Source organism: Dactylosporangium salmoneum (genome assembly GCF_039532525.1).
In the GTDB taxonomy this organism is placed as follows: Bacteria; Actinomycetota; Actinomycetes; order Mycobacteriales; family Micromonosporaceae; genus Dactylosporangium; species Dactylosporangium salmoneum.
This window is the reverse complement of sequence record NZ_BAAARV010000049.1, coordinates 11915-66295: the sequence shown is the minus strand read 5'-3', so window position 1 is coordinate 66295 and position 54381 is coordinate 11915. Positions and strand designations below refer to the sequence as shown.

The 54381-nt window shown below is 74.1% G+C and carries 49 protein-coding genes; 18 read left to right on the top strand and 31 right to left on the bottom strand.

Going from position 1 to position 54381, the window contains the following annotated elements; translation table 11 throughout:
- The 11 genes from ABD352_RS28260 to ABD352_RS28210 all read right to left on the bottom strand — a co-directional run.
- Nucleotides 1-935: serine/threonine-protein kinase (locus ABD352_RS28260; protein WP_344615538.1), on the bottom strand; the 935-nt coding region annotated here is incomplete at its 3' end.
- A 77-nt stretch (nucleotides 936-1012) separates the two neighbouring features.
- Nucleotides 1013-1774 (bottom strand): polyphosphate--glucose phosphotransferase, encoded by a 762-nt coding sequence (gene ppgK, locus ABD352_RS28255; protein ID WP_344615537.1) that lies wholly within the window; start codon nucleotides 1772-1774, stop codon nucleotides 1013-1015.
- A 90-nt stretch (nucleotides 1775-1864) separates the two neighbouring features.
- The gene (locus ABD352_RS28250) at nucleotides 1865-2125 is read right to left on the bottom strand and encodes a Prokaryotic metallothionein (RefSeq protein WP_344615536.1); all 261 of its coding nucleotides are present in this window, start codon (nucleotides 2123-2125) and stop codon (nucleotides 1865-1867) included.
- Between the two features lie 168 nt (nucleotides 2126-2293).
- Nucleotides 2294-3856: a SpoIIE family protein phosphatase gene (locus tag ABD352_RS28245; RefSeq protein ID WP_344615535.1), complete on the bottom strand. Its 1563-nt coding sequence runs from the start codon at nucleotides 3854-3856 to the stop codon at nucleotides 2294-2296.
- Nucleotides 3853-5577, bottom strand: coding sequence for an ATP-binding response regulator (locus tag ABD352_RS28240; RefSeq protein WP_344615534.1), 1725 nt, complete (start codon nucleotides 5575-5577; stop codon nucleotides 3853-3855). The genes ABD352_RS28245 and ABD352_RS28240 overlap by 4 nt, the downstream gene beginning before the upstream one ends.
- Entirely contained in the window at nucleotides 5574-6611 is a 1038-nt protein-coding gene (locus ABD352_RS28235; RefSeq protein WP_344615533.1) for an ATP-binding protein, read from the bottom strand. Before ABD352_RS28235 ends, ABD352_RS28240 begins: the two co-directional genes overlap by 4 nt.
- Nucleotides 6599-7018, bottom strand: coding sequence for an ATP-binding protein (locus ABD352_RS28230; protein WP_344615532.1), 420 nt, complete (start codon nucleotides 7016-7018; stop codon nucleotides 6599-6601). The genes ABD352_RS28235 and ABD352_RS28230 overlap by 13 nt, the downstream gene beginning before the upstream one ends.
- On the bottom strand, nucleotides 7011-7412 hold the full coding sequence (locus ABD352_RS28225) for an STAS domain-containing protein (protein ID WP_344615531.1): 402 nt from the start codon (nucleotides 7410-7412) through the stop codon (nucleotides 7011-7013). Before ABD352_RS28225 ends, ABD352_RS28230 begins: the two co-directional genes overlap by 8 nt.
- Nucleotides 7412-8263 (bottom strand): STAS domain-containing protein, encoded by an 852-nt coding sequence (locus tag ABD352_RS28220; RefSeq protein ID WP_344615530.1) that lies wholly within the window; start codon nucleotides 8261-8263, stop codon nucleotides 7412-7414. The genes ABD352_RS28225 and ABD352_RS28220 overlap by 1 nt, the downstream gene beginning before the upstream one ends.
- Nucleotides 8264-8570: 307 nt before the next feature.
- Nucleotides 8571-8717, bottom strand: coding sequence for a nickel-binding protein (locus ABD352_RS28215; protein ID WP_344615529.1), 147 nt, complete (start codon nucleotides 8715-8717; stop codon nucleotides 8571-8573).
- A gap of 251 nt (nucleotides 8718-8968) precedes the next feature.
- Nucleotides 8969-9214 (bottom strand): hypothetical protein, encoded by a 246-nt coding sequence (locus ABD352_RS28210; RefSeq protein WP_344615528.1) that lies wholly within the window; start codon nucleotides 9212-9214, stop codon nucleotides 8969-8971.
- 35 nt (nucleotides 9215-9249) lie between these two features.
- Between ABD352_RS28210 and ABD352_RS28205 the strand changes: the two genes are divergently transcribed.
- The 3 genes from ABD352_RS28205 to nth all read left to right on the top strand — a co-directional run bounded on the left by ABD352_RS28205 (nucleotide 9250) and on the right by nth (nucleotide 12005).
- Nucleotides 9250-10038, top strand: a complete 789-nt coding sequence (locus tag ABD352_RS28205; protein WP_344615527.1) for an SAM-dependent methyltransferase — start codon at nucleotides 9250-9252, stop codon at nucleotides 10036-10038.
- A gap of 70 nt (nucleotides 10039-10108) precedes the next feature.
- A complete protein-coding gene (locus ABD352_RS28200) occupies nucleotides 10109-11098 on the top strand; it encodes a malate dehydrogenase (protein ID WP_344615526.1) in 990 nt (329 codons plus the stop codon).
- 208 nt (nucleotides 11099-11306) lie between these two features.
- Nucleotides 11307-12005, top strand: coding sequence for an endonuclease III (gene nth / locus ABD352_RS28195; RefSeq protein ID WP_344615525.1), 699 nt, complete (start codon nucleotides 11307-11309; stop codon nucleotides 12003-12005).
- Between the two features lie 13 nt (nucleotides 12006-12018).
- Here nth and ABD352_RS28190 read toward each other — a convergent pair whose 3' ends face one another.
- The 3 genes from ABD352_RS28190 to ABD352_RS28180 form a co-directional block, all read right to left on the bottom strand.
- Complete coding sequence (locus tag ABD352_RS28190) at nucleotides 12019-13095, bottom strand: DNA glycosylase AlkZ-like family protein (RefSeq protein WP_344615524.1); 1077 nt, start codon at nucleotides 13093-13095, stop codon at nucleotides 12019-12021.
- A gap of 142 nt (nucleotides 13096-13237) precedes the next feature.
- On the bottom strand, nucleotides 13238-15616 hold the full coding sequence (gene lon, locus ABD352_RS28185) for an endopeptidase La (RefSeq protein WP_344615523.1): 2379 nt from the start codon (nucleotides 15614-15616) through the stop codon (nucleotides 13238-13240).
- A gap of 101 nt (nucleotides 15617-15717) precedes the next feature.
- Nucleotides 15718-16902: an FAD-dependent monooxygenase gene (locus ABD352_RS28180; protein ID WP_344615522.1), complete on the bottom strand. Its 1185-nt coding sequence runs from the start codon at nucleotides 16900-16902 to the stop codon at nucleotides 15718-15720.
- A 77-nt stretch (nucleotides 16903-16979) separates the two neighbouring features.
- Here ABD352_RS28180 and ABD352_RS28175 point away from each other — a divergent pair, with 77 nt between their 5' ends.
- From ABD352_RS28175 to ABD352_RS28165, 3 genes are all read left to right on the top strand, one after another.
- Complete coding sequence (locus ABD352_RS28175; RefSeq protein ID WP_344615521.1) at nucleotides 16980-17552, top strand: TetR/AcrR family transcriptional regulator; 573 nt, start codon at nucleotides 16980-16982, stop codon at nucleotides 17550-17552.
- Between the two features lie 212 nt (nucleotides 17553-17764).
- Nucleotides 17765-18895, top strand: coding sequence for a CynX/NimT family MFS transporter (locus tag ABD352_RS28170; protein WP_344615520.1), 1131 nt, complete (start codon nucleotides 17765-17767; stop codon nucleotides 18893-18895).
- 106 nt (nucleotides 18896-19001) lie between these two features.
- Nucleotides 19002-19703 carry a hypothetical protein gene (locus ABD352_RS28165; protein ID WP_344615519.1) on the top strand — a complete coding sequence of 234 codons (702 nt, stop codon included), beginning with the start codon at nucleotides 19002-19004 and terminating at the stop codon, nucleotides 19701-19703.
- A 217-nt stretch (nucleotides 19704-19920) separates the two neighbouring features.
- Here the strand turns inward: ABD352_RS28165 and ABD352_RS28160 are convergent, their stop codons facing one another.
- Both ABD352_RS28160 and ABD352_RS28155 read right to left on the bottom strand, forming a co-directional pair.
- Nucleotides 19921-20676, bottom strand: coding sequence for a PP2C family protein-serine/threonine phosphatase (locus ABD352_RS28160; protein WP_344615518.1), 756 nt, complete (start codon nucleotides 20674-20676; stop codon nucleotides 19921-19923).
- 98 nt (nucleotides 20677-20774) lie between these two features.
- Nucleotides 20775-21074: a hypothetical protein gene (locus ABD352_RS28155; protein WP_344615517.1), complete on the bottom strand. Its 300-nt coding sequence runs from the start codon at nucleotides 21072-21074 to the stop codon at nucleotides 20775-20777.
- A 115-nt stretch (nucleotides 21075-21189) separates the two neighbouring features.
- Between ABD352_RS28155 and ABD352_RS28150 the strand changes: the two genes are divergently transcribed.
- The 7 genes from ABD352_RS28150 to ABD352_RS28120 all read left to right on the top strand — a co-directional run bounded on the left by ABD352_RS28150 (nucleotide 21190) and on the right by ABD352_RS28120 (nucleotide 32290).
- Entirely contained in the window at nucleotides 21190-23445 is a 2256-nt protein-coding gene (locus tag ABD352_RS28150) for an ATP-binding protein (RefSeq protein WP_344615516.1), read from the top strand.
- 1014 nt (nucleotides 23446-24459) lie between these two features.
- On the top strand, nucleotides 24460-24714 hold the full coding sequence (locus tag ABD352_RS28145) for a hypothetical protein (protein WP_344615515.1): 255 nt from the start codon (nucleotides 24460-24462) through the stop codon (nucleotides 24712-24714).
- A 563-nt stretch (nucleotides 24715-25277) separates the two neighbouring features.
- Nucleotides 25278-25661, top strand: a complete 384-nt coding sequence (locus ABD352_RS28140) for a hypothetical protein (protein WP_344615514.1) — start codon at nucleotides 25278-25280, stop codon at nucleotides 25659-25661.
- Nucleotides 25662-25860: 199 nt separating this feature from the next.
- Complete coding sequence (locus ABD352_RS28135) at nucleotides 25861-26316, top strand: CAP domain-containing protein (RefSeq protein WP_344615513.1); 456 nt, start codon at nucleotides 25861-25863, stop codon at nucleotides 26314-26316.
- Nucleotides 26317-26823: 507 nt separating this feature from the next.
- A complete protein-coding gene (locus ABD352_RS28130; RefSeq protein ID WP_344615512.1) occupies nucleotides 26824-28122 on the top strand; it encodes a glutamate-cysteine ligase family protein in 1299 nt (432 codons plus the stop codon).
- A gap of 29 nt (nucleotides 28123-28151) precedes the next feature.
- Complete coding sequence (locus tag ABD352_RS28125) at nucleotides 28152-29090, top strand: ribose-phosphate diphosphokinase (protein ID WP_344615511.1); 939 nt, start codon at nucleotides 28152-28154, stop codon at nucleotides 29088-29090.
- Nucleotides 29090-32290 carry an ATP-binding protein gene (locus ABD352_RS28120; RefSeq protein WP_344615510.1) on the top strand — a complete coding sequence of 1067 codons (3201 nt, stop codon included), beginning with the start codon at nucleotides 29090-29092 and terminating at the stop codon, nucleotides 32288-32290. Before ABD352_RS28125 ends, ABD352_RS28120 begins: the two co-directional genes overlap by 1 nt.
- A 6-nt stretch (nucleotides 32291-32296) precedes the next feature.
- Here the strand turns inward: ABD352_RS28120 and ABD352_RS28115 are convergent, their stop codons facing one another.
- Nucleotides 32297-32944: a hemerythrin domain-containing protein gene (locus ABD352_RS28115; RefSeq protein WP_344615509.1), complete on the bottom strand. Its 648-nt coding sequence runs from the start codon at nucleotides 32942-32944 to the stop codon at nucleotides 32297-32299.
- Between the two features lie 70 nt (nucleotides 32945-33014).
- Here ABD352_RS28115 and ABD352_RS28110 point away from each other — a divergent pair, with 70 nt between their 5' ends.
- On the top strand, nucleotides 33015-34196 hold the full coding sequence (locus ABD352_RS28110; RefSeq protein WP_344615508.1) for a cytochrome P450 family protein: 1182 nt from the start codon (nucleotides 33015-33017) through the stop codon (nucleotides 34194-34196).
- On the opposite strand, the gene ABD352_RS28105 is transcribed toward ABD352_RS28110, so the two are convergent.
- Nucleotides 34179-35039, bottom strand: a complete 861-nt coding sequence (locus ABD352_RS28105; RefSeq protein ID WP_344615507.1) for a helix-turn-helix transcriptional regulator — start codon at nucleotides 35037-35039, stop codon at nucleotides 34179-34181. The genes ABD352_RS28110 and ABD352_RS28105 overlap by 18 nt on opposite strands.
- Before the next feature lie 170 nt (nucleotides 35040-35209).
- Here ABD352_RS28105 and ABD352_RS28100 point away from each other — a divergent pair, with 170 nt between their 5' ends.
- Together ABD352_RS28100 and ABD352_RS28095 are read left to right on the top strand one after the other, a co-directional pair.
- Nucleotides 35210-35989, top strand: coding sequence for a hypothetical protein (locus ABD352_RS28100; protein WP_344615506.1), 780 nt, complete (start codon nucleotides 35210-35212; stop codon nucleotides 35987-35989).
- Between the two features lie 116 nt (nucleotides 35990-36105).
- A complete protein-coding gene (locus ABD352_RS28095) occupies nucleotides 36106-37095 on the top strand; it encodes an aldo/keto reductase (RefSeq protein ID WP_344615505.1) in 990 nt (329 codons plus the stop codon).
- 161 nt (nucleotides 37096-37256) lie between these two features.
- Here ABD352_RS28095 and ABD352_RS28090 read toward each other — a convergent pair whose 3' ends face one another.
- The 4 genes from ABD352_RS28090 to ABD352_RS28075 form a co-directional block, all read right to left on the bottom strand.
- Nucleotides 37257-37853 (bottom strand): hypothetical protein, encoded by a 597-nt coding sequence (locus tag ABD352_RS28090; protein ID WP_344615504.1) that lies wholly within the window; start codon nucleotides 37851-37853, stop codon nucleotides 37257-37259.
- Nucleotides 37854-37919: 66 nt separating this feature from the next.
- Nucleotides 37920-38276: a tetratricopeptide repeat protein gene (locus tag ABD352_RS28085; RefSeq protein ID WP_344615503.1), complete on the bottom strand. Its 357-nt coding sequence runs from the start codon at nucleotides 38274-38276 to the stop codon at nucleotides 37920-37922.
- 35 nt (nucleotides 38277-38311) lie between these two features.
- Nucleotides 38312-39142: an alpha/beta hydrolase gene (locus tag ABD352_RS28080; RefSeq protein WP_344615502.1), complete on the bottom strand. Its 831-nt coding sequence runs from the start codon at nucleotides 39140-39142 to the stop codon at nucleotides 38312-38314.
- 64 nt (nucleotides 39143-39206) lie between these two features.
- Nucleotides 39207-39593: a VOC family protein gene (locus ABD352_RS28075; RefSeq protein ID WP_344615501.1), complete on the bottom strand. Its 387-nt coding sequence runs from the start codon at nucleotides 39591-39593 to the stop codon at nucleotides 39207-39209.
- 50 nt (nucleotides 39594-39643) lie between these two features.
- Here ABD352_RS28075 and ABD352_RS28070 point away from each other — a divergent pair, with 50 nt between their 5' ends.
- Nucleotides 39644-42004: a hypothetical protein gene (locus ABD352_RS28070; protein WP_344615500.1), complete on the top strand. Its 2361-nt coding sequence runs from the start codon at nucleotides 39644-39646 to the stop codon at nucleotides 42002-42004.
- On the opposite strand, the gene araA is transcribed toward ABD352_RS28070, so the two are convergent.
- The 7 genes from araA to ABD352_RS28035 all read right to left on the bottom strand — a co-directional run bounded on the left by araA (nucleotide 42001) and on the right by ABD352_RS28035 (nucleotide 50336).
- Nucleotides 42001-43482, bottom strand: a complete 1482-nt coding sequence (araA, locus tag ABD352_RS28065) for an L-arabinose isomerase (RefSeq protein WP_344615499.1) — start codon at nucleotides 43480-43482, stop codon at nucleotides 42001-42003. The genes ABD352_RS28070 and araA overlap by 4 nt on opposite strands.
- Nucleotides 43479-44141, bottom strand: a complete 663-nt coding sequence (locus tag ABD352_RS28060) for an L-ribulose-5-phosphate 4-epimerase (RefSeq protein ID WP_344615498.1) — start codon at nucleotides 44139-44141, stop codon at nucleotides 43479-43481. The genes araA and ABD352_RS28060 overlap by 4 nt, the downstream gene beginning before the upstream one ends.
- Entirely contained in the window at nucleotides 44138-45736 is a 1599-nt protein-coding gene (locus ABD352_RS28055) for a ribulokinase (protein ID WP_344615497.1), read from the bottom strand. Before ABD352_RS28055 ends, ABD352_RS28060 begins: the two co-directional genes overlap by 4 nt.
- On the bottom strand, nucleotides 45733-46704 hold the full coding sequence (gene yjfF / locus ABD352_RS28050; RefSeq protein ID WP_344615496.1) for a galactofuranose ABC transporter, permease protein YjfF: 972 nt from the start codon (nucleotides 46702-46704) through the stop codon (nucleotides 45733-45735). The genes ABD352_RS28055 and yjfF overlap by 4 nt, the downstream gene beginning before the upstream one ends.
- 73 nt (nucleotides 46705-46777) lie before the next feature.
- A complete protein-coding gene (locus ABD352_RS28045; protein ID WP_344615495.1) occupies nucleotides 46778-47812 on the bottom strand; it encodes an ABC transporter permease in 1035 nt (344 codons plus the stop codon).
- The gene (locus ABD352_RS28040; RefSeq protein ID WP_344615494.1) at nucleotides 47809-49311 is read right to left on the bottom strand and encodes a sugar ABC transporter ATP-binding protein; all 1503 of its coding nucleotides are present in this window, start codon (nucleotides 49309-49311) and stop codon (nucleotides 47809-47811) included. Before ABD352_RS28040 ends, ABD352_RS28045 begins: the two co-directional genes overlap by 4 nt.
- A gap of 26 nt (nucleotides 49312-49337) precedes the next feature.
- Complete coding sequence (locus tag ABD352_RS28035; protein ID WP_344615493.1) at nucleotides 49338-50336, bottom strand: ABC transporter substrate-binding protein; 999 nt, start codon at nucleotides 50334-50336, stop codon at nucleotides 49338-49340.
- A gap of 196 nt (nucleotides 50337-50532) precedes the next feature.
- Here ABD352_RS28035 and ABD352_RS28030 point away from each other — a divergent pair, with 196 nt between their 5' ends.
- Nucleotides 50533-51627 (top strand): LacI family DNA-binding transcriptional regulator, encoded by a 1095-nt coding sequence (locus tag ABD352_RS28030; RefSeq protein ID WP_344615492.1) that lies wholly within the window; start codon nucleotides 50533-50535, stop codon nucleotides 51625-51627.
- 280 nt (nucleotides 51628-51907) lie between these two features.
- Here the strand turns inward: ABD352_RS28030 and ABD352_RS28025 are convergent, their stop codons facing one another.
- Nucleotides 51908-54082 (bottom strand): glycoside hydrolase family 31 protein, encoded by a 2175-nt coding sequence (locus ABD352_RS28025; RefSeq protein ID WP_344615491.1) that lies wholly within the window; start codon nucleotides 54080-54082, stop codon nucleotides 51908-51910.
- Nucleotides 54079-54381: hypothetical protein (locus ABD352_RS28020; protein ID WP_425553665.1), on the bottom strand; the 303-nt coding region annotated here is incomplete at its 5' end. The genes ABD352_RS28025 and ABD352_RS28020, both read right to left, overlap by 4 nt.

Here is a 54381-nt window from a genome sequence, read left to right as displayed (position 1 = left end):
GGCGCGGGCGGCGACTGCGGGCGCACCGCCGCCGCCCCCGGGGCGAACGCCGTCCGGTCGCGACGGCCCGGCCGGGGCTGCGCGGGGGCGGAGCCGCGGACCGTGGCGGCCACCTGGGCGGCCGCCGGGTCGTCCTGGCCGACCAGGGCGAGCAGCACCTGCTGGGCGGTGGGCCGCTGGTCGGGGTCGGCGCGCAGGGCCCGGCGCACCACGTCGGCGAGGGCCGTGTCGAGGCCGGTCAGGTCGGGCTCGACCGTGTCGCCCGGGTTGAATGCGGCCTCGGGCAGCGGCATGCGGCCCGTCCCGGCCCAGGCGACGAGCAGGCCCCAGGCGTACACGTCGCTGGCCTGGCTGGGCGGCCAGCCGCGGACCTGCTCCGGCGCCAGCCAGCCCGGGGTGCCGAAGTTGGGCCCGGCGCCGCCGTGGTGGCCGCCGGACTGCCCGAGCAGCCGGGCCACGCCGAAGTCGATGACCTTCGGCCCGAACGGCGAGAGCAGCACGTTGCGCGGGCTGAGGTCGGCGTGGACCAGGCCGACGGCGTGGATGGCGGTCAGCGCGGCGGCCACCCCGACCGCGACCGCCTCCACGTGCCCCGCGAGGGGCCCGTTGGCGGTGGCGTAGTCGTGCAGGGAGGGACCGGCGACGTACTCGGTGACCAGGTGCGGGACCGGGCCGTCGAGGGCGACGTCGAGCACTCTGGCGGTGCAGAACCCGGCGACCCGGGACGCGGCGGCCGCCTCGGCGGCGAAGCGGTGCCGGAACATCGGGTCGCCGTGCAGCGCCGGGTTGATGACCTTCAGGGCCACGCGCCGGCCGTCGGGGGCCTCGGCGAGGTACACCGTGCCCATCCCGCCGACGCCCAGCAGGCCGCGCAGCCGGTACGACCCGACCGAGGCCGGATCGCCGGCGCGCAACGGCGCGGGTGGGTCCCCCATGGAAGCCATGGTGCCTCACCCGCGCACATCGGATGAAATCACCACCGCACCGGCGGCGGGTGTTACCGATTCGTTGCTCAGGCGGCGCCGGCGCGCCGGGCCGCGAGCAGGGCGGCGCCGACGATGCCGGCGTTGTTCTGCAGCGCCGCCGGCACCACCTTCGTCGGCACGTCGACCATGTGCAGGAACTTCTCCGCCTTCCGGCTGACCCCGCCGCCGATGATGATCAGGTCGGGCCACAGCAGGGCGTGCAGGTGGCGCAGGTACGTCTGCACCCGCTCGGCCCACTGCGGCCACCCGAGGTCCTCGCTCTCCCGGATGCGGTCGGAGGCGTAGTCCTCCGCGTCGCCGCCGTGCAGGTGCAGCCCGCTCATCTGCAGGTGCCCGAACTCGGTGTTGGGCACCAGGCGCCCGTCGACGAACAGGGCGCTGCCGATGCCGGTGCCGAACGTGACCATGACGACCAGCCCGCCGACGCCTTTGCCCGCGCCGTACTCCAGCTCCGCCACCCCGGCCGCGTCGGCGTCGTTGAGCACGGTCACGGGCCGGCCGAGAGCCTCGGTGAACAGCTGCTCGGCCGGCGCGTCGACCCAGGACTTGTCCACGTTGGCGGCCGTCTTCGTCACGCCGTGCTGCACCACCGCCGGGAACGTGATGCCGACGCTGGCGGCCGGGTCGAACGAACCGGCGACCGCCTTGACGGTGGCGACCACGCTGGTCACGTCGGCCGGCTGCGGCGTCTCGATGCGGACACGGTCGGCCGCGAACACACCGGTGGCCAGGTCGACCGGCGCCCCTTTGATGCCAGATCCACCGATGTCGATTCCCAGGACGACCACAGCTGCTCCTTCACCGTCGGGGCTCCGCGTTGTACCGTGCGGCTAACCCAATCATGGCGGGACGCGGCAATGATCACCGGGGGAACCGCGTCACCCCGGGTAGGCGCCCACCGTGTCGCGGATCTCGAAGCCCGCGGCCGAATCGGCGGTACGGGCGCAGTGCGCGCAGCAGTAGAACCGGCCCGACACCTCCGAGCCATGCCCGACGATGCGGGTGCCGCAGTGCTCACACACCGGCGCCAGCTTCTGGATGGCGCACTCGAACGAGTCGAACGTGTGCGTCCCCCCGCCGACCGTGCGCACCTCGAAAGCCATGTAGTAGTCGTTGCCGCAGGTCTCGCAGACCGCCATTGTCAATCCCCCGTGGCTCGCTGTTGCCGTTACGCTCTTCGGATCGCGCGCTGCAGACTCCACTGCGCTCTTCGGATCGCGCGCTGCAGACTCCACTGCGCTCTTCGGATCGCGCGCTGCAGACTCCGCTCGAAGCGTGACCCGGGCCCGGCACGAGCCGCAACAGGATCAGGCGGAATTCCCCCGGCGGATCACCAGCAGGGCGACGTCGTCGTCGGTGTCCTCACCCAGCCCCGCCAGCAGCGCGTCGCAGAACTCGTCGAGGGTGTCCTGGGACAGGTTGTCCAGCAACGCCTCGCCGAGCCGCTCCATGCCCTCGTTGAACGTGAACCCGCGCCGCTCGATGAGCCCGTCGGTGACCAGCACCAGCAGCTCCCCCGGGGCCAGCGTGAACACCGTCTCCCCGTGGTGCGGGGTCGGCACCCCCAGCAGCGCCACCCGGCTCTCCACCGCCGTGATCCGGCCCCCGGCCACCCGCAGCGGCGGCGGGTGCCCGGCGTTGGTCATCCGCACCTCGCCGGAGGCCAGCTCGATGCGCAGCAGGCACATCGTGGCGATCTCCTCCGGCAGGAACCGCAGCATCATCCGGTTGAGCCGCTCCATCGTCGGCCCCGGCGCGTGGTCCTCGGCCAGGTACGCCCGCAGCGCGTGGCGGACCTCGGCCATGATCGTCGCGGCCCGCAGCGAGTGCCCGGCCACGTCGCCGATCGCCGCCACCACGTGCCCGTCGACCGCCACCACCTCGTAGAAGTCCCCGCCGACGGACGCGTGGTCGCTGGCCGGGCGGTAGCGCACCGCGATCTCGTAGCCCGGCACCGGCGGCAGCGACGCCGGCAGCATGCTGCGCTGCAGCGTCAGGGCCGTACGCCGCTCCTCGTCGTAGCTGCGCAGCGCCTCCACCGCCAGGGCCATCGCCTGACCGAGCTGGCGCAGCACGTCGGCGTCGTCGTCGCTGAAGCCGGCCGCCGGCACCGCGATGTGCAGCGGCTCCCGGCCCTCCTTGGCCCGGGCCACCACCCGCCACACCGGCGCCCCCCACCATGTCCCGCCGTCGTCGCCGAACAGCTCCGTGCCGGGCTGCCCGTCCAGCGGGTCGAAGTCGAACTGCACCCGGTGCGCGGGGCGCAGCCGCGGCACCGCCCCCGGCGCGTCGACCTGCACCGCCACCGCGCCGGTCTCCGGGGAGGCGGCGGCGACCGCCACCGGCCCTTCGAAGACCCGGGCGGCGCCGGCCGCGCCGAGGCGCAGCAGCTCCGGCAGGCTGGTCGCCGCGTTGATCGCGGCGGTGGTCTCCACCAGGCGGGTCAGCCGCCCGGCGAGGCGCTCGGCGCGCTGGCGGGCGCGGGAGTACCGCAGCAGGGCGCCCACCGTGGCGAGGAGCTCGTCAGGGTCGATCGGCTCGGCGAGGTACGCGTCGGCGCCCCGGGTCAGCCCCTGGGTGCGGTCCACCGCGTGCACCGCGGTCGCCGAGATGTGGATGACCGGCACCGCGGCCGTGCGCGGGTCGTCCTTGATCCGCTCCGCCACCTCGAAGCCGTCGATGTCGGGCAGCCGCACGTCGAGCACGACCAGCTCGGTCGGGATGGCACCGTCGTGCAGCAGGGCCAGGGCGTCCGCGCCGGTCGCCGCCTCCGTGACCCGGTGGCCCTCCCGGCGCAGCCAGCTCGTGATGACGTAACGCTTGGACGGGCTGTCGTCCACCACCAGGATGTCGGCGGCAGCGGTGCTCACGCCGTCAGCCCGGCCACAAGGTCGATGACGGTCTGGCGGCTCAGGTGCTCCTTCGCCAGCACGGCCCTGGCCCGGCCGAGCAGCCGCGGGTCGAACTCCGAGGTGTCGGCCGCCGTCACCACGAACACCGCCACGCCGGCCAGCGCCTCGTCGTCCAGCCGGGCCAGCAGCTCGGTGCCGTCGCCGCCGGGCATCCGCAGGTCCAGGAAGATCACCGCCGGCCGCTCCCGGGCCGCGATCGCCAGGCCCGAGCGCACGTCGGCAGCCTCGCTCACCTCGGCGGCGACGCCCGAGAGCAGCTGGCGCAGCAGGTGCCGGGCGGCCGGGTCGTCGTCGACCACGAGGGCACGCTCGACGCGGGGCAGCCGTTCCTGCGGGGGCTCCTCCGGCAGTACCGGCGCCAGCGGAATCACCAGCGTGAACGTGCTGCCCTCGCCGGGCTCGCTCACCATGCTCAGCGCGCCGCCCAGCAGCGCCGCCAGCCGCCGCGCGTACGGCAGCCCGAGCCCGGTGCCGCCCGTCTGATGGGCGCCGCGCACCTGGTGGAACTCCTCGAACACGCGGGCCTGCTCGGCGAACGGGATGCCGATGCCGGTATCGCTCACCGCGATGAACAGCTGGTCGCCGTCGACCCGCCCGGCCATCCCGACCGTGCCCGACTCCGTGAACTTCAGGGCGTTGGTGAGCAGGTTGCGCAGGATCTGCGTCAGCAGCGTCTCGTCGCTGACCAGCGCGGCCGCCGGCGGGTCCGCCACCTCCAGCGCCACCGCCGGCTTGGCCAGGGGCCGCAGGGTGCCGCGCAGCTGCCCGAAGACCGCCGCCAGGTCGACCGGCCCCCAGTTCGGCTCGAGCCGCCCCGACTCCGCCTTGGCCAGGTCCAGCAGGTCGTTGACCCGGGCCAGCAGGTCCGCCGCCGAGCCCTGCACCAGCTCCAGCTGGTGCTGCTGCTCCCCGCTCAGCGGCTCCGAGCGCGGGTCCAGCAGCAGCCGGGTCAGCCCGATGATCGCCGTCACCGGCGCCCGCAGCTCGTGCGACACGTTGGCCAGGAACCGGCTCTTCGCCTCGTTGGCCTCCCGCAGCTGGGCCGAACGCTCGTCCAGCTCCGCGTACAGCGCCACCACGCCCTGGTTGGTCTGCTCCAGCTCCTCGGACAGCTGGGTGTACAGGGCCATGACGCCCTTGTTCGTCTCCTCCAGCTCCGCGTTGAGCTGCAGCAGCTCGTCCCGGTGGGCCTGAACCTCCTCGAGCGCGGCGACAAGCTGCCGGTTCTGCACGCTGAGCTCGTCCAGCGCGGTCGTGGGCACGCTGCGGGCCAGCTCCGCCCGCGCCTCCCCGAGCCGCTGCGGGTCGACCTGCGCGGGCAACCGGCGCGTCAGCACGATCCGCTCGTCCTCCACCCGCACCTCATCCATCAGCCGGGCGGCCGCCGCGACCCCCTCCGTGGTCTGCTTACCCAACCGCTCCGATGACAGAACAATGACCAGGTGCGGGCGGGGCGCCGCGGCCGTCGCGAACGTCACCTCGGCCCCGGGCACCTCCCGCCCGATCTCGCTCAGCGCCGTGGCCACCCGGACCTGGTCCTGATGCTCCATGCCCAGCGCGGCGGCCACCTCCCGGCCCCGCTGGCGCAGCACGAACACGTCGTGATCCTCGCGCAGCACCATGCGCAGCACCGGCACGGCGCCGGACGGCAGCGGCTGGGGAGGGGGCCCACCGTTCACGCCGGCTCACCCCCGCGCGCGACGGCCACGCACGCGTCGTCGCGGCGCACCCCCGCGTCGCGCAGCAGCGTCGCGGCCACCAGCAACGGCTCCCGCCGGGCCAGGCCCGGGTAGTCGCGCAGGCTCCACCGGTCCGACACCCCGTCGGAGTGCAGCACAACGACCCCCTCGGCCGGCAGCTCGTAGGAGAACTCGCGCACCGCGCGCGACTGGTGCCCGACGATGCCCGGCATGCTCACCATGCCCCGCCGGTCTCCGTCGGGAAACGCGATCGTCCCCGCCACGTTGCCCAGCCCGGCGAAGTGCACCGACCCGCCACCCAGCCGCGCCACCGAGGCCGCCGCGCCCCGGGTGTGCGACACGGCCCGGTGCACGTGCTCCACGATCCCCGCCGGCGCCTCCAGCGACGAGGCCAGGAACGCGTCGACGACCGCCGCCGCGGCCGCCGCGGCCAGCGACCCGTGCCCCAGCCCATCGGCCACCAGCACCAGCAGCGACCCGTCGGCGGCCGCGCGGGCGGCGTACCGGTCCCCGCACACCCTCTCGCCGATGATCGGCCGGGACAGACCCGCGACCCGCGCCCGGGTCTGTGGCACCGTCGTCTCCGGCCACAGCTGGGCGGTGAACACCGTGCCACGGCCCGGCTGCGAGTAGCCGGTCGCCGAGTCCGACAGCCGCCCCACGGCACCCAGCCCGATGCCCAGCGTCCCCGCCGTCGACGTGCCGTCCCGCGAGCTGAGCAGCAGGTCCGCCATGCCGGGACCGGCGTCGACGGCGATCAGCTCGATCCCGCCCACGTCACCGCGGCGCAGGCAGCGCACCGACAGCGCACCGGCGTCGGCGTGCCGGTGCAGGTTGGACGCGAGCTCGGCGGCGACGATCGCCACCTCCCCGGCCCGCTGCTCGCTGAAGCCGAGCCGGTGGGCGCAGTCGACCGCGACCCGCCGCGCGATGCCCGCCGCCGCGGCGTCGTCGACCGTCAGCCAGCCCAGTTCCTCGACCGTCGGCACGCCGAGGGCACTCACCGCGCCCACTTGGTCACCGCGATGCGCGTCCCGGCGCCCGGGCTGGTGTCGATCTCGAACTCGTCGACCAGCCGGCGCGACCCGCTCAGGCCGAGGCCCAGGCCGCTGCCGGTGGTGTATCCGTCGGTGAACGCCAGGCCCAGGTCGGCGATGCCGGGCCCGGTGTCGGCGAACTCGGCCCGCACCCCGGCCCGACGGCCGTTGTGCACCGCGACGACGATCGCGTGCCCCCCGCCGCCGTGGATCAGCGTGTTGCGGGCCAGCTCGCTGGCGGCGGTGACGAGCTTCGTCTGGTCCACCAGCGGCAGCTTCGCAGCCACCGCGGCGACCCGCACGGCCTGCCGGACCCGCACGACGTCCTTGTCGTCGGCGATGTCCAGCCGCAGCGGCTCAGCCTCGGGGGCGAGGTCAGACACCGTCGTCCTCGGCCACCGTGAGCACCCCCACGCCGTGGATCTGCTTCGACGCGGCCAGAATGTCCAGGGCCTTGTCCACGTTCAGGGCGGTGCGCACCCCGTTGAGCGACAGCCCCAGCTCGACCAGCGTGATCGCGACCGCCGGGCGCATGCCGACCACGACCGTCTCCGCGTCCAGCACCCGCGACACCGCCGCGATCGTGGACAGCATCCGCCCGATGAACGAGTCGACGATCTCCAGCGCCGAGATGTCGATGACCACGCCGTGCGCCCCGGTCTCCACGATCCGGTCGGACAGGTCCTCCTGCAGCTGCATCGCGGTCTGGTCGTCGAGATCGATCTGGATCGACACCAGCAGGATGTCGCCGATCTTCAGGACGGGCACCCGGTCCATCAGAGCGCCCGGGCCTTCTTGGTGAACTCCACGCCGCTGGCCCGCAGCGCGTGCACCAGCGCGTCGGCAAGGGTCGCCTTGGTGACGATGTCGCCGAACTCGATGCCCAGCGCCACGACCGTCTGCGCGATCTGCGGCCGGATGCCGGAGATGATGCACTCCGCGCCCATCAGCCGGGCCGCCACCACGGTCTTGAGGATGTGCTGCGCCACCTGGGTGTCGACCGCCGGCACGCCGGTGATGTCCACGATGGCGAAGCCCGACCCGGTGTCGACCAGGGTCTGCAGCAGCTTCTCCATCACGACCTGGGCGCGGGCCGAGTCCAGTGTGCCGACCAGCGGCACAGCCACCACGCCGTCCCACAGCTTCACCACCGGCGTGGACAGCTCCAGCAGCTGCTCGGTCTGGTCGGCGATGATCCCCTCGCGGGTCTTCGTGTAGGACTCGAAGGTGTAGAGGCCCATCTCGTCCACGAGCAGCGACAGCACCAGGAAGTCGGCGGTGACCTGGTCGGCCTCCTCGCCGAGCCCGATCACGACCTCCTTGACCGCGAACACCAGGTTGGCCGTCTCGGTCGGGGTGAACCCCTGCCGGGCCCACGCCCGGGACAGCTCGACGAGCGCGGCCCTCGACTCGCCGCCGTGCGACCCGGTCAGCTCTCCGTCGCCGGCCCCCTCCAGCATGCCCAGCAGCGCGCCGTAGATCTCCCGGACCTGCCCGGCCAGCTCGGGGTCGGTGAGGCGGCCCCGCAGCGTCCGCGCCGCGACCTCCACCCAGCGCTTCAGGATCTCGTCCTCGTGCGTGCGCAGGAGCGCGCTGAGCCGCTGCCTGGCCTCGGCGTTCACCTTCACCCGTCCACTCCCCCTACGAAATGCTCGATTCGCAGTGGACGGTACCGCCCGCCGCTCACCCAGGCGAACGCGGACACCTCTTTGTCATGTCGCAACTTTTCCGGCCCGCCGCCGACCGGGGCTTCCGTCCCTGTCGATCGGCCACACGGCAGCGCCACCACCGGCCGGCGGGCGACCGGCGACACGAACCCGACCGGATGGACGGGTGGCGCCCGCCGGCCCAGGGCCTGTCCTCCCTCGCGGGGCGCCCGATGTCGCCGGCGACACGGCGCCTACACGTCCTAGGAAACTAGGCCGAGACGGGTGCTCAGACCTCGATCGACAGCTCGTACACCTCGGTCGTCGGATGGCCGGCGCGCTCGTGCACCCGCATCACGGCCTCCTTGCTCCGCCCCGTCGACAGGCAGAAGACCTTGCTCGACTCCGGGTCGAGCCACGCCCGCTCGAAGTGCACACCACGATTTCGGCGTGCGCCAGGCGTTGCCGGTGCGGCCCGGCAGGTGAGCCCGGCCCTGGTGGGCCGCGACGACCTGCTGGCCCTGGCCGCGCGCCGGCACGCCGAGGCCACCCAGCGGCGCGGGCACCTGCTGTTCCTGGCCGGCGAGGCGGGAATCGGCAAGACGCGGCTGCTGCACGAGCTGCTGGGCGGGCGTGCGAAGCCGGGCGCAGGTCGCCGCGTGAGTGTCGGCGCCCCAGGGTTTCGATTTATAGGGTTGCGAGCCTCGTCTCGCGCTGGGCAGACTCGACCGCCTCGCCTCGCGTGTCGCCGAGCCACACCACCGGGCTAACCGGGGCGCCGACGCTTGTGAGCAGGCCGGTCTCGTCGGTCCACGCGACCAGCGGCAACGGCTGCACGTGCTCCGTCTGCCAGCCGATCACCCGGCCGGCCTGTATCTCGTGCTCCGCCGCCGTGGCCAGCCACAACGGCGTGTTCTGCGTAATGATCGTCATGCCAGGGTGATGCCCCGGCAACGGAGGGTGCAACCATGCGTGAGCTCGACGACCTGCTCGACGAGGGCGCGACGGTGCCGGTCGAGGGCTGGGACTTCTCCTGGTTCGCCGGGCGGGCCACCGAGGAGCGGCCGCCGTGGGGGTACGCCCGCCTCCTCGCCCGGCGGCTGGGCACCGCGACCGCCGCGCTGGACCTGCAGACCGGCGGCGGCGAGGTGTTCCGAGAGGCCCTCGACGGCGCGGCCGCGGCCGGCGGCGGACCCCGGCGGGTGGCGGCGACCGAGTCGTGGGCGCCGAACGCGGCGCTGGCCCGCGCCGCCCTCGCGCCCTACCGCGCCGAGGTGGCCGAGGTCCCCGACGACGCCGTGGCGCCGTTCGAGCCCGGCGCGTTCGACCTGGTCAGCAGCCGGCACCCGGCGACCGTGCACTGGCCGGGCATCGCGCACGCCCTCGCGCCCGGCGGGACGTACCTCGCCCAGCACGTCGGGGTCGGCACCGCCGCGGCCCTCACCGACTTCATGATGGGGCCGCAGCCGGTCAGCGACGGGCGCAGCGTGGCCCGGGCCGCCGAGGGGGCGGCGCGCGCCGGCCTGCGGGTCGTCGACGTGCGCGAGGCGACCCTGCGGCTGGAGTTCTTCGACGTCGCGGCGGTGGCGGTGTTCCTGCGCAAGGTGATCTGGATCGTGCCGGATTTCACGATTTCGCGGTACCGCGGGCAGCTGGCCGCTCTCCACGAGCACATCGGCCGGGAGGGCAGCTTCATCGCGACCACGACGCGCTACCTGATCGAGTGCCGTAAGCCACACGGAGTGGACGGATGGTGAACGCCCGTTGGGGCAGTGGGGATAGTTTGAAGCCGAAGTGCACACCCGCCGCTGCTGCAGGAGAAGTCTCATGAGCGACTCGTCCGTCAACGTCACCGTGACCGGCGCGGCCGGCCAGATCGGCTACGCGCTGCTGTTCCGCATCGCGTCCGGGCAGCTGCTCGGCGCGAACACGCGGGTCAAGCTGCGGCTGCTGGAGATCCCGCAGGCCGTGCGCGCCGCCGAGGGCACGGCCCTGGAGCTGGAGGACGGCGCGTTCCCGCTGCTGGCCGGCGTGGACGTGTTCGACGACCCGAAGACGGCCTTCTCGGGGGCGAACGTGGCCCTGCTCGTCGGCGCGCGCCCCCGCACCAAGGGCATGGAGCGCGGCGATCTGCTCGAGGCCAACGGCGGCATCTTCAAGCCGCAGGGCGAGGCGATCAACGCCGGCGCGGCCGAGGACATCAGGGTCCTCGTGGTCGGCAACCCGGCCAACACCAACGCGCTGATCGCCCAGCGGCACGCGCCGGACGTGCCGGCCGAGCGCTTCACCGCGATGACCCGCCTCGACCACAACCGCGCCGTAGCCCAGCTGGCCCGCCGTCTCGGCGTGCCGGTCGCCGAGATCAGCAAGATGACCATCTGGGGCAACCACTCGGCGTCGCAGTACCCGGACGTGTTCCACGCCGAGGTCTCCGGCAAGAACGCCGCCGAGGCCGTGAACGACCAGCAGTGGCTCGCCGACGAGTTCATCCCCCGCGTGGCCAAGCGCGGCGCCGAGATCATCGAGGTCCGCGGCGCCTCCTCGGCCGCGTCGGCCGCGTCGGCCGCCATCGACCACGTGTACGACTGGGTCAACGGCACGCCCGAGGGCGACTGGACCTCGGCCGCCATCGTCTCCGACGGCTCCTACGGCGTGCCGGCCGGCCTGATCTCCTCCTTCCCGGTCGTCTCGCGCGGCGGCCGCTGGGAGATCGTGCAGGGTCTCGAGATCGACGAGTTCTCCCGCGCCCGCATCGACGCCTCGGTCGCGGAGCTGGAGGAGGAGCGCGCCGCCGTCGAGCGCCTCGGCCTCATCTGAGGTCTTTCGGCACAGGCTATTTCGGCACGGGGCGGCCTCGCGGGGCCGCCTCGTCGCGTTGCGCCTCGGCCACGTCCGAGCTATTTCGCCAGGGGGCGGCCTCGCGGGGCCGCCCCGTCGCGTTGCGCCTCGGCCACGTCCGAGCTATTTCGCCAGGGGGCGGCCTCGCGGGGCCGTCCCGTCGCGTTGTCAGGCGTAGGCTCGTCGGGTGCCGTCCTCCCTGGTCGAGCCGACCGTCGCGGAGACCCGCCGGGCCCGGCGGATCCTGCGCCTGCTCACCGCCCGCTACCCCGACTCCCGCCTCGAGCTCGACTTCGACTCCCCGCTGCAGCTGCTGGTCGTGGCGACCCTCGCGGCGCAGACGCTCGACGAGCGGGTGAACGCGGTCCGGCCGGTGCTCTTCGAGCGGTACCCGGCGGCCGCCGACCTCGCCGCCGCCGACCCGGCCGAGATGGAGCAGATCCTCGTCCCGGTCGGCTACTACCGGCAGAAGACCCGCAACGTCATCAAGCTCGCCGCCGTCCTCGTCGAACGGCACGAGGGCGAGGTGCCGGCCACCCTGGAGGAGCTCGTCGCCCTGCCCTGGGTGGGCCGCAAGACGGCGAACATGGTGCTCGGCAACGCGTTCGGCACCCCCGCGGTCTCGGTCGACACGCACGTGGCGCGGGTCGCGCACCGGCTGGGCTGGGCCCCGGAGAAGGACGTCGAGGCGACCGAGGCCGCCATCCAGGCCCTCTTCGAGCGCAAGGACTGGGTGGCCGTCAACCTGCTGCTCATCCTGCACGGCCGCCGCACCTGCCACTCCCGCAAGCCGGCCTGCGGCGCCTGCCCGCTGGCCGCCGAGTGCCCGTCCTCCACCATCGGCGAGACCGACCCGGAGAAGGCCCGCGCCCTCCTCAAGGGCTGAGGCCGTCCGGCGGCTATCCGGCGAGGCGGCGCCGCTCCGCCTCGACGCCCTCCGCCGGCACCGTCTCGTCGAACAGGGTGACCTCGCCGCCGTCCCACACGCCGGCGACCCTCCCCCGGTACGCGACCACGGGCGAGATCCACCCGGCCGCCCGGCTCACGGCCGCCCGCCGCTGCGCCGGCACCACCCGCGGGTCGCCCGTGCCGGGCCCGAGCACGAACTGATCGAAAGCGGGCAGCAGCCGCACCTCGTCGAAGGGCTCCACCGCGGCCAGCGACGCCAGGTCCTCCGCCCGCGCGAACAGCCGCTCCCCCTCGACGTCCACCTCGGCGATCGCTCCGTCGTCGAGCAGCGCCCGGAACCATCCGCGCAGCGCCGCCCTCTTCGACGCCCCGCGGATCAGCCACTGATCGAACGCGGACATCGACGCCGGCCCGTACGCCCCGAGGTACGCCGGGATCACGATCCGCGCCGCGTCCTCGGGCGAGGGCAGCCCGCCCCACCCCGGCAGGTACGTGTCCGGCCGGGTGAAGGTGACCCGGTTGTCCCCCTGGCTGTTCGGCCCGTACACCAGCGCCCCCTGCCACGCGAGCGGCTTGAGTACCGCGCCCCACCCGGAGGCGAGGTGCTCGCGCAGTCCCGGCTCCCCGGCGTGCTCGACGATCGCCTCGGCGAGCTCCTCCCGGGTCAGCACCGCCCCGTCCAGCGCCTCCCAGGCCGCCGCCGCGATCTTCTCCAGCTGCCCAACGGTGACGAACGTGCGCTGCCAGGCCCCCTTCTCCCACGTGCGGGCCGCCGCCAGCAGCGCCAGCTGCGCCGGCGCCCCGGCCACGTCGAGCAAGTGCAGCGTCCCGCGGGCGGCCCACGTCTTGACCAGCCGCCGATCCTCGATCGCCGCCCGCACGCTCTTCGGATCGGGCACCGGCTGCCGGGCCGCGACGGCCTGCTCGGCACACGAGGCCACCTGCGCCTGCACCCCGGCCAGCGCCCGCACCACGACGAGCGGATCGGCGGCCTCGTCCGGGCGGTGCAGCAGTTGCCGGCGGCACCGCCACACGAGCACGTCGTCCCACCGCATCGACACCGTCACGCCGATCACCGTACCGGGGCCGCCGCCGCCCCGGCGCCGCCCGCGACACGAGGGCCCGCACCCCGATGCGCGGGATGCGGGCCCTCGTGTCGTGGATACGGACCGCCCGACCGGTGTCCGGATGTCCCGGGCGGTGCCGGCGTCAGATGCCGGCCGGCACGTAGTCCGGGACGGCCGGGCCGTCGCCTTGGCCGCCGGTCGGGGCCGGGTCGTCGGCCGGCTGGGCCTCCGACGCCGGGCGCAGGGCCAGGGCCAGGACGTCGGCCACGTCGGCCAGGGCGTGCACGGTCAGCTGTCCGCGGACCTCCTCGGGCAGGTCGTCCAGGTCGGGCTCGTTGCGCTTCGGAATGATGACCTCGGTCAGGCCCGCGCGGTGGGCGGCGAGCAGCTTCTGCTTCACCCCGCCGATCGGCAGGACCCGGCCGGCCAGGGTGACCTCGCCGGTCATGCCGAACTCCGGGCGCACCGGGCGGCCGGTGGCCAGCGAGGCGAGGGCCGTCACCATCGTGATGCCGGCGCTCGGGCCGTCCTTGGGCACCGCGCCCGCCGGCACGTGCAGGTGGATGCGCCGGCCGGCGAGGCGGTTCGGGTCGATGCCGAGCCGCCGGCCGTTGGAGCGCAGGTACGACAGCGCGATGTGCGCCGACTCCTTCATCACGTCGCCGAGCTGGCCGGTCAGGGTCAGGCCGGGCTCGCCCTCCATGGAGGTGGCCTCGATGAAGAGCACGTCGCCGCCCGCCCCGGTCACCGCCAGGCCGGTCGCCACGCCGGGCACGGCGGTGCGCTCGGCCGACTCGGGCGTGAACCGGGCCCGGCCCAGGTACTTCGCCACCTCGTCCACCCCGACCGCGACCGGCACCGGGTCGGTGGCCAGCGCGACCGCGACCTTGCGCAGGATCTTCGCGAGGGCCCGCTCCAGCTGCCGCACGCCCGCCTCGCGGGTGTGCTCCCCGGCGATGCGCGCGAGCGCCTCGTCGGTGATGGCGAAGTCGGCCGGCTCCAGGCCGGCCCGCTGCAGCTGCCGCGGCAGCAGGTGGTCGCGGGCGATGGCGACCTTCTCCTGCTCGGTGTACCCGTCCAGGCTCACCAGCTCCATGCGGTCCAGCAGCGGGCCGGGGATGGTCTCCACCACGTTGGCGGTGGCGAGGAAGAGCACGTCGGACAGGTCGAGGTCGACCTCGAGGTAGTGGTCGCGGAACGTGTGGTTCTGCGCCGGGTCGAGCACCTCCAGCAGGGCCGCGGCCGGGTCGCCGGCGTAGCCGACGGCCAGCTTGTCGACCTCGTCGAGCAGCACGACCGGGTTCATCGAGCCGGCCTCGCGCAGGGCCCGCACGATCCGGCCCGGCAGCGCGCCGACGTAGGTGCGCCGGTGGCCGCGGATCTCGGCCTCGTCGCGGACGCCGCCGAGCGAGACACGGACGAACTTGCGGCCCAGCGCGCGGGCCACCGACTCGCCGAGGCTGGTCTTGCCCACCCCGGGAGGGCCGGCGAGGGCCAGCACGGCGCCGGAGCCGCGGCCGCCGACGACCTGCAGGTTCTTCTCCGCGCGGCGGTTGCGCACGGCGAGGTACTCCAGGATGCGGTCCTTCACGTCGGCCAGTCCGGCGTGGTCGGCGTCGAGCACCGCGCGGGCGGCGGCGAGGTCGGTGTTGTCCTCGGTCCGCTCGTTCCACGGCATCTCGAGCACGGTATCGAGCCAGGTGCGGATCCAGCCGGCCTCCGGCGACTGGTCGCTGGCCCGCTCCAGCCGGCCCACCTCGCGCAGCGCCGCCTCCTTGACCTTCTCGGGCAGGTCGGCGGCCTCGACGCGGGCGCGGTAGTCGGCCGAGCCGTCGGGCTCGTCCTCGCCCAGCTCCTTGCGGATCGCCGTCAGCTGCTGGCGGAGCAGGAACTCGCGCTGGGTCTTCTCCAGGCCCTCGCGCACGTCATGGTTGATCTTCTCGTTGACCTGCTGCTCGGCCGCGTGGGCGCGGGCCCACTCGACGAGCAGCTCCAGCCGGGCGGTGACGTCCGGCGCCTCGAGCAGCTTGATCTTCTGGCTCAGCGTCAGCCAGGGCGCGTAGCCGGCCGAGTCGGCCAGCTCGGACAGGTCGGTCATCTTCTCGACGGTGTCGATGACCTGCCACGCGCCGCGCTCCTGCAGCACGCCGATGACCAGCGCCTTGTACTCGCGGGCCAGCTCCCGGGCCTTGCCGGCCGGTGCGGGCTCGCTCAGCGGGGTGGCCTCGACCCACAGCGCCGCGCCGGGGCCGGGCACGCCGGCGCCGATGCGGGCCCGGTCCAGGCCGCGGATCACGGCCGCCGGCTCGCCGCTGGGCAGGCGGCCGACCTTGTCGAGCGCGGCGATGACGCCGAAGGAGCCGTATTCGCCGTCGACCCGCGGGACCGCGAGGACCCGCTTGTCGCCGGCTGCGCGCGCCGCGTCGACGGCCGCCTGCGTGGAGGCGTCGAGCGTCACGGGGATGACCATGCCAGGGAGCAGGACGTCGTCGTTGAGTGGGAGAACCGGGAGCGTTGCCATCAGGACACACCTGCCATCAGTAGGTTGAGCGTGTCAGGCTTAAGTTACAAACGATGCCCTATGTTCCCGTCGGTGCCTTTGGTGTGACCCAGGCCACTCGCCTACACCAGCGCGGGCAGCCGGTACTCCGGGAGCTCGAACGCCGTGGCCGTCCTCGTCGCCAGGTACCTGAACAGGCGCCGCGCCGGCGGGACGTACCGCACCGTCTTGAAGAAACGGTTGCGCTGGGCGATCTTCTTCCAGGTCGAGGGCACCAGGAAGTCGGGGCTGCCGTCCGCCTGCTTCTGACAGGTGGCCACGTAGGGCCGCATCAGCCGCTCGTACCGCTCGAACGCCGCCGCGTGGTCGCCGCCCGCCGCGTCGAGCTCGCCGGCCAGCACGTGGGCGCCGACGACCGCCAGCCCGGTGCCGTTGCCGCCCGGCCCGCCCGCGAACCCGGCGTCGCCGAGCAGCACCACCCGCCCGTGCGACCAGCGGTCCAGGTGGATCTGCGTGGTCTCGTCGAACCAGAAGTCCTCGGCCCGCTCCATGGCCGCCAGCAGCTCGGCGGTGCGCCACCCGACACCGGCGAAGCGCTCGGCGATGAGCCGCCGCTGCTGCTCCACGTCGCGGTGGTCGAAGTCCAGGCCCGGCTCGGCGAAGGTCATCGACACGATCTGGTCCCCGCCGTGCGGCGACATGACCGACACCGAGCGGTTGGGCTCGCTGTAGATGATGCCGGTGCGCCGCAGCCCCATCGTGCCGGGCATGGTGAACACCCCGCCGTAGACGCCGAGCGGCTTGCGGTGCGCCGGGTCGTCGCCGAGGACGAGCCGCCGCACCCCGGAGTGCACCCCGTCGGCCCCGACCACCAGGTCGAAGCGGCCCGGCTCCCCGTTCGCGAAGGTCACGTCGACCCCGTGCGCGTCCTGCGCGATGCCGGTGATCTGGTCGCCGAAGCGGTAGCGCACCCGCTCCCGCGTGGCCCCGTAGAGCACCTCGGCCAGGTCGCCCCGCAGCACCTCGAGGTCGCCGCTGAAGATCGCCGACGGCAGCGCCGAGACCTGGGCGCCGTCGCCGTCGATGAGCGCGATGTCGCCCATGTGCGTGGCCCGCGCCTCGAGCTGCGCGCGCAGCCCCATCCGCTCGAGCGTCGTGAGGTGCACCTTGCCGCGGAAGTCGACCGCGTAGCCACCGCCCCGCAGCGCGGGTGCCTTCTCGACGACGGTGACCGAATGCCCGTACCGCTGCAGCCAGAACGCCAGCGAAGGACCGGCGACGCTGGCGCCGGAGATGAGGATGTCCATGCCGGGAACCATACGCCCGTACTACACGTTTGTATAGAACGGCCGTATAACACGAGCGTATAGTAAGATCGCGAGCCATGGGACACCGCGAAGACCTCCTCGAGGGCGCCGTCAGATGCCTCTACGAGAAGGGCTACGCCCGCACCACGGCGCGCGACATCGTCGAGGCGTCGGGCACCAACCTGGGCTCGATCGGCTACCACTACGGCGGCATGACCAACCTGCTCAACGCCGCGCTGGAGCGGGCCATCGAGAACTGGGGCATGGAGCTGGCCCAGGCGCTGATGTCGGCCAACGCGCAGGAGCTGAGCGGCGCCGAGCGCTTCGAGCGGTACTGGGAGTACATGCTCGCGACCGTGCGCACCCGCCGGCCGTTGCTCCTGGCGACGTTCGACGCGTTCATCCAGATGGAGCACTCGCCGGACGTGCGCACGATGCTGACCAACGGGATGCGCGACGCCCGCCGCCTGTGGGCGGAGGTGTTCCACGGCATCGACGCCGAGCTCGAGCCGGTCCGCGCGGACCAGATCGGCTCGCTCTACCAGGCGCTGGTCAGCGGGGTGCTGGTCCAGGCGCTGATCAACGAGGACGACGCGCCGACCCCGCAGGACCTCAGCGCCGCGATCCGCGCCGTCGCCGCGACGCTGTGATGCGCCACGATCCGCGCCGTCGCCGCGACGCTGTGATGCGCCACGATCCGCGCCGTCGCCGCGACGCTGCGATGCGCCACGATCCGCGTGGTCGCCGCGAGCCTGCGACGCGCCCTGTCACGGACCGGAACGGCCAGGCTTCGGCGCGCCCCGGCACGGACCGGAACGGCCAGGCTTCGACGCGGCGCACCGTCGCGGTCCTGGTCGCCGGCGTGCTGCTCATCGGCGCCGCCGGCCGCGCGCCGCTGACGTCGGTCGGCCCGCTGGTCGCCGACATCCGCGCCGACCTCGGCCTGTCCTCCTCCGCCGCCGGCCTGCTCACCGCGCTGCCGCTGCTCGCCTTCGCCGGGTTCTCGCTGCTCGCCCCGCGCATCGCCGCCCGCATCGGCCTCGAGCGCAGCCTCGCCCTGGCCCTGCTGCTGCTCGTCGCCGGCATCGCCGTGCGCTCCGTGCCGACCCAGCTGTGGACCGGCACCGTCGCCGTCGGCGCCGCCATCGCCTGCTTCAACGTGCTGCTGCCCGGCGTCGTCAAGCGCGACTTCCCCGACCGCGTCGCCCAGCTCACCGGCGGATACTCGGCCACACAGAGCGTCGTGGCCGCCGTCGCCTCCGGCACCGCCGTGCCGCTCGCCGCCACGCTCGGCGGCTGGCGCCCCGCCCTGGCCGCCTGGGCGCTGCTCGTCGTGCTGGCCACCGCCGTCTGGGGCCCGCAGGCCCGCGCCCGGGCCGACGCCACCGGCCCCGCCACCCACGCCGCCCTGCCCTGGCGCAGCGCGCTGGCCTGGCAGGTCACGCTGTTCATGGGCCTGCAGTCGCTGTGCTTCTACGTCCTGGTCGCCTGGCTGCCGACGATGGAGCGCGACCACGGCATCCCCGCCGGCGTGGCCGGCTGGCACCTCTTCGCCCTCCTCGCCGCGGCCGTCGCGGCCAACCTGATCGTCCCGGTCCTCATCCGCCGCCAACCGGACCAGCGCCTGGTCGGCCTGGCCGGCACGATCTGCATCGGCGCCGGCGTGGCCGCCCTGCAGTGGCTGCCGTGGACGCCGGCGTTCGCCCTGGCCGCGGTACTGCTGGCCGGCTTCGGCTCCGGCATGGCCATCGTGCTCTGCCTCTCCCTGTTCAGCCTGCGCACGACCGGCCAGGCCCAGACGGCCGCGCTGTCGGCGATGGCCCAGTCGGTCGGCTACCTGCTGGCCGCCGGCGGCCCCGTCCTGGTCGGCGCCCTGCGCGACGCCAGCGGCGCCTGGAACCTGCCCGTGGCCCTGCTGTGCGCCCTGACCGCCGCCATGGCCGTCGTCGCCGTCCTCTCCGGCCGCGACCGCACCCTGCCCATCGACCCCTGATCCCGCCTCGGCCGCCCGTCGCGGCGGTAAGGTCGCTCGGCATGGATGGCGTGGTGGACCGGGCCGCCGTGTCGCGCCACGGCCCGGCTGAGAGCGGGGTACAACGATGCTCGACGACATGCACGACCTGCGGGCGGCCGTGGCGCGGTTCCAGACCTCGGCGGTCGTGGCCGGCGTGCCGTGGCACGACATGCAGGAGCGCCCCGGCAACCTGACCGCCGGGGAACTGTGCCGGGTCCTCGGCGTGGACCGCATCCCGGAGCAGATCCTGTGGCTCAACGGCGAGGCGCTGCCGTACGGGCGGGTGCTGCCGGCGGGCGCCTTCCCGGCCCGGTGGGACGACGCCGGCCAGCTGCTCGACGCGCTGTCGGCATCGGTCGGCGTCCCGTTCTTCTGGCGGCACCAGTTGCCGGTGCTGTGGTACGAGCGCGTCGTGTTCACGTTCGTCGTCACCGGGGACCGCGAGGGGGAGATCTGGCGGTACCAGTTCGAGCCCGACGACTGGAACCCGGTGCGCGCCGCCCCGAGCCTGCTCGCCATGTTCACCGAATGGAACAGGGGCTTCGACGCCGGGGTCTACGCCCGCCAGGAATGGGACGACTGGCTGCACGTCGACGCCGGCGCGCTGCACGGCCACGCCCTCGATTCCCTTGCGTTTCCGGTGCACATCTCGCAGTACGACCAGGGCGAGCTGCTACGCCGGCGCCAGGCGGAGTGCGGCGTGGACCTCGCGGTCGCCGAGGACTTCGAGCACATCGAGGCATTGACCGACGAGGTCGACGCCGTGCGCAAGTCGCTGCGCCTGTGACGCAACTGGACTCGGCCCGCGGCGACGCGTGCCGCGCGACGAGCCAGGCGACGCCTGCCGCGCGACGAGCCAGACGGCGCCTGCCGCGCGACGAGCCAGACGGCGCCTGCCGCGCGACGAGCCAGACGGCGCCTGCCGCGCGACGAGCCAGACGGCGCCTGCCGCGCGACGAGCCAGACGGCGCCTGCCGCGCGACGAGCTAGCAGTGCACTGAGGATCAGCAGACCTTGACCACGACCGCGGTGGCGTTGTCCCGGCCGCCGGCCTCCAGCGACGCCGTGACCAGCGTCGAGGCCATCACGTCCGGCGATGCGCCGCTGCCGAGGGTGCGTTCCATGAACTGGTACGGCACCTGCTCGGCGATCCCGTCGGTGCACAGGCAGTAGACGTCGCCGGGGAACATGGTCACGCTGAGCACGTCGGGCTCGGGCAGCTGCGGGTGGCCGATGAAGCGGTGCAGCTGGTAGCGGGCGGCGGCCGCCTGTGGGGAGTCGGCCGGATACCAGCCGTGCACGGCGCCGAGCCAGGCCGCGGTGTGGTCGACGGTGAGCAGCTCCAGCAGGCCGCCGCGCAGCCGGTACACCCGGGAGTCGCCGATCTGCGTCACCCACGCCCCGGTGGCGTCGGCGACCAGGGCGGTCAGCGTGCAGCCGGTGAGCTCGCGCAGCTCCTGGCCGGCGGCGCGGACCCGGCGCTGGGCGTCGGCGACGGCGGCGAAGAGCGGGGTCGGGTCGACGGGGCCGCGGTGCTGCTGCACGGCGGCGGTGAACACATCGACGGCCATGCGCCCTGCGGTGCGGCTACCCTCGCTGGCGCCCATGCCGTCGGCCACCACGGCGCACAGGCCGGGGCGGCGCTGCAGCTCGGCGGCGTGCAGCACGTCGAAGTTGGCCGCATACCGCCGGCCGACCTCGGTGGCGGCCCCGACCGTGAGCTGCCGGCCGGCGCCCTGGGCTTCGATCACCATCGTCATTGCCCGCAAGCGTAACCGTTGCCGTGACGTCCTTGCGGCCCCGTGTTCATCGTCCGTTCAGCGTTGATCAGTGACGTTCGTCGCTCTCCCCCGGCGGGTCACAGCAGCGACCGGAACGCCCGGACCTCCCACGTGCCGTCGTCGCGGCGTAGCCAGCCGTCGATCTCCCCGCCGAGCTCGGCGAACATCACCACCCGGTCGTAGAGCCAGTCGGCGAAGTCGTCCTGCTCCTGCTCCGTCAGCCCGGTGCGGACCGCCGCGCCGAAGGTGATGAGGCCGGTGCCCTCCAGCGGGGAGGCGCCGAGCACGCCCACGACGCTCTGGTCGTCCGGGGCGATGTCGTCGCGCTCCTCGACCTCGATGTAGCCACCGTCGGGCATCTCGACCAGGAAAGCCACGGCGGATGCTTCTCCCCCCAAGAAGACGCGCGGGTCGTGTCTCCTCAACGCTACCGCGGGCCGCGCGCCCGGCCGGGCAGGTAGCTGGCGTCCAGGTGGACGCTACAGTCGCCGGATGGACCCCGCGTCGAGCGCGGCGGCGCTGCCCGCCCCGCTCACCACCCTGGTCGGCCGCGAGAGCCTGGTGCGCGCGGTCCGCCGGCTGCTGGACGGGGGCGGGCCGCGGCTGGTGTCGCTCGTCGGCCCGGCCGGCTGCGGCAAGACCCGGGTCGCCATCGCGGCCGCCGCGACGGCCGCCCGCCCGGTGCGGTTCGTCGATCTGTCCACGATGGACGACCAGTCGCCCGCCGGGTTCGTGCTCGACGCGCTGGGCGTGACCCGCCGCCCCGACCTCAGCGAGCTGGACACCCTGGTCGCGGCCCTGACCCCGGCGCCCGCAGACCCCGAGGAGCACACCGCCGCGGGCCTGCCGCGGCAGGTCCGGCCCGGCACGGCCGGCCGCGGGGAGCTGCTGCTCGTCCTGGACAACTGCGAGCACGTCGCGGCCGGGGTGGCGGGGCTGGTGGAGGGGCTGCTCGCGGTACACCCGGGGCTGTCCTTGCTCGTCACGAGCCGGCAGGCGCTCGGGCTGGCCGACGAGACCGTGGTCGGGGTCGAGCCGCTCGACAAGGACACGGCGCTGCGGCTGTTCGAGACGCGGATGTTCGAGCGCACCGGGAGGCCGCTGCCCGCCGCGCACCTGCCGGCCGCCGCGGCGATCTGCGCGGCGCTGGACGGCCTGCCGCTGGCCGTCGAGCTGGCCGCGGCGCGCGCGGCGCTGCTGTCGGTGCCCGAGGTGCGCCGCCTGCTCGCCGACCGCTTCCGCGTGCTCGCCGACGCGAAGGCGGCCGGCCCGGAGCACCACCGCACCCTGCGGGCCGCGCTCGACTGGAGCTATCACCTCCTGTCGCCGGACAAGCAGGCCCTGCTGCGCCAGCTCGCGGTCTTCCACGGCGGGTGGAGCGAGGCGGCGGTGTCGAGCCTTCCGGCGTACCGCCCGGGGCTGCTCGACGCCCTCGCCGAGCGCTCGCTGCTGGCCGGCGCGCTAGGTGCCCGCCCGGTGACGGCGCCCACGGACCGGTACCGCGGCCGGCTGCTGCAGACCGTCGCCGCCTACGCCGCCGCGCGCCTCGCCGAACACCCCGGCGAGGCCGCCGCCGCGCTGGACGCCCACGCCGCCCACTACCTCGACCTCGCCGAGCGGGCCGCCGCCGGCATCCGGGGCCCCGGGCAGCGCGACTGGCTGCGCACCCTCATCCTGGAGCAGGACAACCTGCGCGCCGCCCTCGCCCGGCTGGCCACGCGCCCCGGCCGCGCCGCCGACGCCGACCTGCGCATGGCCGCCGCGATGGCACCCTTCCAGCATTTCACCGGGGGGTACTCCCAGGGCCGCCACTGGCTGGCCGAGGCCCTCGAACGGCGCCCCGACGCGCCGGCCCCCGCCCGCGTGGCCGCGTCCTGCGCCGCCGCGACCCTGGCCATGCTCGCCTGCGACTACCCCGCCGCCGCGGCGCTGGCCCGCGCGGCGCTCCCCCTGACCGGCGCCGACCCCGCCGCGAGGGGCCGCCTCCTCACCCTGCTGGGCGGCGTCGAGCGCGAGCGCGCCCGCTACGCCGAGTCGATGACCCATCTCGACGAGGCCCGCCGGTTGTACCGCGACTCCGGCGACGCCTGGGGCGAGGGCCACGCCACCCAGCTCGCGGGCAAGACCGCCTGGCTCTCGGGTGACCTGGACGCGGCCGCCGACCTGCTGACCCGGAGCCTGGCCGCCTTCCGGGACCTCGCCGACGCCGAGTCCGCCGCGTCGTGCCTGACCCACCTGGGCGCCGTCGCCCACTACCGCGGCGACCAGCCGGCCGCCCGGCGGCACCTGCTCGACGCGCTGGACCGCTTCACCGAGCTGGCCTTCCCCGAGGGCGTCGCCTGGGCGCAGGACCTGCTGGGCCGGACCGACCTCGCCGACGACCGCCTGCCGTCCGCGGCCGAGCGCCTGCGCGCCAGCCTGGCCCTGCACCGCAGCGTGGGCGACCGCTGGCGCACCGCGAGCGTCCTCGAGGCCCTGGCCGAGTGCCGCCGCCTCGGTGGCGACCCAGCGCACGCCGCGGCCCTGCTGGGCGCCGCCGACCTGGTACGCCGCGAGATCGCCGCCCCCACCCCAGCCTGCGAGCTGCCGTCGCGCCGGTCGACGGACGCCGCCCTGCGCGCCGCGCTGCCCGCGCCGGACTACGACCGCGCGTACCGCTTCGGCGCCCGCACCGCCCTCGACGACCTCCTGCCCTTGACCGGCGCCACCCTGACCGCGACGACGCCGGCCACCGTCGCAGCCGGCTGACACTACGCTGCGTGTCGCCTCACACTCGACAGGGTGAGCACCATCGGCAACCCGGATCCGGCCGCGGTGCGCCATGCACCCACCCGGGCGGCGCCGGCCTCACCGGCTATGCGCTTCTCCGCCGAGGATGCCATCCGGACGTTCGCGTGACCGGCACACCACCGAGCGTGCCGCCGAGCCGGGTGGACGGCCCGCAATCCGCCGGTGCGTCACCGGCCGCCCCCCTTTGCGGCGCCTGCTGCTCGGTGTGCTCGCTCGCGCACAAGCCGCGATGGACGCCGCGCTGGACGAGATCGCGGGGCGGCTGGACGCGCAACCGCCGGTACCGTCCGCGCCACCCTCGGCCACGGGCAGGCCTACGGCGCTATTTCCGTCGGTCCCGCAATCATTTCCGTCAGGACCGCAATCATTACCGGCAGATCCGCAATCCGATAATGGCCCGCCATGCCCGCCAACCCCGGCACCGGATCTGCCCGCCGCTTTTCCCGGATGCGCCGCCGACGACGAGCGATCGGGGGTGGCCGGCCGACGTTGCTCGCTGGAGGGGCGGTGCGCTGTCACGGCTCATGATGCCGTGGCGGGAAGCCGGCCCCGCCGGACCGCCGGCCCACGACGGAGCCGGACCCCGGCCCGCCGCCGCGCGGAGGGCCGGGGCCGAACCAGCCCCCGCGGGGAGAGGTCCTACCGCCGATACCGCGGGACCGGGGCCGAACCCCCGCACCACCGACACCGCACGACACCGGCCGAACCCCCGCACCACCAATGCCGCATGACACCGGCCGGACCACCCCACCACCGACACCGCACGACACCGACCGGACCACCCCACCACCGACACCACACGACACCGACCGGACCACCCCACCACCGACACCGCACGACACCGACCGGACCACCCCACCACCGACACCGCACGACACCGACCGGACCACCCCACCACCGACACCGCACGACACCGACCGGACCACCCCACCGCCGACACCGCACGACACCGACCGGACCACCGCACCACCAATGCCGCACGACACGGGCCGGACCGCCGCACCACCGACACCACACGACACCGGCCGAACCGCCGGACCGCCGACGCCGCTGGACGCGGGCCGGACGGCCTCGCCGCCGGTGCGGGTGGCTCGGCCGGGGCCGGGCTGGGATGTGGTCGGCGGCCTGGACGGCGCGCATGAGCGGCAGGCGCTGGCCGACCTGCGCACGCTACTGCCGAGCGACCCGGCGGCACGCGGCGCGGCCGCCCGCGAGGCCATGGCCTGACTGGCCGCCAACCTCGGCGACCCGCGGCTTGCCGCCGCGCGCTGCGCCGATCTCGGTCCGGCCGTGGCGGCGCTCGGGTACCGCCGCAGCGGCTCTAGGCCCTGGCCGTGCTGCTCGTCGACGCGCTGCAGGCGAACCCGGCCCGCGCCGCCGCTGCGCGGTGACGAGGAGGCTGCGCTGCGCGACGCCGGCCGCCTCGTCGCACGCTGGATGGCCGGCGGGGCGGCCGCCGCGAGGGCCGAGCCCACGGTGTGGAGCGCCGAAGTCACGCGATGCGATCGGAGGCGCGCGGACATGAGCGTGCTGCGGCTGCGGACGTACCTGCAGTATCCGTGCGCGGCCGGCATGCGCGCCGTGGTCGGGGTGCCACGGCTGGCGGGCCGGACGCGGGACTGCTGGGTGGGCAACCTCCCCGAGGCGGATCGCACGGTCGAGCTCCACGTCGCGTTACACGGGGCGACCCGATCGGGGCGGAGCTGGTCGAGCGCACCGCGGTCGGGGATCGGTTACGCCTTTACCCGCCGGTCGGGGAGGCCGCGCCGCTCGACGGTGACGGTCCGCTCGTGTTCGTGGCGCAGCGCGACGCCGTAGCGCCGGTCGCGGCCGCGCTCACCGCGTTGCGCCTGCGATCGGGTGCTCCGCGTGATGTCACGGTCTACTGGCCGACGCCGGTAAAGCCGGTAAAGCCGGTAAAGCCAGTGGAGCCGGTAGAGCCAGTGGAGCCAGCGGAGCCAGTGGAGCGGGACGTGTACCGGCTCGCCGACCTCGCGCCGGCGGGTGCCCTCGTCGTGCGGGACCGGTTCGGGGCCGACGAGCGGGACGAGCGGGACTCGACAGGGCATCGGGCATTCGTCGCCGGCACCGCCGCCTCAGCCGCCGAGGACGTAGCCCGGCTGGTCCGGTCGGGGGTCGGCCGGGAGCGCATCGTGCTCGCGACCATCGGATAACCGGGCGGCGCGCGGAGAAGTCACCCTCAAGGGTGAATGGGGCGGGTGTACGGAAAGGACAGCGAGCGTCGCCTTAGCGCATCACCGGTGCAGGACGACGAGTTTGCCCAGATTCCGGACGATAAGCCGACGAAGGCTTACTTTCAGGCCATCTGCTCTACTTCGTGGAGGTGAGATGGTATTCCGGAAGGGTGTCGCCGTGACGCTCGTCGCTGGTGCGGTCGCGGCGGGCGCGGCGGTCCAGGCCGGCCCGGCGTTCGCGGCCGACTCGGCCATGGTTCGCGGGGTCATCGCCATCACCAACAGCGTGCGCACGCGGGCCGGGTGCGGGCCGGTCACACAGAGCGCAGGGCTGAGCAACGCCGCGCGACAGCATTCGTGGGACATGGCCGGACGTGGCTATTTCTCGCACGGGTCGCCCAGCGGCGGCTCACCCGGGACCCGGGTCAGGGCGGCCGGGTACCGGTGGTCCGCCTACGGCGAGAACATCGCCTGGGGGCAGCCCACGGCCCAGTCCGTCATGAGCGCATGGATGAACAGCCCGGGCCACCGGGCCAACATCCTCAACTGCCGGTTCCGCAACGTGGGGGTGGCGGTGGCGTACGACTCCCGCGGCGTCCCCTTCTGGACCCAGGACTTCGCCAGCCCTTGGTAGGACCCGACCGATCCGAAAGACCGGCCCCGCGCACACGCCGCGCGGGGCCGGTCGCTCGTCACGGGCCCCGAAACCGTCGGTGGCGAAGATGCTACGCAACGCCACTCACGAGTAAGGCCGACGAGTATCGATAAACGCCATTCAATTGAACGCTCGGCAACCGGGCGCAGCAGCGCGGCCGTGCCCGGAAAACCGACAGCCACGCACGGCGGAAATCGAACGGGGGGCAGCGCGAAATCCGGGGCCGGCGCGGCATGTAGGATCTGGCCTCCCGGCGCAGGCCGGCCGCAGATCCTGCGGGCATCCAGCGGGTTCCCATCGAGTGTTCATCGCCCGTTGTCCTCTGGCGCTGGACAGAACGCCCCGCTGACCGCCTAATTGAATGCACTCGCCCGGCACCCCGCCGCCGGTCGGTCCCGCCGCCACACCCAGCACAACCTGAACGATCACTTTTCCCAACCGCAACACCACCCTGGGTACCACGCACCCTTCTTCCGGGAGGCCGCCGTGAACGACACGACACCCGCCATCCTCCTCACCGAGGCCACCGCCTCCGCGTACGTCGCCGCCTCCGGGTTCCGGGTGGGGCCGGTGGGGCGGGTCGGGGTGGAGCTGGAGTACTGCGTGCGTGACCCCCGCCGTCCGTTGCACCGCCCGGCGCCGGGCCGGCTGCTCGGGCTGCTCGCCCACCTCGGCAACCCGCTGCCGGGCGGCAGCTCGGTGACGATCGAGCCGGGCGGGCAGCTGGAGCTGTCCAGCGCGGTCGGGGCCGACATGGACGCGTGCGTCGCCGCGCTCGCCGGGGACCTGGCGCTGGTGCGGGCCGGGCTGGCCGAGCACGGGCTGTTCCTGGAGGGCACCGGGCTGGACATGGTGCGCCGGCCGCGGCTGGTGACGGACCACCCGCGCTACGTGGCGCTGGCCGAGTACCACGACCGGGCGGGGACCCGCGGGCGTACCGTCATGACGAACTCGGCGTCGATCCAGGTCTGCCTGGACTCGGGCACCGAGGGCGCCGAGGCCGACGAGTGGTCGCACTTCGCGCGGCGCTGGTGGCTCGCCGACGCCATCGGGCCGGTGCTGATGGCCGCGTTCGCCAACTCGCCGCACGTGACGCGGGCCGGGCGCCGCTGGGCCTCCTACCGGCAGGCGCTGCGCTTCGGCACCGACGCGAGCCGCACCCGCGCGCCCCGGCGCACGGCCGACCCGCGCACGGCGTGGGCCCGGTACGCCCTCGCCGCGAAGGTCGCGATGGTCGCCCCGGACGACTTCGACGCCACCACCGACCCGGCGGCGGGCGAGCGCTGGCTCGTGCCGAGCGGGCTCACCATGCGCGACTGGCTGCGCGGGCACGGGCCGCGGCCGGTGACCCTGACCGACCTCGAGCGCCACCTCGGCACCCTGGTGCCGCCGGTGCGCCCGCGCGGCTACCTGGAGCTGCGGATGATCGACCAGCAGGCCGGCGACGACTGGGTCGTGCCGGTCGCCGTCGTCACCTCGCTGCTCGACGACCCCGAGGGCGCCCAGGCGGCGGCCGACGCGACCGAGCACCTGCGCTCGCCCCTGCGCCGGCACCGCGACTGGCTCGGCGCCGCCCGCGACGGGCTGGCCGACCCGGCCCTGGCCGCCGCCGCGCTGGCCTGCTTCACCGCCGCCCAGTCCGTGCTCGCCCGCCGTGAGGCGCCGCTGGCGGTACGTGACGCGGTGGCCCAGTTCGTGGACCGCTACGTCCTGCGGGGGCGCTGTCCGGCAGACGACGCGCGGCACGACCGCGACCGGCGGGTGCGTGTGGTATCAACGGGGTGACCCGATCCCGGCCCCGAGGAGTTCCGCCCGTGCGCGACATCGCCGTGTTCAGTGGCAGCGCGCATCCCGCGCTCGCGGAGGAGATCTGCGCGCAGCTCGAGGTGCCGCTGCTGCCCGTGCGGGTGGACCGCTTCGCCAACGACTGCCTCGAGGTACAGCTGCAGGCCAACTGCCGCGAGCGGGACGTGTTCCTCATCCAGCCGCTGGTGCCCCCGGTGCAGGAGCACCTCGTGGAGCTGCTGCTGATGCTGGACGCGGCCCGTGGGGCGTCGGCGGCGCGCACCACCGTGGTCATGTCGCACTACGCGTACGCCCGCTCCGACAAGAAGGACGAGCCGCGCATCTCCATCGGCGGGCGGCTCGTCGCCGACCTGCTCACGGCGGCCGGGGCCAGCCGGGTGCTCACGCTGACCCTGCACTCGCCGCAGGTGCACGGCTTCTTCTCGGTGCCGGTCGACCACCTGCACGCGCTGCGCGAGCTCGCCGGGCACTTCGCCGGCCACGACCTGTCCAACAGCGTCGTGGTGTCGCCGGACCTGGGCAACGCGAAGCCCGCCTCGGCATTCGCGCGGATGTTGTCGGTACCGGTGGCCGCCGGGGCCAAGCAGCGCTTCTCCGACGACCGGGTCGTCATCAGCACCGTCATCGGCGACATCGAGGGCCGCGACGTGATCGTCCTGGACGACGAGATCGCCCGCGGCAGCACCGTCTTCGAGCTCATCGACCGGCTCCGCGAGCGGGGCGTGGCGAGCATCCGGGTGGCCTGCACGCACGGGCTGTTCACCGGCGACGCCCTGGAGCGGCTGCAGGCCCAGGAGGACGTGCTCGAGATCGTGTGCACCAACAGCGTGCCGCTGCCCAAGGACAAGTGGGTGCCGAAGCTTCGCGTCCTGTCCATCGCGCCGGCCATGGCCGAGGCCATGCGCCGCATCCACAACGGCGAGTCCGTGAGCTCGCTGTTCCACTAATGCTGCACATCGAGGTGCTCGGGCCGCTGCGCATCGAGGTCGGCGGGGCACCGGCGGACGGGGGCGGCCCGCGGCAGCGGGCGGTGCTGGCCCGGCTGGTCGCCGCCGGCGGGCACGTGGTGCCCACCGACCGGTTCATCGACGACCTGTGGCAGGGCGAGCCGCCGCCGAAGGCCCTCGCCGCGCTGCAGGTCTACGTCTCGAACCTGCGCCGGGTCCTCGAGCCGGGCCGGGCGCCCCGCACGCCGGCCACGGTCGTCGTCTCGGCCGCCCCCGGGTACGCGCTGCGCCTGCCAGACGAGCAGGTCGACGCCTGGCGGTTCGAGGCGCTGCTGCGCCGGGGCAGCGAGCTGGCCGAGGCCGACCCGCGGGCCGCCGACGAGTCGCTGCGGGCGGCCCTGCAGTGCTGGGCCGGCCCCGCGTACGCCGAGTTCGCCGACGAGCCCTGGGCCACCCCGGAGGCGGCCCGCCTCGAGGAGCTCCGGCTGGTCGCGGTGGAGGCGGCCGGCCGGGTGGCGCTGCGGCTGGGCCGGGCCGCGCTCATCGTGCCCGAACTGGACCGGCACGTGCAGGAGCACCCGCTGCGCGAGGAGGCGGTCCACCTGCTGGCGTCCGCGCTGTACCGGGCCGGGCGCCAGGCCGACGCCCTCGCCGCGCTGCGCCAGGCCCGCCGCCGCCTCAGCGACGAGCTCGGCGTCGACCCCGGGCCGGCGCTGCGCGCCCTGGAGGCCGACGTCCTCGCCCAGGCGCCGTACCTGGTCGAGGAGCGGGTGGAGGTCATCGCCCCCAGGCAGGACGCGGCCCCCGGCTCCGGCTCCGGCGACGGCGCGATCGGCCGCGAGGCCGAGCTGGCGGCGCTCGCCGCCGCCGAGGACGACCGGCTGCGCATCGTGTGGGTCGGCGGCGAGGCCGGGTCCGGCAAGACGACCCTGGTCAGGGCCTTCGCGACCCAGCAGGGCCGGCAGGTCGCGTGGGGACGCTGCCCCGAGGTCGACGGCGCGCCGCCGGCCTGGGCCTGGGCCGAGATCCTGCGCGAGCTGGCCGGCGACGGCGACGAGCGGCTCCGGCCGCTGCTGGAGGGGCGCGGCGGCGGCGACCAGTTCCAGCTCGCCCAGGCCGTCGGCGAGCGGCTCGGCGCGGGCGGCCCGCTGCTCGTCGTCCTCGACGACGTGCACCGCGCCGACGGTGAGACGCTCCAGGTGCTGCGCCACGTCGCCGTCGCCCTGGCCGGGCGCCCCGTGCTCATCGTGGCCACCTACCGGCCCGGGGAGGCCCAGCAGCAGCTCGACTCGGCGCGGGCGGCGCTGGCCGGGCCGCACTCCAGCGAGATCGCGCTCGGCGGGCTCGGGGCCGAGGCCGCCGCCCAGATCCTCGCCGGGCACCTCGGGGCGCCGCTGGACCCGGCCACCGCCGCGCTCGTGCACGAGCGTACCGGCGGCAACCCGCTGTTCCTCGCCGAGACCGCCCGGCTGATCTCCGCCGAGGGGGCCGGCAGCGCGGTGCGGGCCATCCCGGCCGGCATCGGCCACGTGCTGCGCCGCCGCCTCAGCCGGCTGCCCGCGCCCGCCCAGACGATCCTGCGCCACGCCGCCGTCCTCGGCCGGGACGTCGACATCGACGTGCTCACCGAGGCGTTCTCCGAGGACGAGGACGCGGTCCTCGACGGCCTCGAGGCCGGGGTGCTCGCCGGGCTGCTGGTGGAGCCCGGGCCGGGCCGGGTCCGCTTCGGCCACGCCCTGCTGCGCGACGTGCTCTACGACGACATGCCGAAGCTTCGCCGCCGGCGGCTGCACGAGCGGGTCCTCGCCGTGCTGGAGCGGGTCCGCCCCGCGGACGTCGCCGCGCTCGGCCACCACGCGCGTGCCGCCGCCAGCCCCGCCACCGCGGCCCGGGCCGCCGCCCACGCCGCCGCCGCGGCCCGCCAGGCGGCCGCGCTCTTCGCCCACGGGGAGGCCGCGCAGCTCTACGCCGGGGCGCTCGACGCCCTCGCGATGCAGCAGCCCGCCGACCCGGCCCTGCGCGTCGACCTGCTGTGCGGGCTGGTCTCCGCGCGGGCCAACTCCGGCGACGCGATCGCCGCCCGGTCCGCCCGGGCCGAGGCCGTCGAGGCCGCCCGGCAGCTACCCGGGGCCGAGCCGCTCGCCCGGGCCCTCGGCGCGTTCGACGCCCCGGTGGCCTGGACCATCCGCCTGCACCGGCTCCTCGACCGCGACCTCGTCGACCTGTACGAGGACACGCTCGCCCGGGCCGACGTGCCGGCCGCGCTGCGCTGCCGGATGCTGGTCGCCCTGGTGTACGAGATCGAGGGCGAGGATCTCGACCGGGCCGCCGAGGCGAGCGCGGAGGCGCTGCGCATCGCCCGGGCCGAGGGCGATGACCTGCTGCTGTGCCAGGCGCTCAACGCCCGGTACTTCGCCGTGCTCAACCCCCAGCGCCGCCACGAGCTGCCCGGGATCGCCGCCGAGCTGCTCGAGGTCGCCGAGCGGGCCGGGTCGCTGGGGTTCCAGACGCAGGCGTACCACGTGCTGTACCAGGTCGCGCTGGAGCGCTGCGACCTGGCGCTGGCCCAGGCCCACCTGGACCGGGCCCTGGAGCGCTCCACGGCGGGCCAGCTCGGCGTGACCCTGCTGGTGATGGGCATGCTGGGCGCGATCCGGGCCATGTTCGCCGGCGACCACGCCGCCGCCGAGCGCGTCTACACCGAGCTGGGCGAGCGGATCGAGGCCGCCGGGCAGCCCAACGCCTCCATGGTCGCCATCGGCGGGATCTTCTTCGTCCGGCTCAGCCAGGGCCGCGGCGACGCCAGCCTGCCGGTGCTCGAGGCGGTCCGCGCGTTCGCCCCCGACGACGTCGACGAGCTCATCGTGCGGGCCCTCGTCGACGCCGGGCGGCTCGACGAGGCCCGGGCCCGCTGGCGGCCGCAGGTCCCGATCCGCGAGGACTACTACTGGCTGGGCTGGATGGGGCTGCGGGCCGAGAACGCGGTCGCGCTCGGGGACGAGGCGGTCGCGGAGCACTGCTACGAGCTGCTGCTGCCGTGGGCGGGCCAGTTCGCCGGCCTGGCCAGCGGCAGCATCTCCGGGCCGCCGGTCGACCAGCTGCTGGGGCGCCTGGCGCAGCTGCTCGGCCGCCCGTCGGAGGCCCACCTGCGGGCCGGCCGCGAGCTGGCCGCCCGCGTCGGCGCCCGGCCCTGGATGTAGCCCCGCTCAGCCGAAGATCACCCGCTCCCGGCGCTGGAAGCCGCCGCGCACCGAGGCGAGCAGCAGCCGCAGCACGGGGCCGGCCTCGCGGTACAGCGTCTCCAGCTCCTGAGGCGTCGCGTAGCGCTCGATCCGGGGCAGCTCGAAGCCCATCTTCGAGCCCTTGCGCACCGCCTTCTCCACGCGCTGCCACTGCTCGCCGCTGACGTACCGCATGATCACCGGGAAGAGCGTGCGCTCCTCGTCCTCGATGTGCTCGTCGAGCAGGTCGCGCAGCGTGGCCAGGCTGTCGGCGAGGCGGCCCGCCGCGGCGCGGTCGGCGGGGGCTGCGGCCAGCGCCGCGGACTCGGCCCGGATCCGGTCCAGCAGCGGGTCGAGCTGGCGGTGGTCGTCGGTGAGCTCGCCCAGGTCGACCTCGGCGCCGGCCGTCTCGCGCAGCACCGGCCACAGGACGTCGTCCTCGGCCTGGTGATGGTGGTGGATGCCGGTGCAGAGGTTGCTGAGGTACCACTGGATCTCCCGCGCCCGCTGCGGGGTGCCCGCGGTGCGCCCCTCCGCCATCGCGCGCGTGACGTCGGCGAACCGGCGCGCGTCGCCGCGCATCGAGCGGTGGTTGATCGTGATGCCGAGGAGGTTCGGCTCGGAGTGCTTCATGCCGTACAGCAGAGACCCGAACGGTTGGCAGACACTTAATAGCGGCTTGGTGATTCGTTACCGTTGATGCGTGACGTCGACGACGCTCTTCACGCAGGACTTCTGGAATGACCCCCACCCCGTCTACGCGGCCCTGCGGCAGGAGGCGCCGGTCCACCCGCTGACCCTGCCCAACGGCATGCAGGTCTGGCTCGTCACTCGCTACGCCGACTGCAAGGAGGCGCTGGCCGACCCGCGGCTGTCGAAGCGGCAGGGCGCCGGCGACAACGCGCGGTCGCTGTCGGCGCCCACGCGCAGCCCGCTGACCCACCACCTGCTCGCCGCCGACCCGCCCGACCACACCCGGCTGCGGCGGCTCGTGGCCAAGGTGTTCACCGCCCGGCGGGTCGAGCAGCTGCGGCCGCGGGTCGCCGAGCTCAGCGCCGCCCTCATCGAGCCCCTGCGTGGCCGGGACCGCGCCGACCTCGTCGAGGCCTACGCCGTGCACTTGCCGATCCAGGTCATCTGCGAGCTGCTCGGGGTGCCGATCGAGGACCAGGCCGACTTCCGGCGCTGGACGTCGGTGCTGGTCTCGGCCTCGGCGGGCGGCCCGGGAGTGCCCGAGGCGGCGGCCTCCTTCGTGGCGTACCTGCTGGGGCTCATCGGCCGCAAGCGCGCCGACCCGGCCGGCGACCTGCTCAGCGCCCTCATCGCGACCAGGGACGAGGGCGACCGGCTCAGCGAGGACGAGCTCACCTCGATGGCGTTCCTGCTCCTGCTGGCCGGCCACGAGACGACCGTCAATCTCATCGGCAACGGGATGTACACCCTGCTGACCCGGCCCGACGCGCACCGGCGGCTGCTGGCCGACCCGTCGCTGATCCCGGCCGCGGTCGAGGAGTTCCTTCGCCTGGAGAGCCCCGTGGAGACGGCCACCTCACGCACGGCGACGGAGGCGGTGACGTACGGCGGCGTGACCATCCCGGCCGGCGCCATGGTGGCCATCTCGCTGCTGTCCGCCGACCGCGACCCGTCGCGCTTCCCGGCGCCGGGCGAGTTCGACCTGGACCGGCCGGACAACCAGCACCTCGCGTTCGGCCACGGCATCCACTACTGCCTGGGCGCCCCGCTGGCCCGGCTGGAGGCCCAGATCGCCTTCGCGGACCTGCTCGCCGCGTTCCCGGACATGCGCCTGGCCGTCCCGCCGGCCGACGTGATCTGGCGCCCCGGCACCCTGATCAGGGGCACCACCGCGCTACCGGTACTGCTGTGAGCCATTACTGAATTGCTGTAATCCGACCACGGCCAGCAGGGCAAGCTTCTCGGCGGCGTCGGTGCCCGCCGCCGGGGTCAGCACGATGAGCTGCTGCGACTGGTCGGGCGTGACCAGCGTCTCGCAGTCGACCTCGACCATGCCCACCTGCGGGTTGTGGATGCGCTTGCGGTCGAACCGGCGCACCTTCACCTCGTGCTCCTCCCAGCGGCGGGTGAAGTCGGGGCTGACCGCGTGCAGCCGCGCGACGAGCCGGGCCACGTCGGGGTCACCGTGGCGCCGGGCCGCGGTGGCCCGCAGGTCGGCGACGAGCGAGCGGCAGCGCTCCTCGACCTCCTCCGGCGGGTACTCGACGGTCATGTCCCCGGCGCCGGTGAACCACCGGTAGGCGAGGAACCGCTCGTCGCCCCGGAAGCGCCGCTGCTCGCCGAGCAGCAGCGCCGACATCCGGTTCTGGGCCAGGGTCTCCCCCAGGTCCGACATCACCGTCGCCGGGGTGTCGGTGAGCAGGTCGAGCATCCGCAGCAGCCCGGCCCGGGCGTGCGCCTCGGCACCGACCGACGGCGGCGGCTGGTGCCCGGCCAGGTGGAACAGGTGGTCGCGCTCGTCGTCGCTGAGCCGCAGGGCCCTCGCGAGGGCGGTGAGCATCTGGGCGGAGGGCTGGGCGCTGCGGCCCTGTTCGAGCCGCACCACGTAGTCGGTGGACATCCCGGCCAGCATCGCCACCTCTTCGCGGCGCAGCCCGGCCGTCCGGCGCCGCGGGCCGTCGGCCAGGCCCACATCGGCGGGCCGGATGGCGAGCCGCCGGCGGCGGAGGAAGTCGGCCAGGTCGTCGCGCTGCATGCCCCCATCGTCCCGAACTCCGCGCGGGGCATCCAGGGAGCGCCGCTCCCACTCGTGGCAGTGGGGGCCGACAAGTCGGGCAGCAATTGGTGGGCCACTCGGACGGGATTCCTGGGATGCTCGCCTACCCCGGCCATCGGCGGGTGGCGGTGGGCCTGAAGAATCGCTGCGTGGCGGATGGGTGGCAGGCGGTCGACGAGGCGGTCGAGGCACTCGTGGCCACGCTCACCACCGCGGCCGCCCGGGCCGGGGCGCGCGGCGGGCGCAAGGGGCCGCGGGGCCTGCGGCCCAAGCGGCGGACCAAGGGCACCCGCCGCCATCTCGCCGACGTCATCCACGCCCACAAGCTGGCACCCGGCGTCGACGCGGACCGCAATACGATCGCGGCGCTGTTCAACGGGCACCGGCAACTGGTCACCGATCCGGTACTCGTCGTGGCCGTCGCCCGGGCCTGTGCGCTCATCGGCGGGCGCAAGCTCACCGCCAAGGAGGCCGCCCGGCTGCGCGCCGCCAGCACCCGCATCGCGACCCTGATCGCCCGCGCCGAGGCCGCCGGACGGGCCGCCGCCGAGCCGGCCACCACCGACCGGGCCGCCGTGGATTGGGCCGCAGCCGAGTCGGCCGGCGCCGACCGGGCCGCAGCCGACCGAGCCGCAGCGGATTGGGCCGCCGCCGAGCCAGACGCAGATCCGACGGCCGCGCCGATGCCGATGCCCGCACTCACGCCAGCACCAGCGCCGGTGCCAGTGCCAGTGCCCGTCCAGGTCCCACCGGCGCCCGGCAGGCGGGCGCTCGTGCCGTCGGCCGCGCCCGGCCCGGCACGGCCCGTCCGCCCAGCACGGCCCGTCCGCCCAGCGCGGGCCGTCCGCCGGGCGCGGCGCTGGCCCTGGGCGGTCGCCGCGGCCGCGATGCTGCTCGCCGTCCTGGCGGTGGTCGTCTCCCTGTGGTGAGGCCGGGCCCCGCAGGGTAGGAGCGGCGCTCCTACGAACGACGCTCCGCTGGCGGCCCGCACACCGCGGCGGCAGTGTCGAACGGGGAACACACCTGAAGTACGGGAGAAGCGACAATGCGCAGCAGAAACCTCGGCGCCACCGGCCCCGCCGTCTCCACCATCGGCCTGGGCGCGATGGGCATGTCCGGCGCGTACGGGCCCTCGGACCGCGACGAGAGCATCGCCACCATCCACGCGGCGCTCGACGCGGGCATCGACCTGATCGACACCGGCGACTTCTACGGCAACGGCCACAACGAGCTGCTCATCCGCGACGCGCTGGCCACCGCCGGGCGGGACCGGGTGCTGCTCAGCGTGAAGTTCGGCGCGCTGCGCGGGCCCGACAACCGCATGGGCGGCATCGACAACCGGCCGGCCGCGGTGCGCAACTTCGCCGGCTACTCGCTGAACCGGCTCGGCACCGACCACATCGACATCTACCGGCCCGCCCGCCTCGACCCGGCGGTGCCGATCGAGGACACCATCGGGGCGATCGCAGGGCTCGTCGAGGAGGGCTATGTCCGGCACATCGGCCTGTCCGAGGTCGACGCCGAGACGATCCGCCGCGCCCACGCGGTGCACCCGATCGTGGACCTGCAGGTCGAGTACTCCCTCATCTCCCGCGAGCCGGAGCAGGGCGTGCTCGCGGTGCTGCGGGAGCTGGGCATCGGCATGACGGCGTACGGCGTGCTGTCCCGCGGCCTGATCTCCGGCCACTGGTCGGCCCAGCGCGCCTGGGAGCCGGGCGACTTCCGGGTCAACAGCCCGCGCTTCGCGCCCGAGAACGTCGGACACAACGTGTCCCTCGCCGAGGCGCTGCGCCCGATCGCGCAGGCGCGCGGGGTGAGCGTGGCGCAGCTGGCGATCGCGTGGGTGCTCGCGCAGGGAGACGACATCGTGCCGCTCATCGGGGCCCGCACGCGCACCCGGCTGGCCGAGGCCCTGGGCGCGCTGGACGTGCGGCTCACGGACGACGACCTGGCCGCGATGCAGCGGGCGATCCCGGCGGGCTCGGCCCTGGGCGAGCGCTACCCGGCCGCGGTCACGCGCCTGACCGCCCGCTGACCGGGTGCATGCACCCGCCGCGGTCACGCGCCTGACCGCGCGCTGACCGGGTGCGTGCAACCGCCGCGGTCACGCGCCTGACCGCCCGCTGACCGGGTGCGTGCACCCGCCGCGGTCACGCGCCTGACCGCCCGCTGACCGGGTGCGTGCAACCGCCGCGGTCAGTCGGGCATGTGACCGCCGGCGCCCATGATGAGCGCGACCAGGCCGAGCACGGCCACGACCAGCGCGGTGAGCTTGGTGAAGCGGCCCGTCGGGTCGGAGACGGTGACGTTGAACCAGCCGCGGGGGTCGACCCGGACGCGGACGGTGTCGCCGACCTTCGGCTCGGTGTCGAGGAACCGCAGCCGGCCGAGGTTCTCGTTGTTGCTGCGGTCCTCGACCTGGTACACCGGGAAGCGCTTCTCCGACACGCTGCTGATGCCGCGGTGGACCTGGGTCACCACGGCGTCGGTCGGGGTGCCCTCGCGGGACATGTAGACGGGCAGGACCAGCAGCGCGGCCAGCCACGACGCGAGGGTCAGCACGAGCAGCAGCACGATCCGGCTGTCGGCACTGTGGTCGGGGGCGCCCAGGCGGTACAGCAGGTAGCCCGGCACCGCCGCGAACAGCGACAGCACCGAGCCGACCGCCAGCCAGGTGAAGCTCGGGCCACCGGCAAGGGTCCCGGTGACGACGACGAAGCCGGTCGTCACCGCGAGCAGCAGGAGCGTGCGCCAGATGCCCTTGAGCAACGCGCCCCACGGATAGTGCCTCACGAGTGGCCACCGTAGGGGATCAACCGGCGCAGCGCTGCCCCCGGGTCGCCCCGGGGGCTCGGCCGGTCAGCCGGTCCCGGCCACCCGGCGTACCGCCGCGGAGTAGTCGGGGACCGAGGACATCGCGGCCGCCAGGCGCAGGAACGGCAGGGCCTCCCGCTTGCGGCTCTGCCGCTCCAGGGTGCGGCCCAACAGGTGGCACGCGTAATGGTCGGTCGGGTCCCGCTCGACCAGCGCGCGCAGGTGCTGCTCGGCCCGGTTGAGCTGGGCGGAGGCGAAGTAGGCGCGGGCCAGCCACAGGCGGACCTCGGCGTTGGTCGGCTCCTCGTCCAGCACGGCCGAGAGGATCTTGGCGGCCTCGATCGGGTCGCCGGCGTCGAGATAGAGGACTCCCCTGCGGTACTCGGCGATCACGTCGTTCATGGCGCGTGCAACACCGCGACCGCGACCCGTGTTCCCTAGTGCGCCTTCAGCCACCCGATCAGGTCGTCGAGGACCCGATCCTGCTCCGGCTCGTTGTACACCTCGTGGTGTAGCCCCTCGTACACGTGCAGCGTCAGGTCGGCCGAGCCGGCCCGCGCCGCGATGAGCCGGCTCGACTCGGCGTCGACCAGGCCGTCCTCGGAGCCGTGCAGCAGCAGGGTGGGCATCGTCAGCTCGGGCAGGCGGCGCTGGAAGACCGACATCTGGGTGAGCATCGCGCCGCCGACGCCGGCCGGGACCTTGCCGTGGTAGACGAGCGGGTCGGCGTCGTAGCGGGCCACCACCGCCGGGTCCTTCGAGATCAGCCGGGACGGCAGCGTCTGCACCGGCGCGCCGGGCGCGATCCTGCCGAGCACCTTGGCGACCGCGATGGCCGGCTTCGGGATGCCCTCGCCGGGCAGCACCGGCGTGCCGGACAGCGCCAGGCCGCGCAGGCCGGCCTGGTGGTCCAGGGCGTAGGCGAGGGCGATCATCGCGCCCATGCTGTGCCCGATGAGGAAGGGCACCTGCCCCGGGTGCCGGCCGCGGACCTCGGCGAAGAGCAGGTCGAGGTCGCCGGTGTACTCCGCGATGCTGCGCACGAACATGCGCTTGCCGCCGGAGCGCCCGTGGCCGCGGTGGTCCGGCGCGTAGACGGCGAGGCCCAGTTCGCCGAGGCGGGCGACGACGTGATCGTACCGCCGGGCGTGCTCCCCCATGCCGTGGGTGAGCACCACGACACCGGAGGCCCCGGACTCGGGCGTCCACGCGTCGTACACGATCCGGACGCCGCCACCGCCGGTGAGGGCCAGCTCCTCGCGCTGCATGGCAGCATGGTGCGCCCGCCCGACTCCCCTGCGCAAGCAGCGATGGGGGGTTACGCCCGATTTGTCAGGATGAGCGCTCGGCCGCGCTGCGCTCGACGCAGAACTCGTTGCCCTCCGGGTCAGCCAGGATGGCCCAGCCGGTACCGTCTGGACGTCTGAAATCACCGACGAGAGAGGCGCCCAGGGCGAGAATGCGCTCGATCTCAGCGTCGCGGGTCGCGTCGAGCGGCTGCACGTCGAGGTGTACGCGGTTCTTCACGGCCTTGGGCTCGGGGACGCGGATGAACAGCAGGCCGGCAGAGCCGTCCGGGGCCAGGACGAGCGCCTGATCATGCGTAGGCAGGTTCGGGTCGTTGGGTTGTTCCTGGTAGCCGGTGACCGCACTCCAGAGGAGGGACATGCGGTACGGATCGGCGCAGTCGATCGTGATGTGCCTGATGCGGACGGTCATTGCGTCAAGGTATATGTGACAACGGTGTTGCCGCCGAAGGGAGCCGAAGGTTGCTGACAGCTGGCCCGGCATGGACGGCCACGGCCGACAGCCCGCAGACGCCCGCGCCGCTGCTCGGCGGCGCCGAGGAGGTGCTCGTCCTCACGCACCGCTGCGACCTGGCATTCGTCGAGGAGCACCTGCGGCCGGCCCGCGCGGCGGGGGCGGCCGTCACCGTCGTGTACGACGCCGCCGCCGGCCCCGTCACGCCCGGTGACGGCGAGGCCCCGATCCGGGACCTGCTGCCGGTGCCCGTGGTGTGCCGCTCCGGCGGGCAGTTCCGGGCCCGGGTGGTGATCTCCGTCTCGCGCACCGCCGCGCTGGTCTCCATCGGTTCCGGCGACGCGACCGCCGAGGGCTGGGGCCGCGACGCCGAGGTCTGGACCCACCTGCGGGCCGAGGGCCCGACCGTGCCGACCCTGATCACCGACCTCGCCGATTGGCTGCTGCGGCTGCCGGCGCAGCTGTGGATCGAGCCGGCCGGCGCCGAGCGGCTCGCCGCGGTCGCCAAGCTGCTCACCGCCCGGCCGCACGCCGCCGAGGCCGACGAGCCGCTGCTGCTCACCAACGACCAGGTGCCGATCGTCGAACAGCTGCCGTTCCCGTCGGGGGCGGACCGGCTGAGCCTGTGCGCGCCCGCGTTCGACCCCGCCGGGCGGACCCTCGCCGAGATCGTGCGGGACGTGCGGCCGGCCTCCACCCGGCTGCTGCTGCCCGCCGGGGTGCGCTGCGACCCCGTCGGCCTGCTGGTCGCGCTGGACGACGCCCCGGAGAACTCCGTGCGCATGCCGGTGTCGCCGCGGTACCTCCACGCCGGCGCCCTCGAGTGGTGGACCGGCGACGCGGGCGTCGTCGTCACCGGCGGCCTGGACTGCACCCCCGAGTCGCTGCAGTCCACCACCGCCGAGCCGGGCGGGCACTGCGAGCTCGGCCTGCTGCAGGAGGTCACCGTCTCCCTGCTCGACGCGGTCGACGCCCGGGACATCGCGCTGGACGACGACGCCCTGGCGGCCGAGCCCCCCGCCGCGCCCGCGCCGGCCGTGGCCCGGGTGCTCGGGGTCCGGCTGCTGGCCGAGCGGGTCGAGGCGACCCTGCTCGTCCCCGGCGCGACCGCGCCCGACGGGCTGGTGGTGTCGGCCGGCGAGGCCGCGGTGAAGCTGCCGTGGGCGACCGCCGACGGGCGGCTGCACACGTACGCCGCGGAGGCGGCCGCCCTCGCCGCGCGCACCGCGCAGGTGCGGGCCGCCGACGGCACCGAGCTGGGCGCCGCGCCCGTCACCGACGTCGGCGGCGCGGTCACCCGCTTCACGCACGCCTCCCCGCTGGAGACGCTGCCGCTGGCCGCCCTGGTCGGCGACGCCACCCTGCTGGACGCCCTGTTCGCCGCGGTCACCCAGCTCGCCTCCGGGCGCACCCCCCGCTACGGCACCGCCCCCGAGGAGCGGCGGGCCAGCGAGGAGACCCGGCTGCGCGCCCTCGTCGGCCCGGCCCTGCTCGACCTGGCCTTCGGCCGCGTGCCGGTCCCGGCCGGCGCGACCGGGCGCGAGGACTCGCTCGCGGACGTGGTCGCCGGCCTCGACGCCGGGCAGCGCGACCGCCTGCGCCAGCACGTGCTGCGCCTCGGCGGGGCGGCCGCCGGCTGGCCGCTGCCGGCCCGCCTCGCCGCCTTCCGGCTCGTGCTCGTGCTCGCCGCCGCCGGGCTGTGGCCGCAGCCGCAGGACTGGACCCCGCTCGTCGCGGCCGGCCTGGACTCGCTCATCGCCGCCGACGACGAGGCCTTCGCCGGGGAGCAGGCGGCGCTGGCCACCGTCGGGCTGGCCGCGGTGCACCACGGGCACCGGCTGGCGCCGCTGTCCGGGTTCGCCGAGCTGCGCGCGGCGGTCCGGCTGGACCACGCCGCCCCCGAGGAGCTCGTCGCCCGGTACGCCGGCGGGCTGGCCGGGGAGGTCCTCGGGGAGGAGTTCGGGGCCCTGGACGTCGCCGCCGACGCCGGGGAGCTGCTGGTCCGCTCGGCGTTCGACGACGCCGTGGACGCGATCCCGGAGTCGCTCGGCACGGTGCAGCGCACGGACGCGGGCGGGGTCCTGGTCGACACCGGCAAGGACCCGCGCCGCACCACGCTGCTCGTGCTCGACCTGCTGCGCGACTTCCCCGACACGCACGTCACCGTCCGCGGCGCGGCCGGGACGGAGACGCACGGCTGGTGGAACGGGCGGCGCCTGGTGCTGCTGTCGCCCTTCGGCGGGCGCTGGCGCGGGTCGCTGTGGCCGGGGCTGATGACCGGCATCGCGACCTACGCCAAGGGCGCCTCGCCGCTGCCGGCCGCCGCCCGCACGTGGATCACCGAGATCGCCGAGATGGGCGAGGCCTAGAAGCCCCGGGCCAGCCGGTAGTACGCCGCGTTCCAGCGCACCTCCTTGGCGAAGGAGCGCGGCGTGGTGGCGGCGTCGATGACGAGCAGCTCGGTGCCCACCATCTCGGCCAGGTCGGCGAGCTCCTCCACCCCGACGGCCTGGGACAGCACCGTGTGGTGCGGGCCGCCCGCGGTCAGCCACGCCTCGGCCGACGTCGCCAGGTCGGGGGCCGGCCGCCACACCGCGCGCGCGACGGGCAGGCGCGGCAGCGGCGCGGACGGCGGTACCACCGTGATCTCGTTGGCGACGAGGCGGAACCGCTCGCCGAGGTCGGCCAGGCCCAGCACGACCGCCGGGCCGGGCGCGGCGTCGAAGACCAGGCGCACCGGGTCCTCCCGGCCGCCGATGCCCAGCGGGTGGATCTCGCACGACGGCGTGCCGGCCGCGATCGACGGGCACACCTCCAGCATGTGCGCGCCCAGGATGACCTCGTTGCCGGGCGTGAGGTCGTAGGTGTAGTCCTCCATGAACGAGGTGCCCCCGCCGGGTGCCATCGCCTTGAGGGTGTGCACCAGCACGGAGGTCTTCCAGTCGCCCTCGCCGCCGAAGCCGTACCCGTCGGCCATGAGCCGCTGGACCGCGAGGCCCGGCAGCTGGCGCAGCCCGCCGAGGTCCTCGAAGTTCGTGGTGAACGCGTGGTACCCGCCGGCCTGCAGGAAGGCCCGCAGCCCCAGTTCGATCCGCGCCGCGTACCGCAACGAGCCGGCCCGCTCGCCGAGCAGCGCGGCGGCGACGCGGTAGGTGTCGGCGTACTCCTTGACGAGCCGGTCGACCTCGGTGTCAGTCGCGGCGTCGACCGCCTCGACGAGGTCGTTGACGCCGTAGGTGTTCACCGACACGCCGAAGCGCAGCTGCGCCTCGACCTTGTCGCCCTCGGTGACGGCCACGTCGCGCATGTTGTCGCCGAAGCGGACCAGCCGCAGCGAGCGCATCGCCGCGTAGCCGGTCGCGGCCCGGGCCCAGGCGCCGATGCGCGCGAGCACCCGCGGGTCGCTGACGTGCCCGGCGACGGTCTTGCGGGCCACGCCGAGGCGGGACTGGATGTAGCCGAACTCCCGGTCGCCGTGCGCGGCCTGGTTGAGGTTCATGAAGTCCATGTCGATGTCGGCCCAGGGCAGGGCGACGTTGGCCTGGGTGTGCAGGTGCAGCAGCGGCACCCGCAGCGCGTCCAGGCCGGCGATCCACATCTTGGCCGGGGAGAACGTGTGCATCCAGGCGACGACGCCGACCACGTCCGGGTTCCCGCCGGCCTCGAGGCAGACCCGCAGGATGTCGCCGGCCGAGGTGAGCACCGGCTTCCACACCACGCGGGGGCCGATGTCGGCCGAGGAGTCCAGCACCGCGGCGATCTGGCGCGACTGCGACGCCACCTGCTCCAGGGTTTCCGGGCCGTAGAGCCCCTGGCTGCCGGTGAGGAACCAAATCTCGTGCGTCATCGTGCGCCTTTCTGCTGGCCGTAGACGTTCTGATAGCGGTCGTGGAGGGAGTCGACGGCTGCTGCCGGCAGTCGCTCCACGGAACCGAGCTGGCGGGCGAAGTGCATGGTCCGCGCCACGTCCTCGCACATGACGGCCGCCTTGACGGCGGCCTTGGCGGTCCTGCCGATGGTGAACGGCCCGTGCTGGCGCATCAGGACCGCGGGCGAGCGGTGCCCGCGCAGCGTCTCGACGATCCCGCGGCCGATCGCGTCGGAGCCGATGAGCGCGAACGGCCCGACCGGGATGTCCCCGCCGAACTCGTCGGCCATCGCCGTGATGGAGCACGGGATCGGCTCGCCGCGGGCTGCCCACGCGGTCGCGTAGGGACTGTGGGTGTGCACCACCCCGCCGACCTCGGGCATGTTCCGGTACACGTACGCGTGGGCCTCGGTGTCCGAGGACGGCGAGTGCTCCCCCTCGACGAGCGTGCCCTTCAGGTCGCAGACGACCATGTTGGCGGGGGTCAGCTCGTGGTAACCGACCCCGGACGGCTTGATGACCAGCAGGTCCTCCCCGGGGACCCGGGCCGAGACGTTCCCGGCGGTCCAGGTCACCAGCCCCCAGCGGATGAGCTCGGCGTGCAGGGCGCAGACCTCCTCACGAAGGCGGCCGATCACCGCGAGACCTCCTCGCGCAGGGCGCGCAGCCGGTGCAGCACGTCGTTGCCGCCGCGGCCGAAGTAGTCGTGCAGCGTCCGGTACTCCTGATACAGCCGCTCGTAGATCTCGGCAGCGGCCAGGTCGGGCAGATATGCGTCCCGCTGGACCTTGCCCATCGCCGCGGCCGCCGCGCGGATGTCGGGGTAGATCCCGGCCGCCACCGCGGCGTGCATCGCCGAACCGAGGGCCGGGCCCTGCTCGGAGCCGATCACCGATATCGGGCGCCGCAACACGTCGGCGTAGATCTGCATGAGGAAGCGGTTCTTCAGCAGCCCGCCCGCCGCGATGAACTCGACGACCGGCACGCCCGAGGACTCCAGGGCCTCGATGATGGTCCGGGTGCCGAAGGCGGTCGCCTCGACCAGCGCCCGGTACACGTCCTGCGGCCGGGTCGCCAGGGTCTGCCCGACGATCACGCCCGACAGGCCGTGGTCGACCAGGACCGAGCGGTTGCCGTTGTGCCAGTCCAGCGCGACCAGGCCGTGCTGGCCGGGGCGCTGGGCGGCGGCCAGCTCGGTCAGCCGCTCGTGGCTCAGGCCGCCCTGCAGCTGGGTCTCGACGAACCAGCCGAAGATGTCGCCGACGCCGGACTGTCCGGCCTCGTAGCCCCACAGGCCCGGGATGATGCCGTCCTGCACCACGCCGCACATGCCGGGCACGTCGGCCAGGCCGGCGCCGCTCATCACGTGACAGGTCGAGGTGCCCATGATGGCGACCAGCTGGCCCGGCGACACGGCGCGGGCGGCCGGGGCGGTCACGTGGGCGTCGACGTTGCCGACGGCGACCGCGATCCCCTCCGGCAGGCCGGTCCAGGCGGCCGCCTCCGCGGTGAGCGAGCCGGCCCGCCCGCCGAGCGGCCACAGTGGACCGTCCACCTTGGACGACCAGTCCGCGAACCGCTCGTCCAGCGCGGCAAGGTACTCCTTGGACGGCAGGACGCCTTTGTACCCGGCGGTGCAGGCGTTGCGGGTCTCCACGCCGGCCAGCCGCCACACGATCCAGTCGGCCGCCTCGACGAACCGCTCGGCCCGCGCGTAGACGTCGGGGGCCTCCTGCAGCACCTGCAGCGCCTTGGCCAGCTGCCACTCCGAGGAGAGCTTCCCGCCGTACCGCGGCAGCCAGGACTCGCCCCGCGAGGCGGCCAGCTCGTTGATCCGGTCGGCCTGGCCCTGCGCCGCATGGTGCTTCCACAGCTTCGGATAGGCGTGCGGCACACCGGCGAGGTCCGGCAGCGAGCACAGCGGGGTGCCGTCGGCCAGCACGGGCAGGAAGGTGCAGGCCGTGAAGTCCGTGGCGATCCCGACGACGTCGGCCGGGTCGACGCCGGCGAGCACGGCCGGCACCGCGTGGCGCAGCACGTCGATCCAGTCGGACGGGATCTGCAGCGCCCAGTGCGGCGGCAGCGGCGCGCCCGTGGCGGGCAGCGTGCGCTCGACCGAGCCGTGCCGGTACTCGTGGACCGCCGTCGCCACCTCGTGCCCGTCCGAGGCGCGCACGAGCAGCGCGCGGCCGGACAGGGTGCCGAAGTCGACGCCGACTACGTATTGCGTCATGTGGTTCTCCGCGTGCGCTGGTTCCTGGTCACCGTCCGCTGCAGCACGATGAAGACGAACAGCAGCACGCCGATGACGATCTTGGTCCACCAGGAGCTGAGGGTGCCCTGGAAGGTGATGATGGTCTGGATGAGGCCGAGCACCCCGACGCCGGCGACGGTGCCCAGCACGAAGCCGGAGCCGCCGGTGAGCACGGTGCCGCCGATGACCACGGCGGCGATCGCGTCGAGCTCCATGCCCAGCGCGTTGAGGCCGTAGCCGGACGGGGTGTAGAAGGTCAGCAGCACCCCGCCGAGGGCGGAGCACACGCCGCTGATGGTGTAGACGGCGATCTTCGTGCGCCCGACGGGCAGGCCCATGAGCAGGGCCGACTGCTGGTTGCCGCCGAGGGCGTAGATGTTGCGGCCCAGCCTGGTGTACGCCAGGACGTACGCGGCGGCCGCGACGACGACGGCGGAGATGACGACGCTCCAGCCGATATGGAAGCCGCCGAAGCGCAGCTTGTCGGAGGCGACGTTGTTCCACCACTCGTTGGTGATGGGGATCGAGTCGGTGCTGATGACGTAGCAGGTGCCCCGGGCCAGGAACATGCCGGCCAGGGTGGCGATGAACGGCTGGATGTCGAAGAAGTGGATGATGCAGCCCATGCCCAGGCCGATGGCGGCGCCCACGGCGAGGACGATCACCAGTACCAGTGCCGGGTTGACGTGCTTCTCCAGCAGCGACGCGGCGATCATCGTGGTCAGGGCGACCACGGCACCGACGGACAGGTCGATCCCGCCGGTGAGGATCACGAACGTCATGCCGACCGCGACGACGAGCAGGAACGCGTTGTCGATGAAGATGTTCAGCACGACCTGCGTGTCGTCGAAGCCGTCGTAGCGCAGCACGCCGGCGCCGTACATCAGCAGCAGCACCACGAGCGTGGCGATGGCCGGCTTGCGCAGGAGGTTGGCCGCGTACGTCATGCTGTCCTGCCTTGGACGAAAGCAACAGAATCCAGAAGAGCGCGGCATGCCCGCCTCCGCTTCGCTCCGGCAGTCATGCCGCGACCTCCGACTTCGGCTGGTCGGCCGGCGTCGCGGCCGGACCCGGGCGTTGGCGGCGGCGCTGGAAGGCCGCGCGGAACTTGGGCGACTGGGCCAGGCACAGGATGATCACGACGATCGCCTTGAACAGGAGGGTCACCTCGGGCGGGATGCCGACGGTGTAGACGGTGATGTCGAGGGTCTTGATGATGACCGCGCCGAGCACCGTGCCGGCGAGGGAGAACCGGCCGCCGGACAGCGACGTGCCGCCGATGACGACGGCGAGGATCGCGTCGAGCTCGATGAGCAGGCCGGCGTTGTTGCCGTCGGCGCTGGACACGTTCGAGCTGATCATCAGCCCGGCGATGCCGGCGCACAGGGCGGCGAAGACGTACACGGACAGGATCAGCCAGCGGGACTTGATGCCCGCCAGCCGGGACGCCTCGGCGTTGCCGCCGACCGCCTCCAGCAGCATGCCCAGCGCGGAGCGGCGCACCAGCACGGTCGACAGGGCGATCACGGCCGCCGCGATGAGGACGCAGAGCGGCAGGCCGAGCCAGTAGCCGGCCCCGATCATCTTGTACGGCCCGGAGTTGACCGTGATGATCTGCCCGTCGGTGATGAGCTGGGCCAGGCCGCGCCCGGCGACCATGAGGATCAGGGTGGCGATGATCGGCTGGATGCCGATCGTCGCCACCAGGAACCCGTTCCACGCGCCGAGCACCAGCGACAGCACCAGCGCCATGCCCACGGCCACGAGCACCCCGGCCACGCTGCCCTGGTCGGACAGGCCGCTGATGTGCAGGCAGGCCAGGGCGCCGGCGATGGCGACGACCGCGCCGACCGACAGGTCGATGCCCCCCGTGGCGATGACCAGGGTCATGCCGAGCGCGACCAGGGCCAGCGGCGCGGCCGCCCGCAGGATGTCCACCAGGGACCCGTACAGGTGCCCGCCGCGCAGCTCGATGCTGAAGAAGCTGTGCGAGAAGTACACGTCCGTCACCAGCAGGGCGACGAGCACGGCGACGGGCCAGACGAAGCGCTTCATGCGGTGCCGCCTCCTTCGGCTATCGCGGCCATCAGCCGGTCGAAGTCCACGTCGTCGGTGTTGGGCAGCTCCGCGACCATCCGCCGGTCGCGCAGCACGGCGATCTTGTGGCTGAGGCGCAGTACCTCTTCCAGCTCCGCCGAGATGAACAGCACGGCCATGCCGCCGTCGGACAGCTCGGTGACGAGGCGCTGGATCTCGGCCTTGGCGCCGACGTCGATGCCGCGGGTCGGCTCGTCGAGGATGAGCAGCCGCGGCTCGGTGATGAGCCAGCGGGCCAGCAGCACCTTCTGCTGGTTGCCGCCGCTGAGGTTGCGCACCGGCAGGTCCGGGTCGGCCGGGCGGATGTCGAGGGCCTTGACGTACTTGCCGACGAGCTCGTCCTGGCGGCGGCGCGACAGCGGACGGGACCAGCCGCGCGCCGCCTGCAGGGCGAGCACGATGTTCTCCCGCACGGTGAGCTCCTCGACGAGCCCCTCGGTGCGGCGGTTCTCCGAGCAGTAGGCGATGTCGTGCTGCATCGCGGTGCGCGGGCCGTGCACGGCCACGGGCTTGCCGTCGATGCTGAGCGTGCCGCTGTCCGGCTTGTCCGCGCCGAAGAAGAGCCTTGCCGCTTCGGTACGCCCACTGCCCAGCAGCCCCGCCAGCCCGACGACCTCGCCGCGGTGGATGGTGAGGCTGAACGGCGCGATCGAGCCGGACCGCCCGAGGTCCGCGGCCTCGACGACCGGCTCGGCCTGGTCCAGGGTGCGCTTGGGCTGGTCCTCCAGGCGCTCCAGCAGGGCCAGCTCCTTGCCGATCATGAGGCTGACGAGCTCCAGCTGGGGCAGGTCGGCGACGCGGTGCTCGCCGACCAGCCGGCCGTTGCGCAGGATCGTCATGCGGTCGCAGATCTCGTACACCTGGTCCAGGAAGTGCGAGACGAACAGGATCGCGATGCCGTCGGCCTTGAGCTGGCGCATGACCCGGAACAGCTGGGCCACCTCGCCGGCGTCGAGGCTGGAGGTCGGCTCGTCGAGGACCAGGACCTTGGCCTCGACGTCGATGGCACGCGCGATGGCCACCATCTGCTGCACCGCCAGGGAGTACTGCGACAGCGGCGCCGAGACGTCGAGGTCGAGCTCCAGGCGGTGCAGCAGGTCCGCGGCCCGCCGGCGCATCTCGCCCCAGCGGATGTGGCCGAAGGTGCGGGGCTCCCGGCCGATGAAGACGTTCTCGGCGACCGAGAGGTTGGGTACGAGGTTGACCTCCTGATAGACCGTGCTGATGCCGGCCTGGGTGGCCTGCAGCGGCCCGGAGAACCGCACCGGGGTGCCGTCGAGGACGATCTCGCCGGCGTCGTTGCTGTAGACGCCCGTGAGCACCTTGATCAGGGTCGACTTCCCGGCGCCGTTCTCGCCCATGAGGGCGTGGACCTCGCCTGGCAACAGGCGGAAGTCCACGTCCTGCAGGGCCATGACACCCGGGAACTGCTTGGTGATGCCGGTCATGGTCAGCATGGCTCAGGTTCCTGTGTCAGTACTTGTCAGTACTTGCGGTCGGGCAGCGCGGCCTTGGCCTGCTCGGGCGTGAACTCGGTCTCCTCGGTGAGGATGCGCGGCTGCACGCTCTCGCCGTTGACGACCTTCTTGGCCAGGTCCATGAGCTGGGGGCCGAGCAGCGGGCTGCACTCGACGATGTGGTTGATCTTGCCGGCGGCCAGGGCGGTCATGCCGTCCTTGACCGCGTCCACCGAGATGATCTTGATGTCGGTGCCGGGCTTCTTGCCGGCCGCCTCGATCGCCTCGATCGCGCCCAGGGCCATGTCGTCGTTGTGCGCGTAGAGCACGTCGATCTTCGGGTTGGCCTTGAGGAAGGCCTCCATGACCTCCTTGCCCTTGGCCCGGGTGAAGTCGCCGGTCTGCGACGCGATGATCTTCAGGTTGGGGCTGGCCTTGATCGCGTCGGCGAAGCCCGACTTGCGGTCGTTGGCCGGGGCCGAGCCGGTGGTGCCCTGCAGCTCGACGATGTTCACCGGGTCGGTCTTGCCCTGGTACTCCTTGACCAGCCAGTCGCCGGCCTTCTTGCCCTCGACCACGAAGTCGGAGCCGAGGAACGTCTTGTAGAGCGTGGTGTCCTTGGAGTCGACCGCGCGGTCGGTCAGGATCACCGGGATCTTGGCGTCCTTGGCCTCCTTGAGCACCGTGTCCCAGCCGGACTCGACCACCGGCGAGAACGCGATGACGTCGACCTTCTGCGCGATGTAGCTGCGGATCGCCTTGATCTGGTTCTCCTGCTTCTGCTGCGCGTCGGAGAACTTGAGCTCGATCCCGGCCGCCGCGGCGGCGTCCTGGATCGACTTGGTGTTCGCCGTGCGCCACCCGCTCTCGGCACCCACCTGGGCGAAGCCCATCACGATCTTGTCCTTCTTGGCACCGCCGCTGGCACCACTGCCGGCGTCGCCGCTCTTCTCCCCGCCGCACGCGCCGAGCGCGCCGAGCAGGAGCACGCCGCCCACCACGGCGGCGGACCATCTCTTCAGCACTGCGTCTGTCCCTTCGGGATGGTTAACGTTCACATCAATCGGCGGATGGCCACACGCCTGGGGTGTCGGGCGGTGACCTGACCGCGTATCCGGCCTCGTACGCATTGGCCATCGCGGTTGTATTTCGAGAGTGTTAGCGTTCTCATCCCGGGCGTCAAGTAGCGGCGCTCGAGATGTTGCCGGAAGGAGACCCGCCGTGGCTGCAGTCATCGGCCCCGACCGCCGCCGCGCCGGGCCGGTCGCCCACACCGGCGCCGGCCCCGACCTGGACGCCGTCGACCCGCCGCGGCGCAAGGTCGGCATGCGCGACGTGGCCCGCCTGGCCGGCGTCTCCCATCAGACGGTGTCCCGCGTGCTGAACGACCTGCCGAATGTGAGCGCGTCCACCCGCGAGCGCGTCCTGGACGCCGTTCGGGTGCTCAACTACCGCCGCAACCTGGCCGCCCGGACGCTCGTCACGAGCCGCTCCCGCACGATCGGCCTGATCGGCTTCGAGACCACCCTGGCCGGCCCCGCCTCGATGATCTACGGCATCGAGAAGGCGGCCCGCGAGGCCGGCTACTACGTCAGCATCGCCACGATCCGCAGCCTGGACCGCAGCGCCGTGCTCGACGCCATCGAGCAGCTGTGCGCCCAGGCGGTGGAGGGCATCATCGCCATCGCCCCGAAGAACTCCGTGGCCGACGCCCTGACCCAGGTCCCGGCGGGCACCCCGGCGGTCGGCGTGGGCGGCGCGGACGACGGCAACGTCCCGATGCTGCGGGTCGACAACGTCCGCGGCGCCTGGCTGGCCACGAGCCATCTGCTGGAGCTCGGCCACGCCACGGTCCACCACGTCCCGGGCCCCTCGGACTGGCCGGAGGCCCGGGACCGCATCGACGGCTGGCGCCAGACCCTGCACGCGGCCGGCGCCCCCGTGCCCCCGATCGAGGCCGGGGACTGGAGCGCCCGGTCCGGGTACCTGCGGGGCCAGCACCTGGCCGCCGACCCGCGCGTGACCGCGGTCTTCTGCGGCAACGACCACATCGCGCTGGGGGTGCTGCGGGCCTTCCACGAGGCGGGCCGGCCGGTCCCGGGGCGGGTCAGCGTGGTGGGCTTCGACGACACCCCGGAGTCGGGCTACTTCCTGCCGCCGCTGACGACGATCCACCAGGACTTCGCGGAGCTGGGCCGGCGCAGCGTCAACCTGCTCGTGGCCCAGCTGTCCGGGGTCACGACGCCGGCCGCGACCCCGATCCAGCTGGCCCCGCACCTGGTGGTGCGGGCCTCCGCCAATGCCCGCCCGTCGTAGGCGCCGCCAGGCCCCGGCCCGCTCCCTCGCCGCCAGGCCCCGGCCCGCCCGTCGTAGGCGCCGTCAGTCCCCGGCTCGCCCCTCGCCGTCGGTCCCGGCGCGCTCCTCGCCGCCAGGCCCGGCCCGCTCCTCGCCGCCAGGCCCGGCCCGCTCCTCGCCGCCAGGCCCGGCCCGCTCCTCGCCGCCAGGCCCGGCCCGCTCCTCGCCGCCAGGCCCGGCCCGCTCCTCGCCGCCAGGCCCGGCTTGGTCCTCGCCGCCAGGCCCGGCTTGGTCCTCGCCGTCAGTCCCCGGCGAGGAGCGAGCGGTGGCGTTCGCGCGTCTCGTAGCGGCACCAGATCGGAATCTCCTCCAGCGGCGCCGGGACCACCACCTCGCGGCCGCCGTCGACCGCCTCGCCGGTGCGCAGGTCCAGCCACCGGCCGGGCGGCAGGTAGGCGGCCCGGGTCAGCGCGCCGGGCTCGACGACCGGCGCGACCAGCAGGTCGTCGCCGAGCCGGTACTCGAACGGGTGGCTCCAGGCCAGCGGGTCCGACGGGTCGGTGAGGCACACCGAGCGCAGCAGCGGCCAGCCGGTCTCCACCGCGCGGGCGGCCTGCTCGGCGAGGTACGGCACGAGCCGCTCGCGCAGCCGGGCGTACCGGCGGAACACCGGGAGCACCCGCTCGTCGCCGGTCTGCGCCGCGATGTTCCACGGCGTGCGGTCCCGCGACGGCGTGCGGTGGTGGTTGTACTCCGAGTGGTACTGCATGATCGGCAGGAACGCCGACACCGCCGTGGCGCGCAGGTACAGCTCCGCGTCCGGCACCGGGCCCGAGAAGCCGGCCAGGTCCCAGCCCCAGTACAGGATCCCGCAGGCGGCCGCCGTGAGCCCGGCCCGCAGCGAGCAGCGCATCGCCTCCCACGTCGAGTCCTCGTCGCCCGCCCAGAAGACGCCGTGCGCCTGCGAGCCGGTGAACCCGGCCCGGCTGAACGTGACCGGCGCCTTGCCGCACGAGCGCAGCAGTTCGCCGTACGCCGCCGCGTAGTGCACGGGGTAGCGGTTGTTGCCGCTCACGCCGCGCGAGCCGTCGGCGTAGCACAGGTCGTCGCCCCAGGCGTGCTCGCCGCCGTCGGTCTTGAACCCGTCGATGCCGACCTCCTCGACGAGGTAGCGGCGCTTGGCGAGCCACCAGTCGCGGGCCTTCGGGTCGGTGAAGTCGGGCATCAGCGCCTGGGGGAACCACCAGCCCCGGTTGCGGTACGGCCGGCCCTCGCCCTCCCGCACCCCGAAGCCCTCGCGCACCATCGTCTGCGCGTCGGCCCTCGCCTGCCCGGCCGGGGGCGGGCGCATCTTGGCCAGCGGGATCTGCCAGAGCAGCACGCGGATGCCGGCCCGGTGCAGCTCGTCCACCATGCCCTTCGGGTCGGGCCAGGCGCCGTGCGGCGGGAAGGTGAAGTCGGCGAGGCGGTGCGGGTGCCCGTCCTCGTGGACCTCGTACCGGGCGTCGCGGAACGCCACGAACGTCGACTCGTCGCTCCACGCCTCGATGACGACGACCCCGACGGGCACGTCGTGCTCCTGGTGCAGCGCCGTCTCGGCGGCGACCCGCCGCTGGGTGTTCCACTCGTTGCCGCTGGCCCACAGCCGGAAGACCCAGTCCGGCAGCGTCTCGGGGCGCCCGACGAGGCCCAGCCACGCGTGCAGGATCTCGCCGGGCGAGCCGTCGAAGAAGCGCACGTCGAGCCGGTCGTCCTGGACATCGGCCTCCACCCACAGCCGATCGCCGGCGTCGAACCACGTGCGTTCGGCGGTGTCGACGTGCAACGCCCACCCGTCGCCGCCGAGCACGTGCGCGAAGGGCATCGGCAGGTAGGTGCGCCCGGCGGCGCCCTGCCCCTTGTACTGCTCGAAGACGGTGGCGTCGAGGGCGTGGCCGCGCTGGTCGAGCCGGTCGAAGCGCTCGCCGAACCCGACGACCCGCTCCCCCTCGGCCAGGCGGATCGCGAACCGCACCCGGTGCACCCCGCCGGGGCCGGTGAGCCACGACTCGGTGCCGTCGATGATCCGGCTGGTGCCGTGCGTGGTGAGCGTGCCGCCGGCCGGGGACCACGAGGCGGCGCTCGCCTCGAACCAGCGCGTGCGCCTGGTCCGGGTGCCGTCGGTGGCGACGAAGCGGTACCGCACGGCCCGGTCCGCGGGCAGCGGCGGGCTGTCGGCGGCCCAGCGCACGCCGCGGCCCCGCCGTGCGGCGGCCGTCGCGAGGTGGCCCTCCGCGCCGGCCGTCGGGCCGGTGGCGGCGCCCTCGCGGGCGAGGTCGAAGGTGCCGCCGTCCCACTCGCAGCGCACCGCGGTCACCGAAGCGGCCGCGGCGACGCCGACGTTCACGGGCTCGCCGGCGAGGGGCACGACGGGCAGCCGCTGGTCGATGGACGGCTGGTACGGGTGGCCCGACCCGGACGGACGGTGGCGGATCACGCGGTCACCCCCAGGGCAGCGGCGAGGGACAGGTAGGCGCCGTGCGACCACAGCAGCGGTGTCGCCACCGGCCCCCACCGGTCGAGCCACTCCTGCCGGTGCTGCGGGGCGAGCAGCCGGTCGCTGACCTGCTCGGGCAGGTCGCCGCCGTCGCCGGCGGTCCCGGCGATCCAGGCGAGCTGGCCCAGCGCGTCCTCGCGCCGGCCCAGCCGCAGGTAGGCGTGGCCGAGCAGCGCGGCGAGGACCGGCCAGCGGCCGCCGCCGTAGAAGACGTCGGCGCGGAAGCGGTGCACCCCGCC

What these genes read in the sequence shown, in the direction of transcription:
- ABD352_RS28210 (WP_344615528.1), bottom strand. Translation starts at nt 9,214, where the DNA reads ATGACGATCATTACGCAGAACACGCCGTTGTGGCTGGCCACGGCGGCG.
- ABD352_RS28040 (WP_344615494.1), bottom strand. Translation starts at nt 49,311, where the DNA reads ATGCTGACCATGACCGGCATCACCAAGCAGTTCCCGGGTGTCATGGCC.
- ABD352_RS28250 (WP_344615536.1), bottom strand. Translation starts at nt 2,125, where the DNA reads ATGGCGGTCTGCGAGACCTGCGGCAACGACTACTACATGGCTTTCGAG.
- ABD352_RS28075 (WP_344615501.1), bottom strand. Translation starts at nt 39,593, where the DNA reads ATGACCGTCCGCATCAGGCACATCACGATCGACTGCGCCGATCCGTAC.
- ABD352_RS28095 (WP_344615505.1), top strand. Translation starts at nt 36,106, where the DNA reads ATGCGCAGCAGAAACCTCGGCGCCACCGGCCCCGCCGTCTCCACCATC.
- ABD352_RS28200 (WP_344615526.1), top strand. Translation starts at nt 10,109, where the DNA reads ATGAGCGACTCGTCCGTCAACGTCACCGTGACCGGCGCGGCCGGCCAG.
- ABD352_RS28225 (WP_344615531.1), bottom strand. Translation starts at nt 7,412, where the DNA reads ATGGACCGGGTGCCCGTCCTGAAGATCGGCGACATCCTGCTGGTGTCG.
- ABD352_RS28115 (WP_344615509.1), bottom strand. Translation starts at nt 32,944, where the DNA reads ATGAAGCACTCCGAGCCGAACCTCCTCGGCATCACGATCAACCACCGC.
- ABD352_RS28105 (WP_344615507.1), bottom strand. Translation starts at nt 35,039, where the DNA reads ATGCAGCGCGACGACCTGGCCGACTTCCTCCGCCGCCGGCGGCTCGCC.
- lon (WP_344615523.1), bottom strand. Translation starts at nt 15,616, where the DNA reads ATGGCAACGCTCCCGGTTCTCCCACTCAACGACGACGTCCTGCTCCCT.
- yjfF (WP_344615496.1), bottom strand. Translation starts at nt 46,704, where the DNA reads ATGACGTACGCGGCCAACCTCCTGCGCAAGCCGGCCATCGCCACGCTC.
- ABD352_RS28045 (WP_344615495.1), bottom strand. Translation starts at nt 47,812, where the DNA reads ATGAAGCGCTTCGTCTGGCCCGTCGCCGTGCTCGTCGCCCTGCTGGTG.
- ABD352_RS28175 (WP_344615521.1), top strand. Translation starts at nt 16,980, where the DNA reads ATGGGACACCGCGAAGACCTCCTCGAGGGCGCCGTCAGATGCCTCTAC.
- ABD352_RS28085 (WP_344615503.1), bottom strand. Translation starts at nt 38,276, where the DNA reads ATGAACGACGTGATCGCCGAGTACCGCAGGGGAGTCCTCTATCTCGAC.
- ABD352_RS28055 (WP_344615497.1), bottom strand. Translation starts at nt 45,736, where the DNA reads ATGACGCAATACGTAGTCGGCGTCGACTTCGGCACCCTGTCCGGCCGC.
- ABD352_RS28120 (WP_344615510.1), top strand. Translation starts at nt 29,090, where the DNA reads ATGCTGCACATCGAGGTGCTCGGGCCGCTGCGCATCGAGGTCGGCGGG.
- ABD352_RS28160 (WP_344615518.1), bottom strand. Translation starts at nt 20,676, where the DNA reads ATGACGATGGTGATCGAAGCCCAGGGCGCCGGCCGGCAGCTCACGGTC.
- araA (WP_344615499.1), bottom strand. Translation starts at nt 43,482, where the DNA reads ATGACGCACGAGATTTGGTTCCTCACCGGCAGCCAGGGGCTCTACGGC.
- ABD352_RS28145 (WP_344615515.1), top strand. Translation starts at nt 24,460, where the DNA reads ATGCCGCACGACACGGGCCGGACCGCCGCACCACCGACACCACACGAC.
- ABD352_RS28165 (WP_344615519.1), top strand. Translation starts at nt 19,002, where the DNA reads ATGCTCGACGACATGCACGACCTGCGGGCGGCCGTGGCGCGGTTCCAG.
- ABD352_RS28205 (WP_344615527.1), top strand. Translation starts at nt 9,250, where the DNA reads ATGCGTGAGCTCGACGACCTGCTCGACGAGGGCGCGACGGTGCCGGTC.
- ABD352_RS28180 (WP_344615522.1), bottom strand. Translation starts at nt 16,902, where the DNA reads ATGGACATCCTCATCTCCGGCGCCAGCGTCGCCGGTCCTTCGCTGGCG.
- ABD352_RS28150 (WP_344615516.1), top strand. Translation starts at nt 21,190, where the DNA reads ATGGACCCCGCGTCGAGCGCGGCGGCGCTGCCCGCCCCGCTCACCACC.
- ABD352_RS28080 (WP_344615502.1), bottom strand. Translation starts at nt 39,142, where the DNA reads ATGCAGCGCGAGGAGCTGGCCCTCACCGGCGGTGGCGGCGTCCGGATC.